Annotated in this window: 47 protein-coding genes and 3 pseudogenes (2 of these 50 cut by a window edge); 17 read left to right on the top strand and 33 right to left on the bottom strand. The window is 64.2% G+C overall.

All coding sequences use genetic code 11. The features are described from left to right. Positions 1–1728, bottom strand: partial view of a maltose alpha-D-glucosyltransferase gene (gene treS / locus CIT39_RS27545; protein ID WP_094977198.1) — the 5' portion only. 1566 nt of this gene lie to the left of the window's left edge; the window shows 1728 of its 3294 coding nt (coding positions 1–1728); it begins with the start codon at positions 1726–1728; the stop codon falls past the left edge of the window. A gap of 11 nt (positions 1729–1739) precedes the next feature. Then, positions 1740–3686: a maltotransferase domain-containing protein gene (locus CIT39_RS27540; protein ID WP_094977199.1), complete on the bottom strand. Its 1947-nt coding sequence runs from the start codon at positions 3684–3686 to the stop codon at positions 1740–1742. Between the two features lie 204 nt (positions 3687–3890). Here CIT39_RS27540 and malQ point away from each other — a divergent pair, with 204 nt between their 5' ends. Both malQ and CIT39_RS27530 read left to right on the top strand, forming a co-directional pair. Further along, positions 3891–5852: a 4-alpha-glucanotransferase gene (gene malQ / locus CIT39_RS27535; RefSeq protein ID WP_094977200.1), complete on the top strand. Its 1962-nt coding sequence runs from the start codon at positions 3891–3893 to the stop codon at positions 5850–5852. A gap of 30 nt (positions 5853–5882) precedes the next feature. Continuing rightward, entirely contained in the window at positions 5883–7682 is a 1800-nt protein-coding gene (locus CIT39_RS27530; protein ID WP_094977201.1) for a glycoside hydrolase family 15 protein, read from the top strand. A 130-nt stretch (positions 7683–7812) separates the two neighbouring features. On the opposite strand, the gene CIT39_RS27525 is transcribed toward CIT39_RS27530, so the two are convergent. The 6 genes from CIT39_RS27525 to CIT39_RS27500 are packed head-to-tail and all read right to left on the bottom strand — an operon-like array spanning position 7813 to position 15323. Further along, complete coding sequence (locus tag CIT39_RS27525) at positions 7813–8628, bottom strand: HAD family hydrolase (protein WP_094977202.1); 816 nt, start codon at positions 8626–8628, stop codon at positions 7813–7815. A gap of 25 nt (positions 8629–8653) precedes the next feature. After that, the gene (locus CIT39_RS27520) at positions 8654–9184 is read right to left on the bottom strand and encodes a gluconokinase (protein WP_094977203.1); all 531 of its coding nucleotides are present in this window, start codon (positions 9182–9184) and stop codon (positions 8654–8656) included. After that, positions 9171–9920, bottom strand: a complete 750-nt coding sequence (pgl, locus tag CIT39_RS27515; protein WP_162308714.1) for a 6-phosphogluconolactonase — start codon at positions 9918–9920, stop codon at positions 9171–9173. The genes CIT39_RS27520 and pgl overlap by 14 nt, the downstream gene beginning before the upstream one ends. After that, a complete protein-coding gene (gene zwf / locus CIT39_RS27510) occupies positions 9920–11431 on the bottom strand; it encodes a glucose-6-phosphate dehydrogenase (protein ID WP_094977205.1) in 1512 nt (503 codons plus the stop codon). Before zwf ends, pgl begins: the two co-directional genes overlap by 1 nt. A gap of 27 nt (positions 11432–11458) precedes the next feature. After that, a complete protein-coding gene (gene gnd / locus CIT39_RS27505) occupies positions 11459–12460 on the bottom strand; it encodes a phosphogluconate dehydrogenase (NAD(+)-dependent, decarboxylating) (protein WP_094977206.1) in 1002 nt (333 codons plus the stop codon). 13 nt (positions 12461–12473) lie between these two features. Then, complete coding sequence (locus tag CIT39_RS27500) at positions 12474–15323, bottom strand: bifunctional transaldolase/phosoglucose isomerase (protein WP_094977207.1); 2850 nt, start codon at positions 15321–15323, stop codon at positions 12474–12476. Positions 15324–15627: 304 nt separating this feature from the next. Between CIT39_RS27500 and CIT39_RS27495 the strand changes: the two genes are divergently transcribed. The 4 genes and pseudogenes from CIT39_RS27495 to CIT39_RS27480 all read left to right on the top strand — a co-directional run bounded on the left by CIT39_RS27495 (position 15628) and on the right by CIT39_RS27480 (position 21382). Next, a complete protein-coding gene (locus CIT39_RS27495; protein ID WP_094977208.1) occupies positions 15628–16293 on the top strand; it encodes a hypothetical protein in 666 nt (221 codons plus the stop codon). A 304-nt stretch (positions 16294–16597) separates the two neighbouring features. Continuing rightward, positions 16598–18542: pseudogene (locus tag CIT39_RS27490) on the top strand (PrkA family serine protein kinase). 30 nt (positions 18543–18572) lie between these two features. After that, on the top strand, positions 18573–19850 hold the full coding sequence (locus CIT39_RS27485) for a YeaH/YhbH family protein (RefSeq protein ID WP_181955177.1): 1278 nt from the start codon (positions 18573–18575) through the stop codon (positions 19848–19850). Further along, positions 19847–21382 carry a SpoVR family protein gene (locus tag CIT39_RS27480; RefSeq protein ID WP_094977211.1) on the top strand — a complete coding sequence of 512 codons (1536 nt, stop codon included), beginning with the start codon at positions 19847–19849 and terminating at the stop codon, positions 21380–21382. The genes CIT39_RS27485 and CIT39_RS27480 overlap by 4 nt, the downstream gene beginning before the upstream one ends. Before the next feature lie 220 nt (positions 21383–21602). Here the strand turns inward: CIT39_RS27480 and CIT39_RS27475 are convergent, their stop codons facing one another. From CIT39_RS27475 to CIT39_RS27450, 6 genes are all read right to left on the bottom strand, one after another. Then, positions 21603–22040, bottom strand: coding sequence for a DUF1801 domain-containing protein (locus tag CIT39_RS27475; protein WP_094977212.1), 438 nt, complete (start codon positions 22038–22040; stop codon positions 21603–21605). Next, entirely contained in the window at positions 22037–22246 is a 210-nt protein-coding gene (locus CIT39_RS27470; protein ID WP_094977213.1) for a hypothetical protein, read from the bottom strand. The genes CIT39_RS27475 and CIT39_RS27470 overlap by 4 nt, the downstream gene beginning before the upstream one ends. A gap of 38 nt (positions 22247–22284) precedes the next feature. Next, positions 22285–22716, bottom strand: coding sequence for an SRPBCC family protein (locus tag CIT39_RS27465; RefSeq protein ID WP_094977214.1), 432 nt, complete (start codon positions 22714–22716; stop codon positions 22285–22287). Next, entirely contained in the window at positions 22713–23036 is a 324-nt protein-coding gene (locus tag CIT39_RS27460; RefSeq protein ID WP_094977215.1) for an ArsR/SmtB family transcription factor, read from the bottom strand. The genes CIT39_RS27465 and CIT39_RS27460 overlap by 4 nt, the downstream gene beginning before the upstream one ends. Before the next feature lie 91 nt (positions 23037–23127). Continuing rightward, positions 23128–23577 carry a DsrE family protein gene (locus CIT39_RS27455; protein WP_162308713.1) on the bottom strand — a complete coding sequence of 150 codons (450 nt, stop codon included), beginning with the start codon at positions 23575–23577 and terminating at the stop codon, positions 23128–23130. Positions 23578–23612: 35 nt separating this feature from the next. Further along, on the bottom strand, positions 23613–24236 hold the full coding sequence (locus tag CIT39_RS27450; protein WP_094977217.1) for a hypothetical protein: 624 nt from the start codon (positions 24234–24236) through the stop codon (positions 23613–23615). Positions 24237–24560: 324 nt separating this feature from the next. Between CIT39_RS27450 and CIT39_RS27445 the strand changes: the two genes are divergently transcribed. Together CIT39_RS27445 and CIT39_RS27440 are read left to right on the top strand one after the other, a co-directional pair. After that, entirely contained in the window at positions 24561–26090 is a 1530-nt protein-coding gene (locus CIT39_RS27445; protein WP_094977218.1) for an SUMF1/EgtB/PvdO family nonheme iron enzyme, read from the top strand. 17 nt (positions 26091–26107) lie between these two features. Continuing rightward, a complete protein-coding gene (locus tag CIT39_RS27440) occupies positions 26108–26554 on the top strand; it encodes a DUF4399 domain-containing protein (protein WP_162308712.1) in 447 nt (148 codons plus the stop codon). On the opposite strand, the gene CIT39_RS27435 is transcribed toward CIT39_RS27440, so the two are convergent. From CIT39_RS27435 to pqqA, 10 genes are all read right to left on the bottom strand, one after another. Then, the gene (locus CIT39_RS27435) at positions 26555–27610 is read right to left on the bottom strand and encodes a 2-oxoacid:ferredoxin oxidoreductase subunit beta (protein WP_094977220.1); all 1056 of its coding nucleotides are present in this window, start codon (positions 27608–27610) and stop codon (positions 26555–26557) included. Further along, a complete protein-coding gene (locus tag CIT39_RS27430; RefSeq protein WP_162308711.1) occupies positions 27607–29454 on the bottom strand; it encodes a 2-oxoacid:acceptor oxidoreductase subunit alpha in 1848 nt (615 codons plus the stop codon). Before CIT39_RS27430 ends, CIT39_RS27435 begins: the two co-directional genes overlap by 4 nt. Beyond that, a complete protein-coding gene (locus tag CIT39_RS27425) occupies positions 29424–31223 on the bottom strand; it encodes an FAD-dependent oxidoreductase (protein WP_094977222.1) in 1800 nt (599 codons plus the stop codon). The genes CIT39_RS27430 and CIT39_RS27425 overlap by 31 nt, the downstream gene beginning before the upstream one ends. Before the next feature lie 240 nt (positions 31224–31463). After that, the gene (locus CIT39_RS27420; RefSeq protein WP_094977223.1) at positions 31464–32141 is read right to left on the bottom strand and encodes a DUF4286 family protein; all 678 of its coding nucleotides are present in this window, start codon (positions 32139–32141) and stop codon (positions 31464–31466) included. 25 nt (positions 32142–32166) lie between these two features. Next, on the bottom strand, positions 32167–33153 hold the full coding sequence (gene pip / locus CIT39_RS27415; protein WP_094977224.1) for a prolyl aminopeptidase: 987 nt from the start codon (positions 33151–33153) through the stop codon (positions 32167–32169). Further along, positions 33143–34336, bottom strand: coding sequence for a pyrroloquinoline quinone biosynthesis protein PqqE (gene pqqE / locus CIT39_RS27410; RefSeq protein ID WP_094977225.1), 1194 nt, complete (start codon positions 34334–34336; stop codon positions 33143–33145). Before pqqE ends, pip begins: the two co-directional genes overlap by 11 nt. Then, complete coding sequence (gene pqqD, locus CIT39_RS27405) at positions 34333–34644, bottom strand: pyrroloquinoline quinone biosynthesis peptide chaperone PqqD (protein WP_094977226.1); 312 nt, start codon at positions 34642–34644, stop codon at positions 34333–34335. Before pqqD ends, pqqE begins: the two co-directional genes overlap by 4 nt. 10 nt (positions 34645–34654) lie before the next feature. Further along, positions 34655–35434 carry a pyrroloquinoline-quinone synthase PqqC gene (pqqC, locus tag CIT39_RS27400; protein WP_094977227.1) on the bottom strand — a complete coding sequence of 260 codons (780 nt, stop codon included), beginning with the start codon at positions 35432–35434 and terminating at the stop codon, positions 34655–34657. Beyond that, the gene (pqqB, locus tag CIT39_RS27395) at positions 35431–36360 is read right to left on the bottom strand and encodes a pyrroloquinoline quinone biosynthesis protein PqqB (RefSeq protein ID WP_094977228.1); all 930 of its coding nucleotides are present in this window, start codon (positions 36358–36360) and stop codon (positions 35431–35433) included. The genes pqqC and pqqB overlap by 4 nt, the downstream gene beginning before the upstream one ends. A gap of 147 nt (positions 36361–36507) precedes the next feature. Further along, positions 36508–36588: a pyrroloquinoline quinone precursor peptide PqqA gene (gene pqqA / locus CIT39_RS27390; RefSeq protein ID WP_007595659.1), complete on the bottom strand. Its 81-nt coding sequence runs from the start codon at positions 36586–36588 to the stop codon at positions 36508–36510. Positions 36589–36837: 249 nt separating this feature from the next. On the opposite strand from pqqA, the gene CIT39_RS27385 reads away from it, so the two are divergent. The 5 genes from CIT39_RS27385 to tarD all read left to right on the top strand — a co-directional run bounded on the left by CIT39_RS27385 (position 36838) and on the right by tarD (position 40733). Continuing rightward, on the top strand, positions 36838–37095 hold the full coding sequence (locus CIT39_RS27385) for a DUF6894 family protein (RefSeq protein WP_162308710.1): 258 nt from the start codon (positions 36838–36840) through the stop codon (positions 37093–37095). Between the two features lie 259 nt (positions 37096–37354). After that, positions 37355–38755, top strand: a complete 1401-nt coding sequence (locus CIT39_RS27380) for an amidase family protein (RefSeq protein ID WP_094977230.1) — start codon at positions 37355–37357, stop codon at positions 38753–38755. A gap of 2 nt (positions 38756–38757) precedes the next feature. After that, positions 38758–39234: a glutathione peroxidase gene (locus CIT39_RS27375; protein WP_094977231.1), complete on the top strand. Its 477-nt coding sequence runs from the start codon at positions 38758–38760 to the stop codon at positions 39232–39234. Continuing rightward, positions 39231–39488: a DUF3297 family protein gene (locus CIT39_RS27370; RefSeq protein ID WP_094977232.1), complete on the top strand. Its 258-nt coding sequence runs from the start codon at positions 39231–39233 to the stop codon at positions 39486–39488. Before CIT39_RS27375 ends, CIT39_RS27370 begins: the two co-directional genes overlap by 4 nt. A gap of 75 nt (positions 39489–39563) precedes the next feature. Further along, positions 39564–40733 (top strand): D(-)-tartrate dehydratase, encoded by a 1170-nt coding sequence (gene tarD, locus CIT39_RS27365; protein WP_094977233.1) that lies wholly within the window; start codon positions 39564–39566, stop codon positions 40731–40733. Positions 40734–40822: 89 nt separating this feature from the next. On the opposite strand, the gene CIT39_RS27360 is transcribed toward tarD, so the two are convergent. Together CIT39_RS27360 and CIT39_RS27355 are read right to left on the bottom strand one after the other, a co-directional pair. Continuing rightward, positions 40823–42175, bottom strand: coding sequence for a malonyl-CoA decarboxylase (locus CIT39_RS27360; protein WP_094977234.1), 1353 nt, complete (start codon positions 42173–42175; stop codon positions 40823–40825). Between the two features lie 297 nt (positions 42176–42472). After that, a complete protein-coding gene (locus CIT39_RS27355; protein WP_094977235.1) occupies positions 42473–43297 on the bottom strand; it encodes an AraC family transcriptional regulator in 825 nt (274 codons plus the stop codon). Between the two features lie 53 nt (positions 43298–43350). On the opposite strand from CIT39_RS27355, the gene CIT39_RS27350 reads away from it, so the two are divergent. Then, a complete protein-coding gene (locus tag CIT39_RS27350) occupies positions 43351–44523 on the top strand; it encodes an MFS transporter (protein WP_094977236.1) in 1173 nt (390 codons plus the stop codon). Between the two features lie 353 nt (positions 44524–44876). Next, entirely contained in the window at positions 44877–47144 is a 2268-nt protein-coding gene (locus tag CIT39_RS27345; RefSeq protein ID WP_094977237.1) for a cation:proton antiporter domain-containing protein, read from the top strand. A 190-nt stretch (positions 47145–47334) separates the two neighbouring features. On the opposite strand, the gene CIT39_RS27340 is transcribed toward CIT39_RS27345, so the two are convergent. Continuing rightward, positions 47335–50484, bottom strand: a complete 3150-nt coding sequence (locus CIT39_RS27340; RefSeq protein ID WP_094977238.1) for an efflux RND transporter permease subunit — start codon at positions 50482–50484, stop codon at positions 47335–47337. 12 nt (positions 50485–50496) lie between these two features. Then, entirely contained in the window at positions 50497–51690 is a 1194-nt protein-coding gene (locus tag CIT39_RS27335; protein ID WP_162308709.1) for an efflux RND transporter periplasmic adaptor subunit, read from the bottom strand. Positions 51691–51923: 233 nt separating this feature from the next. On the opposite strand from CIT39_RS27335, the gene CIT39_RS27330 reads away from it, so the two are divergent. Further along, the gene (locus tag CIT39_RS27330; protein WP_094977239.1) at positions 51924–52715 is read left to right on the top strand and encodes a transporter substrate-binding domain-containing protein; all 792 of its coding nucleotides are present in this window, start codon (positions 51924–51926) and stop codon (positions 52713–52715) included. A 29-nt stretch (positions 52716–52744) separates the two neighbouring features. Here CIT39_RS27330 and CIT39_RS27325 read toward each other — a convergent pair whose 3' ends face one another. The 5 genes and pseudogenes from CIT39_RS27325 to CIT39_RS27305 form a co-directional block, all read right to left on the bottom strand. Continuing rightward, positions 52745–53170, bottom strand: coding sequence for a Rossmann-fold NAD(P)-binding domain-containing protein (locus tag CIT39_RS27325; protein ID WP_244607649.1), 426 nt, complete (start codon positions 53168–53170; stop codon positions 52745–52747). Positions 53171–53191: 21 nt separating this feature from the next. After that, positions 53192–53740: pseudogene (locus CIT39_RS27320) on the bottom strand (Rossmann-fold NAD(P)-binding domain-containing protein); the annotation flags it as partial. A gap of 73 nt (positions 53741–53813) precedes the next feature. Next, positions 53814–54872: pseudogene (locus tag CIT39_RS27315) on the bottom strand (hypothetical protein); the annotation flags it as partial. Between the two features lie 89 nt (positions 54873–54961). Continuing rightward, positions 54962–56452: a flavin-containing monooxygenase gene (locus CIT39_RS27310; RefSeq protein WP_094977242.1), complete on the bottom strand. Its 1491-nt coding sequence runs from the start codon at positions 56450–56452 to the stop codon at positions 54962–54964. Between the two features lie 101 nt (positions 56453–56553). Further along, positions 56554–57003, bottom strand: a complete 450-nt coding sequence (locus tag CIT39_RS27305; protein WP_094893784.1) for a cupin domain-containing protein — start codon at positions 57001–57003, stop codon at positions 56554–56556. Between the two features lie 189 nt (positions 57004–57192). Between CIT39_RS27305 and CIT39_RS27300 the strand changes: the two genes are divergently transcribed. Next, on the top strand, positions 57193–57671 hold the start of the coding sequence (locus CIT39_RS27300; RefSeq protein WP_094977243.1) for an AraC family transcriptional regulator. The gene runs 547 nt beyond the window's last position; the window shows 479 of its 1026 coding nt (coding positions 1–479); it begins with the start codon at positions 57193–57195; the stop codon falls past the right edge of the window.

The following is a 57671-nucleotide window of genomic DNA, read 5'->3' as shown; positions in this document are numbered from 1 at the left end:
CGTCTCGAACTCCGGCACCGCGCGTGGCGTCACCGGCTCGGACTTGTCGCGCTCCTGAAGCTGGAACCAGTAGAAGCCGTAGGGCCCCAGCGTGATCATGTAGGGCAGTTCGCCGATCGCGGGGAAGCGACTGCGGCCGAGCATTTCCTGCGGGATGCGGTCCTTCCATGGCGACAGGTCGAGTTCGGTTGCTTGCGCGGCACGCGACAAATTGGCGACGCAGAGGATGACCTCGCCGCGATACTGCCGGACATAGGCGAGCACGGACCGGTTGGCCGGACGGATGAAGGTCATGGTGCCGCGGCCGAAGGCGAGCGTTGATTTGCGCACCGAGATCAGCCGCTTGGTGGCGCTGAGCAGCGAGGACAGGCTGCGCGACTGCGCCTCGACGTTCACCGATTCGTAGCCGTAGACCGGGTCCATGATCAGCGGCGCGTAGAGTCGCGCCGGGTCGCAGCGCGAGAAACCGCCGTTGCGGTCCGGGCTCCATTGCATCGGCGTGCGCACGCCGTTGCGGTCGCCGAGATAGATGTTGTCGCCCATCCCGATCTCGTCGCCGTAATAGATGATCGGCGTGCCGGGAAAGGACAGCAGCAGCGAGTTCATCAGCTCGATCTTGCGCCGGTCGTTGTCCATCAGTGGCGCGAGGCGCCGGCGGATGCCGACATTGATGCGGGCGCGGGGGTCGTTGGCGTAGGTGGTCCAGAGATAGTCGCGCTCGACATCGGTGACCATTTCCAGCGTCAGCTCGTCATGGTTGCGCAGGAACAGCGCCCATTGGCAGCTCGCGGGAATGTCGGGCGTCTGGCGCAGAATGTCGGTGATCGGGAAGCGGTCCTCCTGCGCGATCGCCATGTAGATGCGCGGCATCAGCGGGAAGTGGTAGGCCATGTGGCATTCGTCGCCACGGCCGAAATATTCCTGTACGTCCTCCGGCCATTGATTGGCCTCGGCCAGCAGCAGCTTGCCCTTGGAGTAGGAATCCAGCTCCTGACGCAAGCGCTTGATGATCGCATGCGTCTCGGGAAGGTTCTCGTTCGAGGTGCCCTCGCGCTCGCACAGATAGGGAATGGCGTCGAGCCGGAAGCCGTCGACGCCGGCGTCCAGCCAGCGCTTCATCACCTGGATCAGCGCGCTGACCACGCGGGGATTGTCGAAATTGAGGTCGGGCTGGTGCGAGAAGAAGCGGTGCCAGTAGAATGCCCCGGCCTCGTGATCCCAGGTCCAGTTCGACTTTTCGGTGTCGGTGAAGATGATCCGCGTGCCCTGGTATTTCTGGTCGGTGTCGCTCCAGACATACCAGTTGCGGGCGCTCGAGCCTGCGGGGCTGCGGCGCGCGCGCTTGAACCAGTTATGCTGGTCCGAGGTGTGGTTGACGACGAGCTCGGTGATGACGCGCAGTCCGCGCTTCTGCGCTTCCTGGATGAAGCGCTTGAAATCCTTCATGGTCCCGAAATCGGGATTGACCGAGCCGTAGTCTCCGATGTCGTAACCGTCGTCGCGGCCGGGCGAGGGGTAGAACGGCAACAGCCACAGCGCGGTGACGCCGAGCTCCTGCAGATAGGGCAGCTTTTCGGTCAGACCGGCGAAATCGCCGATGCCATCATGATTGCTGTCGGCAAACGCCTTGACGTGGAGCTGGTAGATAATGGCGTCCTTGTACCAGAGCTCGTCCACGATCTCGGCAGCCTCGGCTTTTTTGGTGTCGACGGAAGACAGAACATTCATGGCGTGAACCCTTACGCCAGGCAGCGGAACAGGAGCGCGGGATCGCGGTCGGGATCGATACGCAACCTGATCCCGCCCCATTCGAGGTGGGACTGTTCGCTGGTGAGAAGGTTTTCGAGTGTCGTGACATGGTGCCGCTGACCGCTCGCGTCAACAGTGAGGTCGCCGAGCGGCAGCCAGAATTCACGCACATGGCGGGACAGAGCAATCACGATCACGACGGTGTTGGCAGGATCGGCCGCCTCCTTGACGAAGGCGATCGTCTCGCCGTCTTCGATGCCGACAAAACGCAGGTTCGCCGTTTGCTGGAGCGCGGCATTGTCGTTGCGGACGCGGTTGAGCGCGGCGATGTAGGACTTGATGTTGCCGGGCCGGTCCCAGTCGCGTTGCCGAATCTGGTATTTTTCGGAATCCAGATATTCCTCGCGGCCGGGGATCGCCTCGTGTTCCAGCAGCTCGAACCCGCTGTAGAGGCCGTAACTGCCCGACAACGTCGCCGCCAGCGCGACGCGCGACTTGAACGCCCAGGCTTCGCCGCTCTGGAGATGATAGGGCAGCAGGTCGGGCGTGTTGACGAACAGGTTCGGGCGATAGAAGTCGCGCTCGGGATAGCGCGTCAGCTCGCCGAGATATTGCTCCAGCTCCCATTTTGTCGTGCGCCACGGGAAATAGGTGAACGACTGCGCGAAGCCGAGCTTGGCGAGGCCTTTCATCAGTTTCGGCCGGGCAAACGTCTTCGAGAACAGGATCACCTCGGGATGCCGGCGGCGGATGTTGCGGATCAGCCAGTCCCAGAACGGGAAGGGCGCGGTGTCGTGATTGTCGATGGCGAAGATGGTGACACCATGGTCGATCCAGAACAGCATGGCGTCGCGAAGTGCATTCCACAGTCCAGCCCGATCGACCGATGCGAAATCGGGGATCACGATGTCGGAATAAAGGCCATCGCCCGCCCGCACCGAGCGGTCCGGTCGCCATTTGAACCATTCCGGATGCTGCGTCAGCCAGGGATGGTCCGGCGAGCACTGCACGGCGAAGTCGAGCGCGAGTTCGAGGCCATATTCGAGACAGGTTGCGACCAGCGCGCGGAAATCCTCGATGGTGCCGAGCTCGGGATGCAGCGCATCGTGACCGCCCTCGGCGGCTCCGATCGCGTAGGGCGAGCCGGGATCGCCTTCGGTCGCCACCGGCGCATTGTTGCGGCCTTTGCGACGGGTGCGGCCGATCGGGTGGATCGGCGTGAAATAGAGCACGTCAAAACCCATCGCGGCGATATCCGGCACGCGCTCGATGCAGTCGCGCAGCGTGCCGTGCTGACCTGCGACCTGGCTCTGGCCGCGCGGCACCATCTGATACCAGGCGCCGAAGCGCGCCTTGTCGCGGTCGACGGTCAGCGGGAAGGGCTGCGAGCGGGTCAGGTCAGGCCGGGACTGGCTCTCCGCCATGGCATCGCCGAGCTCGGCCGCAAGCAGCGGGGTGACATCGCCAGTCTGAAGATAATCCTCGCACTGCCTGACGATGACCGTCGCGGCGTCCTGTCGCGCGCCATGCGCCTTGGTCAGGAGCCCGGCCCCTTCGATCGCATCGAGGCTGATATCAGCACCCATTCGCTGCTTGCGCGCGACCCCGTGCGACCAGGTGGCGAACTCGTCGGTCCAGGCTTCGATCGCATAGACATACTGGCCGGGCTCGACCGGCGTGAATGCGGCGGACCAGCGGTCATTGCCGTGATGGATCATCGGCTCGCTCCGCCATTCCCGGTTCTGCTCCTGTCGCCAGATCAGCGCGGCTCCGACCACGGCGTCGCCGTCGCGATAGATGTCGGCCCAAACCTCGACCCGTTCGCCCGCGATCCGTTTCACGGCGAAGCGGCCGCCATCGATCAGGGGATAGATGTCTTCGATGAGGAAAGCGCTGCCGGCAGCGGCGCTCTCGACAGTTTGAATTGTCTTGTTCACGGTGATGCCATTGACAAGAAAGCAGGAGCCCGTTTCCCTTGCCGGGAACCTACACTTGATACCACTATAGAAAGCCGCTTGTGTGTCATTGGTTCCCAAGGGAACGGCAGGCGCGGCTTGCGAGTTACCCCTCACTAACCTCTTCCGCGACCTCGTTAAAATCAATGCCCCCGGCCAGAGAATGGCCTGCAAGCTGCGTGCCGAATGGATCTTTTAGCTCAAGCCCAGATCAAGGGCGTTCAATCCGAATTCGTGGATGCCCTCGGAAAGCTGCGGGTCACCGATCCCGTGGCGCTCAAATCCATCCTCGACGCCCTGCCGGAAAAGCGGGTCTATCGCTTCGTCGAGGGACCCGTGGTGCTTCGCGCCTTGAGACATTCGCGGACCGAGCTGGCGGCCACCGGCGGGGTGCCCCTCAAATGGACAATCACCGGCAACGCGAAGGTGATCGCGCAAGGCGAGACGCGCGAGCCCGTGATCGCATGGCCTGCTGACCTGCCGCTCGGCTACCATCGGTTGACATTGACCGACGCCGAAGGTGCGACGGAAGAAGTCCCGATGATCGTGGCGCCCGAGCGGGCCTTCGGCGGTGATTTCGACCGTGGCTGGCTGCTCGCCGTGCAGCTCTACAGCATTCGCTCGGACCGGAATTGGGGCATCGGAGATTTCACCGATCTGGCCGGTCTCGTCCGGCTTGCCAAGCAGCTCGGGGCAGACGGCGTCGGGCTCAATCCGCTGCATGTCCTGTTCGACGACCATCCGGCCGATTGCAGCCCCTATTCGCCGAACAGCCGGCTGTTTCTCAACCCGCTCTATATCGACGTCGAGGCGATCCCCGAATTCTCGGCAGACCTCGTGCCGAATGCCGCAGCGACCGCCGCGCGGCTGCGCGAGGGCGACCGGGTCCCCTATGCCGACATGGCGGCGCTGAAATGGCGGGCTTTGCGCGCCGCCTTTGACGCTTTCGTGACAAAGGCGAGCGGCGCCCGCCGCAATCAGTTCGACGCATTCCGCGCCGACCGCGCGCCGCTGTTGTCCCGCTTTGCCTGCTTCGAGGTGCTGCGCCATCGTTTCGTGTCGCCGTGGTGGGAATGGCCGGTGGAATGGCAGCAGCCGGACGACGCCAAATGCGCCGAGCTGCGCAACGGTCCCGACAAGCGCGAGGTCGAGTTCGTCGAATTCGTGCAATGGACGGCCGACAACCAATTGCATGCGGCCAAGGAGCTTGCCAGCCAGCTCGGTATGCGGGTCGGATTGTATCTCGACGTCGCCGTCGGCGTGCAGTCCAACGGCTTTGATGCCTGGAACGAGCAGATTGCGATCTCGCGTCATCTCGCCGTCGGCGCGCCGCCCGATGTGCTCAACACCGCCGGTCAGGACTGGGGTCTCGCCGGCTTCAATGCCGGTGGCCTGGAATCGCAGTCCTTCGTGCCCTTTGCCGATATGCTGGCGGCCTCGATGCGCCATGCCGGCGCCATCCGGATTGATCATGTCCTCGGGCTGAAGCGGCTCTATCTGGTGCCGCGCGGCTTCAAGCCCGACAACGGCGCCTATGTGCAGATGCCGTTCGAGGCGCTGCTCGGCGCCATCGCGCGCGAGAGCGCGGCGCATAAGTGCATCGTGATCGGTGAAGATCTCGGCACCGTGCCGGAAGGTTTCCGCGAAACCATGCAGGATTTCGGCATCTGGTCTTATCTCGTCATGATGTTCGAGCGTGACGATGCCGGACATTTCCGCAGTACCGACTTCTACAGGCCGAACGCGCTGGTGACGCTGAACACGCACGATCTGTGCACTTATGCGGGCTGGCGCTCCTTCAGCGATCTCAAGGTAAAGCGCTCGCTCGGGCTCGATCCGGGCGAGAACGAGCAGGACCGCTGGGATGCGCTCGGCATGCTCGACGAGATCCTGCGCCAGAACGGCATTACCGCCAACGACCTCTATTCGGTGCTTGCATTCCTGTCGCGCACGCCGTCGCGGCTGCTCGCGGTGTCGATGGAGGATCTGCTCGGCGTGCTCGACCAGCCCAATATTCCCGGCACGATCGACGAACATCCGAACTGGCGCCAGCGACTTCCCGTCGCGCTCGACCAGATTGCCTCGAAGGTCGACCTCACGGCCTTGCGAGCGGCAACGCGGGAACGTTCGCGGAATGGCGGGAGTTGATCGGGCGGGGATTTCCAGGCGCGAAAGACATTGACCCAGAAAATCGAAGACTATGCGCTGATCGGGGATTGCGAGACCGCGGCGCTGGTCGGGCGCGACGGCTCGATCGATTGGCTGTGCTGGCCCGCCTTCGATTCCGACGCCTGCTTTGCCGCCATCCTCGGCACCCACAAGAACGGGCGCTGGCTGATCGCGCCTGGCGAGGACGTCACGACGACATCGCGGCGTTATCTCGGCGAGACCCTCATCCTCGAAACGCGTTTTGAAACGAAGAGCGGGACCGTCGCTCTGATCGACTTCATGCCGCCGCGCGGCAAGGCATCCGACATCGTGCGGCTGGTACGCGGGGTCAACGGCACGGTGAAGATGCGGATGGAGCTCGTGATCCGCTTCGGCTTCGGCGTGGACATTCCCTGGGTGCGGCGGATCGACCATTCCCTGATGGCGATCGCCGGCCAGGACATGACCGTGCTGCGCACGCCGGTCGAAACCCGCGGGGAGGACCTGACCACGGTGTCCGACTTCGAGGTGAGGGCCGGCGAGACCGTGCCGTTCGTGCTGACCTACGGCCCCTCGCATCTCGATCCGCCTGAAGCGATCGACCCGGACATCGCGCTCCAGGAGACCGAGAAATTCTGGCAGGAATGGAGCGGCCGCTCCACGCATGACGGTGAGTATCGCGATCTCATCATGCGCTCGCTGATCACGCTGAAGGCGCTGACCTTCGCCCCGACCGGCGGCATCGTCGCCGCGCCCACCACGTCATTACCGGAAAAGCTCGGCGGCGCGAGGAACTGGGATTACCGCTTCTGCTGGCTGCGCGATGCGACCTTCACGCTGCTGGCGCTGATGAACTCGGGCTACACCGAGGAAGCGTCGGCCTGGCACAATTGGCTGCTGCGCGCCGCCGCCGGCTCGCCCGGCAACATGCAGATCATGTACGGCATCTGGGGCCAGCGGCGGCTCCTGGAATGGGAGGCGGGCTGGCTCGACGGCTATGAAGGCGCCAAGCCGGTGCGCGTCGGCAATGCCGCGCATGCGCAGCTTCAGCTCGACGTCTACGGCGAACTGATCGACGCCTTTCACCAGTCGCGCATGGCCAAGCTGAAGCTCGACGAGGAGACCTGGGCGCTGGAATGCGCGGTGCTCCAGCATCTGGCCGAGGTCTGGGACCGGCCCGACCACGGCATCTGGGAGCGGCGCGGAGAGCCGAAGCACTACGTGTTCTCCAAGGTGATGACCTGGGTCGCCTTCGACCGCGGCATCAAGAGCGCCGAGACTTTCGGCTTCAAAGCGCCGCTGCTGCACTGGCGCGCCCTGCGCGAGGCCATTCATCGCGACGTCTGCAACAAGGGATTTGACGCGGAGGAAAATGCCTTCGTGGAATCTTACGGCTCGAAAATGCTGGACGCCAGTGTGCTGCTGCTGCCGGCCGTCGGCTTCCTGCCGCCCGACGATCCGCGCATCCGCGGCACCATCGCCGCGGTCGAGACACGCTTGATGCGCGACGGCTTCGTGCTCAGGCACGATCCGCGCGAGCTGCCGGCGGGGCAGCCGCCGCTCGAAGGCGCGTTCCTGGCCTGTAGCCTGTGGCTGGCCGATGCCCACGTGCTGGCTGGCGATCTCGACCGGGCGCAGGCCTTGCTCGATCGCGTGGCCGGCATCGCGAACGATGTCGGGCTATTGGCGGAGGAATACGATTCAGTCGCGCGACGCCAGACCGGCAATTTCCCGCAGGCGCTGACCCACATCGCCCTGATCAACACGGCGCAGAATTTGTCGACGGCGAGGCAGAAGAGCGAGAAGCCGGCGATGCAGCGGTCGAAGTAGCGACTTGGACGAGCGCGTGACAGGCGTGGGCTGGATTGCCTCCACCCGCCGCTACGCGGCGACCGCTCCCGCAAGCGGGAGAGATACAGCGAGCCCGTGGCTCGATTAACGGACTCAAGGTCAGTTGACTTTAGCTACCCGCCCCATTCCGCTTCAAGATCATCTCCATCGCCTCGGCAAAACCGTCCTGCTCGTTGCTGGCCGTGACGTGCGTCGCCTGGTCCTTGACGCTGTCGCTGGCATTGCCCATGGCGATCGAGACGCCGCTGACGGCGAACATCGCGAGGTCGTTCTGCATGTCGCCGATGGTAGCGACGGCGCCGGTCGCAATGCCCAAACGCTTGGCCATCGCCTCGACGAAGGTGCCCTTGTTGAAGCCGGGTGGGGTGATGTCGAGATAATAGGTCTGCGAGCGCACCGCGGTGGCCTCGCTGCCGAGCGCCTGCTGCATCGCCTTCTCGCAAGCCTCTAAGCCCGCCGCATCGGCGCTGGCGCCGACGATCTTGCAGGCGCTCGACAGGTAAGGAGAAAAGTCCGTCACGATGGTGGGATCGGAGCGGATCGTGTGCTGCTCATGCGCGACGTATTTGCCGCTGGGGTTGTCGATCAGCCATTTGTCATAGGTGAACAGCCAGATGTCGGCGCCGAACTCGCGCAGGATCTGCAAGGACCGCTCGGCGGCGCTTGCGGGGATCAGGTGCTGTTCGACCGGGTTCATCTCGGGATCGACGATCGAGGAACCGTTGAACGGGCCGACCGGGAGCCACAGCGCCAACGGCTCTATCAGAAAGCGCATACCGATGGCGGGACGGCTGGAGGTGATGGTGAAGCCAACGCCGGCCTTGTGCAGCCGCTGCACCGCAGACCTCGCGCGATCCGTCAGCGTCTTGTCCTTGGTCAGCAGCGTGCCGTCGACGTCGGAGACCACGAGGGAGATTTGCGTCATGACAGAACCTTCAGGTTTCCAGGTCTCAGCGCTTCGTCCCGCCAAGCTTCAACTGCCGCACCACGCCGTCCACGATCGCTTCGACGGTTTCGTCGATCGAGACGGTGATCACGTGCTCGCCCGCTTCCGGCGGCTCCAGCGTGTCGAACTGGCTGGTCAGCAGCCCGGGCGGCATGAAATGGCCCTTGCGGTGCGCGAGCCGCTCGGCGATCAGCTCTCTGGTGCCCTTCAGGAACACGAAGCGGACGTCGTCGCGCCCCCGCAGCAACACGTCGCGATAGGTGTGCTTCAACGCCGAGCAGGCGATGATGACATGCCCGCCCTTGTCGCAGACCCGCGCGATCTCGTCGGCGATGGCGTTGAGCCAGGGCCAGCGGTCCTCGTCGGTGAGAGGGTGACCGGCCCGCATCTTCTCGACATTGCTGGGGGGATGGAAGCTGTCGCCGTCCTCGAAACGCCAGCCGAGCCGCTCGCCGAGTGCTTCCGCAACCGTGCTCTTGCCCGAACCCGACACGCCCATCACGATCAATGCACAAGGTGCTTCAACGCGGCCCACGAATTCCCTCCGGAAGCGCGGCCTGGTCGACCAGCCAGACAGTCTCACCATTCGAGCGCGCGCGTAATGCGGGCAGAGTCTCGCCATTGAAGAGGCGCGTCAAGATCGGCTGCTTGTCGTGCCCGGCAATCTGGAACAGCATTTCGCGGCAGGACGCCAGAACGGGCAGGGTGAGCGAGACCCGCGGCACGAAAGGCGCGACATTGGCCTTGGGCACCCCGATGACCCAGCGTTCGGTCTCCTCGATTGCGGGGAAGCCCGGAAAGAGCGAGGCGGTGTGGCCATCCGGGCCGGCGCCCATCAGCACCAGGTCGAACAGCGGCCGCGCCGGATCGAGGCGTTCAGAACCGTAGAAGGCCTGTAGCTCGCGCGCATAGGCTTCGGCGCTTCGGTCCGGATTGTCAGCAATGGTCGGGATCGGGTGGATATGGCCGACGGGCGCATTGCCATCGAGAAACGTCGCGCGCGCGACCGCCATGTTGTTGAGCGGATCGCTCTCGGACACGAATCGCTCGTCGCCGATGAACCAGTGCACGCGGTCCCACGGGATCTTGCCGCGCCAGGGATCGCCGCCGAGCAGTTGATAGAGCTTCTTCGGGCTGGAGCCGCCGGTAAGGCAGATCGCGATGCGCGCGGGGTTGGCCGCGATCCGCGCCATCACCCGTTCGGCCGCCGTCTGCGCCAGCGCCCCGGCATCAGCTTCGACGATCAGCTTCGGCTGTTCGGCCGTTGCCATCACGAATACTTCCGCCAGCTTCGCCCGTCCCGCCGCAGCAGCTCGTCGGCGCAGTTCGGGCCGTCGCTGCCGGCTTCATAGGTCTCAATGCCGTTGCTGCCCGCGCTTTTCCAGGCGTCCAGGAACGGCTGCACCGCCTGCCATCCGGCCTCGATGCCGTCGGCGCGCTGGAACAGGATGTTGTCGCCGATCATGCAGTCGTAGATCAGCGTCTCGTAGCCGGTCGAGGGATCCGCCCGGAAATAGTCGCCGTAGCGGAACTTCATCTCGACGCCGTCGATGGTGATGCTCGGCCCCGGGATCTTGGCGTTGAATTGCAGCTCGATGGTCTCGGTCGGCGCGATGCCGATGGTGAGGAAATTCTGCGACAGGCGATCGATGTCCGTGCCCGAGAACATCGACAGCGGCGCCTGCTTGAACTTGATTGCGACCTCGGTGCGCTTGTGGCCGAGCGCCTTGCCGGTACGCAAATAGAAGGGAACGCCGGCCCAGCGCCAATTGTCGATCATCAGCTTCAGCGCAACGAAGGTCTCGGTGGTGCTGCCGGGCTTGACGTCCTCGGTCTTGCGATAGTCCGTGATCTCGTCGTCACCGATGCGGCCTGCGAGATATTGCGCGCGCACCGAGTTCTTCAGCGCTTCCTCCCGGCTCGGCTGCTGGATCGAGTTGAGTACGTCGGCCTTCTCGGAGCGCACCGAATGGGCGTCGAACCGTGCCGGCGGCTCCATCGCGACCAGCGACATCAGCTGGAACAGATGGTTCGGCACCATGTCACGCATCGCGCCGGTGGAATCGTAGAAGCCGCCGCGATGGCCGACGCCGAGCTTCTCCTCCACCGTGATCTGGATGTGGTCGATGTGGTTGCGATTCCAGATCGGCTCGAACATGCCGTTGGCAAAGCGCAGCACCAGGATGTTCTGTACCGTCTCCTTGCCGAGATAATGATCGATCCGGTAGATCTGGTGCTCGTCCATGATCTTCAGCAGCTCGGCGTTCAGCGCGCGGGCCGAGGCGAGGTCGGTGCCGAACGGCTTTTCGATCACCAGCCGCCGCCAGGCGCCGTTCTCCTTCATCATGCCGGTGCGGCCGAGCTCGCGCGCGGTCGGCGCGAACGCGGCGGGCGGCGTGGCGAGATAGAACAGGCGGTTGCCGCCGGTGCCTTGCGAACACTCCAGCGAGTCCAGATGCTCGCGCAAGCGGTCGAACGAGGGCGGGTCCTTCGGATCGGCCTCGACGAAGGTGACGCATTGCAGCAGCTGTTTGGCGATGTCGTCGTCGACCGGCCTTGTCGCGAACTGCCGCAGGCCTTTCATCAGGCTGTCGCGCAGCTCGTCATCCGATTGGCCTTTGCGGGCCACGCCGACGACGCAGAATTTTTCCGGCAACAGGTTCTCGGCAGCGAGATTGTAGAGGGACGGCATCACCAGGCGATGGGTGAGGTCGCCGGTCACGCCAAAGATGACGAAGGCGCAATTTTCGGGCTTGCGCTTGGCTTGCGGGTCTTTTGTCACGAATTGTCGGCCTTCGCTTGGGTACGCTTATTGTTTGGGCTTCGCGGCGCCCGGCTGCTTCGGCTCCCTGTGGCCGCCAAACCCCGCGCGCATCGCGGAGAGAATTTTTTCGGCGAAGGTGTGTTCCCGACGGGAACGGAAACGTGTGTAGAGCGCCGCGGTGAGGACCTCGGCCGGCACGGCCTCGTCGATCGCGGCGTTGACGGTCCAGCGTCCCTCGCCGGAATCTTCCACGAAGCCGGAATATTCCGTGAGCTGCGGGCTGTCGGCGAGCGCCGTCGAGGTGAGGTCGAGTAGCCAGGACGGGATCACGCTGCCGCGCCGCCACACTTCGGCGACGTCGGCGAGATCGAAATCGTAGCGGTGATCCGCCGGCAGGGCCTCGATGTTGGCATTCTTGAGGATGTCGAACCCTTCGGCATAAGCCTGCATCAGGCCGTATTCGATGCCGTTATGGATCATCTTGACGAAATGACCGGCGCCGACGGGACCGGCATGGATGTAGCCCTGCTCGATACGGGGATCGCGCCCGTCGCGTCCTTCCGTGCGCGGAATGTCGCCGGCGCCGGGCGCTAGCGCGGCGAAGATCGGATCGAGCCGGTCGACCACCTGCTTCTCGCCGCCGATCATCATGCAATAGCCGCGGTCGAGACCCCAGACGCCGCCCGAGGTGCCGACGTCGACATAGTGGATGCCGCGCTCTCTCAGCGCCTTGCCGCGCCGGACGTCGTCCTGCCAGAAGGTGTTGCCGCCGTCGATGATGACGTCGCCGTCCTGCATCACGCCCGCGATCGTATTGATCGTGGTCTCGGTGATGTGCCCCGCAGGCAGCATCACCCAGGCCGTGCGCGGCCGCTCGAGCTTCGCGATGAAGTCTTCCAGCGTCGCCGAGCCGACCGCGCCGTCTGCGGCGAGGCCTGCTACGGCCTTGGCGTCCTTGTCATAGACCACGGTCGAATGCCCGTGGCGCATCAGGCGGCGAACGATGTTGCCGCCCATTCGGCCGAGGCCGATCATGCCGAGTTGCATCTGCAATATTCCCTTAGTTCAGCGCGTCGTTGAGCGCGGCATTGAGTGCGGCAAGACCCTTCTTGAGTCCGCCCTTGAGGTGCACGCGCAGTGCGCGCCGGCCGCGCTCGGTGAGCACGTCGAAATCGCCGCGGGCCTGCGCCGCCTTGATCACGCCGAAACTGGCCTTCTGGCCGGGCACGGCGAGATCCCTGGCATCGTCGGCGGTGATCTGAAGGAACACGCCGCTGTCGGCCCCGCCCTTGTAGGCCTGCCCGGTTGAATGCAGGAAGCGCGGGCCGAACTCGGCACAGGTCGCGACCTGCCGCTTCTCGCGCACCTCCAGCCGCATGGCTTGAAGCGCGTCGATGGTCGCCTTGTCCCGCGCGATATAGCCGAGCAGGGCGACATAGTCGCCGTGGTTGGAGCGCGACAGATGCGCCTTCAGCCACGAGGTGAGGTCGCCATTGGCGCCGGCGGCGCGCAGCGCAGTCGCGTTGGCCTCGTCGGTGTAGAGATCGGCCTCATCGGTGCTGACCACCGGCTGCTCTTCAGGCAAGGTGCCGGTCTTCTCGAACGAGGCGGTGAGCTCGCGGGTCTTGAGCTTGGCTGCTTCCACATCCGGCTGGTCGAACGGGTTGATGCCCAGGATCGAGCCTGCCACCGCCGTGGCCATCTCGAAGCGGAAGAACTCCTGGCCGAGATGGTCGATCGACTTCATCACGATGCGCACCACGGGGTGGCCGGCCGCCTCGACCGCGGCAAGCTTGGAATCATGGGCGGCGTCGGCTTCGCCTTCGACGCGGATGTCGATGAAGAACCGGTCGTTGCCGTAAACAGAGGGATCGCCCAGAGGCTCGCCCTCGATCGGGATCAGGCCCTTGCCTTCCTTGCCGGTCGATTCCGCGATGAGCTGTTCGGCCCAGGCGCCGAAATCGGCGATCTTTTTCGACGACAGGATCGTCACCTTGTCGCGGCCTTGCAGGCCGGCAAGGCCGATGGCGAGGCCGAGCTGCACGCCCGGATTCTCACTTGGCGGCACGTCCGGTCCGCAGGAACGCGCCATCGAGAGTGCATGCTTGACGAAGGTCTTGACGTCGATGCCGGCGGTCGCCGCCGGCACGAGGCCGAACGGCGACAGCACGGAATAGCGTCCGCCGATCGAGGGCTCGCCATGGAAGATGCGGGCATAGTTCAGTTTCCTGGCGGCCTTTTCCAGCGATGAGCCGGGATCCGTCACCGCGATGAAGCGGAAGCCGGTCTTTGCCTTCGGGCCGAGCGCTTGCGCAACGCGCTCATGGAAATAGTCCTTCATCGCGTTCGGCTCGGTGGTGCCGCCGGACTTGCTGGAGACGATGAACACGGTGTTGGCGATGTCGATCTTCGCCTCCATCGCCCGCACCTGCGCCGGGTCGGTGGAGTCAAGCACATGCAGCTTCGGGAAGCCGGGCTTCTTCCCAAATGTCTCGGCGAGCACCTCCGGCCCGAGGCTCGATCCGCCCATGCCGAGCACGACGGCGTCGGAGAATTTCTGGCCCTTCACCCGGCTTGCGTAATCTTCATAGTCGGCGACGTCGGCCTTGGCGGCGCTGTCGAGCCAGCCGAGCCATTTGTCCTCGTCCGCGCCGGTCCAGACCGATTTGTCGCGCTGCCACAGCCTGCGGATCTTGGCGGAGGCACGCCATTCCTCGGTGCTCTTGGCGACCGCCTTGCCGAGCCCGTCGCCGAGCGAAAGCTGCTGGCGGTCGATCGCGGCGCCGAGCACGGTCGCCCGCTTGTGCGCGACCGCGCCGTAGAGCTTGTCGGCGGCGTCGGCGAACTGCTTGACGCCGTCCTTGACCAGCTCCTCGGTGATGGCATCGAGCGAGACGCCGGAACGCTCCAGCTCTTCCAGCACGCGGTGGGCGTCCTCGACATTCTCCTCCAGGCTGTCGCGCGGCTTGCCGTGGTCGCGGAACGCATCCAGCGTTGCCGGCGGCACGGTGTTGATGGTGTCGGGGCCGATCAATTCTTCGACATAGAGGACGTCGCTGTAATCCTTGTTCTTGGTGCCGGTCGAGGCCCACAGCATCCGCTGCGGCCTGGCGCCCTTGGCGGCGAGCTTGTCCCAGCGGGCACCCGAGAACAGGCGCTTGTAATCCTGGTAGGCGACCTTGGCGTTGGCGATCGCGACCTTGCCCTTGAGCGCGGCCAGCCGCTCCTTCTCGGACGGATCGTTGGCGCGGGCGATCTTGTCGTCGAGCTGCTTGTCGACCACGGAGTCGATGCGGCTGACGAAGAAGCTGGCCACGCTCGCCACATGCGAGGGATCGCCGCCGCCGGCGACGTATTTTTCGAGTCCGGCGATGTAGGCTTCCGCCACCTGGAGGTAGACCGCCCTGGAGAACAGCAACGTGATGTTGATGCTGATGCCGTCGCCGATCAGCTCTTCGATCGCCGGCAGGCCCTCGGGCGTCGCGGGCACCTTCACCATCAGGTTCTTGCGACCGACGCTCTTCCAGAGCCGCCGCGCCTCGGTGACGGTGCCGGACGTGTCGAGCGCCAGATAGGGCGAGACTTCCAGGCTGACATAGCCGTCGCCGCCCTTGAGGCGGTCATAGACCGGGCGCAGCACGTCGGCCGCGTTCTGGATGTCCTCGACCGCGACGGCCTCGAACAAATCGGCCACGGTCCGGTCGCCGCGCTTCAGCGCCTTGCCGATCGGGGCGTCATATTCGTCCGAGCTGCCGATCGCCTTCTCGAAGATCGAGGGGTTGGAGGTGACGCCCTTGACGCCGTCGGTCTCGATCAGTCGTTTCAGGTCGCCCTTGGCGATGAAGCCACGGGCCAGGAAGTCCAGCCAGACGGCTTGTCCGTGCTTTTCCAGTTCTTTGACGGGATTCATGTTGCTTATTTATCTCCAAGCCTGCGGGCGAGGGGTTTCCGCGCCGGTCCTGAGGCGCTATCCTCTAGCTTACATGCGCACCTGAGGGAACCAATCAAGGGTACAGGCGTCATACCCTCCAGTGTAACTCCGTCGCGATCGTGGCGATCCAGGCGGCAGTAGCGGTTGTTGCGTAAAAAGTCGCTGGCCGAAGGTTTGGCCGGGTCTGGTTGCGTAACGTCGGCCGCTTCGTCGTCAGCCAGTGGCTGCGTGGAGTGCCACCAGCGGATTCCGGTCCGTCTGGTACATCATGGCTCGGTCGCGAATGGCCATGCTGGGGAAAAGCATGCACGCACATCCTGAAGGTCTGGCCTTCGCCGTCGCCGACAGCCAGCAATCGGCTGCGTCGGCGATCACCATCGACGCCTCTCGCGATCTCGAAATCAGCCCGTGCACGACGTCGCTGCGACTGCTGGTGGCGGCTGGCTTTGCCATGACCCTGCTCAGCGCGGCCCTCGCCTTCGACTGGTGGGACGGTCTTGGCGATTACGACACGATGATCGGATTTGCCGGCGTGGTGGTGTTCGCGCTGATGACGATCGGGTTGATCTGGATGCTCCCCGCCGAACGAGGAGCGGTGGTGGTCGTCACCCCCTACGGCATCCGCGATCTCCGCATCGGCAATGAATTTCTGCTGTGGGATTCGATTGCGGAGATTTCGGCCGAGGAGAGCCGCGGCCACCACATGATCGTGCTGACGCCGACGCCGGCCTTGCGGCGGCAGCTCCGCTGCATCCCCGATTTGGCCCGTTGCGCGCAAAACGATCGCATTGTCATCCCGTCGGAGGGCCTGGCGACCGATTTCGAGACACTGCTGCGCGCTTGCCGCGATTGTCATGCTGCGAGCGGTCTCCGCGCCGCACTGCAGCAGGAGGAAGATGAACGGCGCCCGCGAGGTGGCGCTCAAGGCTTCGCCGTACAAGCGACATAAGATTGCCGCGCGCAGATCCCTCACTGCGGCGGTGCCGGATGGACTCTTCTCCCCCGGTAATGCCCGGATGTTGCGAGCGAGTGACATTTTCTGGAAATGAGCGATGATGGATATAGATTCGCACAAAGAACAGGCAGGTGCCTGTTCGTAACTCAACGAGTGCCTACGTTGTGCGTTGCGTCAAGTCGGCACCCGGGTGTCCAATGATCGTCATGTGCTCACGCTGATTCGAGAGTGGCGCTACGGAACGGTCCAGTCGCTGCTTTAGTTCAGTTGTGTAGCGGAACTCACGCGGAGAGGGATCATGTACAACGATTCTCTATTCAACGCTTTCGCTCGGTCGTTCGAGGCGAGAAGCCAGCACGACATGTCGATGGCGGAATATCTGGAATCGTGTCGAAGCGATCCCATGAAATACGCCAATGCGGCGGAGCGATTGCTAGCGGCGATCGGGGAACCCCAAACGATTGACACGGCCAAGGACCCACGCCTTGGCCGTATTTTTTTTGAACCGCACGATCCGCACCTATCCGGCCTTCGCCGGGTTCTACGGCATGGAAGAGACCATCGAGCGCATCGTCGGTTTCTTCCGTCATGCGGCGCAGGGCCTCGAAGAGCGCAAGCAGATCCTCTATCTGCTTGGCCCGGTCGGCGGCGGCAAGTCATCGCTCGCCGAGCGGCTGAAGTCGCTGATGGAAGTGCATCCGATCTACGTGCTCAAGGCCGGTGACGAACTCTCGCCGGTGTTCGAAAGCCCGCTTAGCCTGTTCGATCCCGATCAGTTGGGTCCGATGTTGGAAGAGAAATACGGCATTCCGCGCCGTCGTCTGACCGGCCTGATGAGCCCTTGGTGCTACAAGCGCCTTGAGGCCTTCGGCGGCGACATCTCGCAATTCCGTGTCGCCAAGATCCAGCCGTCGCGGCTGCGCCAGATCGGCATCGCCAAGACCGAGCCCGGTGACGAGAACAACCAGGACATCTCTTCGCTGGTCGGCAAGGTCGACATCCGCAAGCTCGAGACCTACGCGCAGAACGATCCCGACGCCTACAGCTATTCCGGCGGCCTCAACCGCGCCAACCAGGGCGTGCTCGAGTTCGTCGAGATGTTCAAGGCGCCGATCAAGATGCTGCACCCGCTGCTGACCGCGACGCAGGAAGGCAACTACATCGGCACCGAGAATATCGGCGCCATCCCCTTCACCGGCGTGATCCTCGCGCACTCCAACGAAGCCGAGTGGTCGAGCTTCAAGGCCAACAAGAACAACGAGGCTTTCATCGACCGCATCTGCGTGATCAAGGTGCCCTACTGCCTGCGGATCACGGAAGAGCAGAAGATCTACGAGAAGCTGATCCAGGGCTCCGAGCTTGCGGCCGCGCCGTGCGCGCCCTCGACGCTGGAGACGCTGGCGCGGTTCTCGGTGATGTCGCGTCTGCGCAAGCACGAGAACTCCACGACGTACGCCAAGATGCGGGTCTACGACGGCGAGAGCCTGAAGGAATCCGATCCCAAGGCGCGCAGCGTCCAGGAATATCGCGATGCCGCCGGCGTCGACGAGGGCATGGACGGCGTCTCCACCCGCTTTGCCTTCAAGATCCTGGCCGCGACCTTCAACCACGATCCGCAGGAGGTCGCCGCCGATGCCGTGCATCTGATGTACGCGCTGGAGCAGTCGATCAAGCGCGAGCAGCTGCCGGAGGAAGTCGAGAAGCGCTACCTCGAATTCATCAAGGCGGACCTGGCGCCGCGCTACGCCGAGTTCGTCGGGAACGAGATCCAGAAGGCCTATCTCGAATCCTACTCGGATTACGGCCAGAACCTGTTCGACCGCTACGTCGACTATGCCGATGCCTGGATCGAGGACCAGGACTTCAAGGATTCCGATACCGGCCAGCTGCTCGATCGCGAACTCTTGAACCAGGAACTCACCAAAATCGAGAAGCCGGCCGGCATCGCCAACCCCAAGGACTTCCGCAACGAGGTGGTCAAATTCTCGTTACGGTCCCGGGCCCAGAACGGCGGCAAGAATCCGACCTGGATCTCCTACGAGAAGATTCGCGAGGTGATCGAAAAGAGGATATTCTCCCAAGTCGAGGACCTGCTTCCGGTCATCTCCTTCGGCTCGAAGAAGGACGGCGAGACGGAGAAGAAGCACGGCGAGTTCGTCGCACGCATGGTGGAGCGCGGCTACACCGAGCGTCAGGTTCGCCGGCTCGTCGAATGGTACATGCGCGTGAAGCAGGCCGGTTGAGGCGGATGGGAGGCGGATGGTAAAGTGCCCATTCACATTATTGACAGGCGCCTGAATCCGGGCGGCAAGAGTCTTGAGAACCGCCAGCGGTTCTTGCGTCGGGCCAAATCCCTGGTGCAGGGCGCCGTCAAGAAGACCTCGCAGGAACGCGACATCAAGGACGTCCTGGAGGGAGGGGAAGTCACGATCCCCCTCGACGGCATGCACGAGCCGCGCTTCCGCCGCGAAGGCGGAACGCGCGACATGGTGTTGCCCGGCAACAAGAAGTTCATCGAGGGCGACTATCTGCAGCGCTCCGGCCAGGGCAGCGCCAAGAATTCCGGCCCCGGCGAAGGCGACGGCGAGGACGCCTTCCGCTTTGTCCTGTCCCGCGACGAATTTGTCGACCTCTTTCTTGACGATCTCGAGCTGCCCGATCTTGCCAAGCGCAAGGTCGCGCAGACCGAGAGCGAGGGCATCCAGCGTGCCGGATACACCACGTCGGGTTCGCCCGCCAATATCTCGGTGAGCCGGACTGTGCGGCGCGCGCTGGCGCGCCGTATCGCGCTCAAGCGTCCCAGCAAGGAGGAGATCGAAGAGCTGGAAGCCGCCATCGCCGCCTGCACGGACGACGACGAACGTGTGGTGCTTCTCGCCCAGCTCGAAAAGCTGAAGGCGAAGACCAAGCGCATTCCCTTCATCGATCCGCTCGACATCCGCTATCGCCGCTTCGAGACGGTGCCGAAGCCGGTGGCGCAGGCCGTGATGTTCTGCCTGATGGACGTCTCCGGCTCGATGTCCGAGCACATGAAGGATCTCGCCAAACGCTTCTACATGCTGCTCTACGTGTTCCTGAAGCGCCGCTACAAGCACGTCGACATCGTTTTCATCCGCCACACCGACCGCGCCGAGGAAGTCGACGAGCAGACTTTCTTCTATGGCCCGGCCTCGGGCGGCACGCTGGTCTCCAGTGCGCTGCAGGCGATGCACGAGATCGTGCGCGAGCGCTTCAATCCGTCCGACTGGAACATCTATGCCGCGCAGGCCTCCGACGGCGACAATTCCTATTCCGACGGCGAGCTCACGGGGCTCCTGCTGACCGACAAGATCCTGCCGGTCTGCCAGTTCTTTGCCTATCTCGAGGTCGGGGAATCAGGCGGCAGCGCCTTCGATCTCTCCGACTCCTCGCTCTGGACCCTCTATGAGCGCCTGCGCAACGGCGGCGCCCCGCTCTCGATGCGCAAGGTCAGCGAGCGCAGCGAGATTTTTCCGGTGTTCCACGATCTGTTCCAGCGCCGCGACACTGCCCAGGAGAAAGCCGCTCCATGACGGAACGATTGTTCGAAGGCGCGGATTGGGATTTCCACACCTTGCAGCGCATCACCGACGCTTGCGAGACGGTGGCGATGAAGGATCTCGGGCTCGACGTCTATCCGAACCAGATCGAGGTCATCACCGCCGAACAGATGCTGGATGCCTACTCCTCCGTCGGCATGCCGCTGTTCTACAAGCACTGGTCCTTTGGCAAGCAGTTCGCGTACCATGAAGCGTCCTACCGCAAGGGCCTGATGGGCCTCGCCTATGAGATCGTAATCAACTCCTCGCCATGCATCTCCTACCTGATGGAGGAGAACACGGCGACGATGCAGACGCTGGTGATCGCGCATGCTGCCTTCGGCCACAACCACTTCTTCAAGAACAACTATCTGTTCAAGCAGTGGACCGATGCCGACGGCATTCTGGACTATCTGGATTTCGCCAAGAACTACGTCATGCAATGCGAGGAGCGTTACGGCCGCATCGAGGTCGAGCGCACGCTGGATGCCGCGCATGCGCTGATGTCGCACGGCATCGATCGCTATCCCGGCAAGAAAAAACTCGATCTGCGCGAGGAGGAGAAGCGGGCAGGGCGCCGCCGTCAGCACGAGGAGGAAGTCTTCAACGACCTCTGGCGCACCGTGCCCAAGGGCGCCTCGAAGACCCGGTCCGCGATCTCGCTCGAACGGCGCCGCAAGCTGCTCGGCCTGCCGCAGGAAAACCTGCTCTACTTCCTGGAGAAGAGCGCGCCGCGGCTGGCGCCCTGGCAACGCGAGTTGCTGCGCATCGTCCGCCACATCGCGCAATATTTCTATCCGCAGAGCCAGACCAAGGTGATGAACGAGGGGACGGCGACCTACGTCCACTATCGCATCATGACGCAGCTGCACCAGCAGGGCCGCATCAGCGACGGCAACTTCCTCGAATTCCTCGGATCACACACCAACGTGGTGTTCCAGCCCGAGTTCGACGATCCGCGCTTCTCCGGCTTCAATCCCTATGCGCTGGGCTTCGCGATGATGCAGGACATCGAACGGATCGTCACCAGCCCCTCGGACGAGGACCGCGAATGGTTCCCCGATATCGCCGGCAAGAACGACGTGATGGGCGTGCTGCGCGACGTCTGGGCCAACTACCGCGACGAAAGTTTTATCGCGCAGTTCCTGAGCCCGAAGTTGATGCGGCAGCTCCGCATGTTCCATCTGCACGACGATCCCGAGGAGCGCGCCGGGATCAGGGTCGATGCCATCCACGACGAGCGCGGCTTTCGCCGCGTGCGGCGCGAGTTGGCGCGGCAGCACGATGTCGGCTACATCGACGCCAATATCGAGGTCGTCGACGTCGATCTCTCCGGCGACCGCCGGCTGATCCTGCACCACCACGTCATCAAGGGCGCGCAGCTCAACGAGACCGATACCAAGCGGGTGCTGCAGCATCTGGCCGATCTCTGGACCTACGACGTCTCGCTGATCGAGGTCGATGCCAACGACAAGGTCCTGCGCGAATATGTCGTGAGCCCGCGCCCGATCACGGCGGCGGCCTGAGGCGGGCTGTTGGCGCGTGACGCTGCGATATTTCGCCCGGGGCCATCCTTCGAGACGCCCGCCTCTGGCGGGCCCTCAGGATGAGGACGGCGTATGGGGCCGCAATTTGGCACGCGGAGATGCTGCCGAGCCTCATCCTGAGGAGACCGCAAAGCGGTCGTCTCGAAGGACGAGGCGCTTGCACTGACGTTCGCCGGGAATGTGCATCGGCTTCGCTACTCTAACTCGATCGCTTCCTGGCTGGCTTCTTCTTGGACGCATTCAACTCCACAGCCGCGCGGATCAGCGCCTTCAACGCTTTCTCGTTGATCGTCTCGCCTTCGCGAATATCGATCGCGCGCCGGACATTGCCGTCGAGGCTGGAATTGAACAGGCCGGCGGGATCATCCAGCGCCGCGCCCTTGGCAAAGGTCATCTTCACCACTTCCTTGTAGGTCTCGCCGGTGCAGATGATGCCGTCGTGTTCCCATACAGGGACGCCGCGCCATTTCCACTCTTCGACGACTTCAGGATCGGCCTGCTTGATCAGGCCGCGGACGCGCGCCAGCATTTCGCCGCGCCAGTCGCCGAGCTCCTTGATCCTGCCGTCGATCAGCTTGGAGGGTGAGGGTCCGTCCGTCACCTTCGCGGCGTTCTTCTTCGCCTCCGCTTTCTTCATGACCTCGCCTCACCATGCGTACCACGACGGCCGAGATACGGGAGCGCGAACAGATACAGCCCGGTCGCGAGCAGCGGGATCAGCGGCACAAGCGCCAGGAAACCGATCCAGGCGGCATCGAGCTGCATTATCATGGCGACGATGTTGGCGATCACCGCGAGGGTAAAGGCGATGGATAGCCAGCGATGAGTTTGTCGAATCCACATGTTCAACGGACCTCCTTGCGATGGTTGAATGGATGCGCTTACTCAGGCCGCGCCAGCAGATCGTCCAGCTTGGCCAAAAACTGCTTCCAGCCGGCATGCGCGCCGCCGTAAGCCTGCTTCTGCGTCGGGCTGAAGCCCGCCTGCTCGACGCGCAGATGCGTGCCCGCGCCGGTCGGCGTCAGCGTGAAAGTGACGACGCTCTTGAGGTCGAAGGCGGCGTCTTCATGCGAGAAATTCCAAGTGTAGGCGAGGGTCTTCTGCGGCTCGATGGTGAGCACCTCGCAATCCAGCACGCCGCCCCATTCACCGCGAAGATTGAAGCGATGACCGACATCAGGCTTGAAGTCGTTCTTCATCAGCCATTCCTCGATCAGATGCGGCTGCGTCAGCGCACGCCAGAGCCGCTCCGCCGGAAAGGCAAATTCGCGCTCTATCACGACGGAGCGCATTTCGCGCGAAGCCTCGGTCATTGGTCCATCCTCTTCAGGAGATCGTCGAGCGCATCGAGCCGGTTCTGCCAGAACCCGGCCATCTGGCTGGTCCAGTCGATCAGCGGATTGAGCGCGCCGGGCTGTGCGCTGTAATGAGTCTGCCGTCCCTCATGGCGGTCGCGCACGAGGCCCGCCTGTTTCAACGCGCCGAGATGTTTCGAGACCGCCGGCTGGGACACACCGGAGCGCACGGTGAGCGCCCCGACCGTCTGCTCGCCCTCGCGGCACAGCCGCTCGAAGATCGCCCGCCGCGTCGGGTCGGCGAGCGTCTTGAACAAGAGATCGGGGGCTGGGGACATGGAGGATCCATAACCGGAAAGTTATGGATTGACTCATAACCGTGGAGTTATGGGTGTGTCAAGCACAGAGGGTGTGGCGGGACCTCAAGACCTACGGCCGCAAGTAAAAATATCCCCGCGATTGCAGCTCTGCCAGCCGGACCACGCCGCCTTTTTCCGCGCTGACGAAGCCCGGCAGCAACTCCTTCAGCGTCACGCTTTGCGCCTTCATGGTGTTGCCGCAGGCGGCGAGCTCGACGCCGTCCTTGGAGAATTCGCCGACGCGCTTGCTGATATCGGGGTTTGCCTGCGCCGCGTGGAACGCCTTAAGCGCCGGCCCATGAATCACCAGCGCGATCGTGACGTGGTCGGGACCGCCGACGCCGTCGATGTGGTTCTGGATGTTGCCGAGCACGAAGTTGACCTTCTCGGCATCGCTGAGATGGTAGACGACCTTGAGCTTGTCCGACGGCGCGGCCTCGGTTGCCGCCTTTGCGCTCCAGGCGCCAAGCGCTGCGCCCAAAGCCGAGGCGGCGCTCCACAACATGTTCCGGCGGTTCATGGCGATCTCCCTCGACTGACTTCGTCGGAGACATATCACTTGTGGCGCAGCGCGGCGAGTTCCTTGCGGTCGGTCACGAGCGAGGCGCACTCGCTGTTATCGGTGCGATCGAGCCGGAAGATCTTGTCATCGGCGCCGGCGACCAGCGCATGCTCGGCCTCGTCATCCGGCTTGCTGTTCTGCCAGACCCGGACCTGTTCGAGCCTGATGATGGCGGACTTGTTGTCCTTGGACAGCGCCACCTCGATGCCGCCGCCCTCGCAGTCGACGCCGCAGCCCATGCGGACTTCGTCGCCCTGGCTGAGCAGCACCGCGTGGCTGCCGCACGAGCCGCTGGAGTCGAAATCGCCGCTGCGATGGCGATAGCGGAAGCCAAGGCGGAAGGAATTGTGCAGCTGCTTGTCTTCATTGTCGGTCTCCGCCGAGATCAGCAGCTTCATCGACGCGACCTTCTGCTTGGGATGCCGCGCCAGATGTTCGGAATCGTAGCGGCGGACGAAGCAGGCATAGGCCTTGTCGCCCGGCGCCCCCGCATAGACCCGCGCCGTGAAGGCCTCAGCTTCGGCCTTGGTGGTCTCCCGGACCTTGTCGGCCTCATCGGCGTAGGCGGCGCCGGTGAATGCGGCAAGGACGAGCGGCAGGATGAGGGCAAGCTTCATGGTCGCACCGAACGCGTGAGCCGTTGACGGCCCGCGACGGGACGATCAGGGCCGATTGGCCGTTAGTCGCGGGCCAAGCGTGGCACGTTCACGTTCGCTCCTCTTCGACATCGTCATCACAGGATCGACATGGAATGGAGGTCGCGAGCGGTGCTTTAGTCGCCGGTCGGGCCAGAAGGGTTCAAAGCCTTCGCTGACAGGAACTCGATATCACTACTCCTTCGACGTTGTTCCAGTTTGTCAATGTGATAGCCTTCACAGACGACTGCTTCTCGAAGTCGTAGGCTGGGGCCTGCCTTTGCAAGTTTGTGGAGTCCCCGCGCAATGGGCGAAATTCGCAACTTCAGATCCGGGAATCAGGACGAGCCACCTCCGCACGGCGCGATGCCGCGTCGTCTGGCAGCAATCATTGTCGGTGACATCGCTTCCTACAGCCGCTTGATGCAGGCCGACGAGGAAGGCACGCATGTTCGCGTCAAGCGGATCGAGCGAGATCTCATCCAGCCCAGCATCATCGAACACCATGGAAGCCTGGTGAAGACGACGGGCGACGGCTTCATCGCCATCTTCGACAGTCCCGTGGAGGCGGTTCGATGCAGCATCGTGATTCAGCAAAATCTCATCGGCCGCAACGCCTCGCTTCCCAAGCATTCCCGGCTCGAATATCGGATTGGCGTCAATCTCGGTGATGTCATCGTGGAGCCGGACGACATCTATGGCGACGGCGTCAACATCGCCACGCGTATCGAGGGCATCGCGGAACCGGGGCAGGTCTACATCTCCGGCGCGATCTACGAGCAGATCAAGCACAAGGTCGTGTGCGGTTATGAATCGCTCGGAGACCGCAAGGTCAAGAACATCACCGATCCGGTGCGCGTCTATCGCGTGCTGCCGGATGCAGACGCCGTCGGCAAGACGAGAAGCCGGCGCGAGAACGCGCTGATCTTTCTCTTGGCCATCACGCTGCTCGTCATTGCTGCCGGCGCGCTCTGGTATTTGCTCGCACAGTATCAGGGCAGGGTGGGCGAACAGATCGCAACGCCTGCCGCGTCTCCGGCCCCATCCCCGGCTCCGCAAGCTCCGCCGCGCGAACTGGCGACGCAGGCGCCGCAACCCTCTCCCTCATTGGCTTCGGCGCCTTCGTCGCCCGCCCCGGCGTCAAGCCCGTCCTCGACGTCGGTGCGCGAGCCTGAAATGATCGCCATTCGCGGCGGCAGTTTCGCGATGGGAAGCAATGATGATCCGACCGAGCGTCCCGTCCACCAGGTCACGATCAAGCCGTTCTCGATCGGAAAATATCCGGTGACGGTGCGGGAGTGGAACGAATGCGCGGCGGCCAACGCATGTGGTTTCACGGCGACAGGCAAGGACGATGCGCCGGTCAGCAACGTGAGCTGGACTGACGCGCAGCAATATGCCGCCTTTCTGTCGCAGACGACGAAAAAGCAATACCGGCTGCCGAGCGAGGCCGAATGGGAATACGCGGCCCGCGGCGGAACGCAAACGAAGTATTGGTGGGGCGACAAGCTTCAGCCCGGCATGGCCGGATGCAAGGATTGCGGCGACCTCGCGGCCGAGCAGCCGGCGAAGGTCGGCAGCTTCAAGCCGAATCCATTCGGGCTCCACGACATGGGCGGCGGCGTCGACCAGTGGGTCGAGGACTGCTGGCACAAGAATTACCAGGGTGCGCCGGTCGACGGTTCAGCATGGAGCGGTGGGGACTGCAGTTCGCACGTCCTGCGCTCGGGCTCCTGGAAGAACGATTCGAGATACGTGCGGCCATCCAACCGCGACGGTTACGATACCAACGTTCGTTACCCCACGCATGGGTTCCGTGTCGCGCTCAGTCCTTGAGTGCAGGAGTAAGTTTGATGCACATCTTTCGCTTTGTCGCGTTGTCTGCGGTTCTGGTCCTGCTTCCGGGGATTGCCTATCCGCAGGGCAAGACGGCTCCGAAGGATGCCAAACTTTACTTCATCACCCCGTATGACGGGCAAAAACTGCGCGGCGGATTTCTGGTTCGGTTCGGCTTGCGCAACATGGGCGTGACGCATGCCGGCGACGACTACCAGAACGCCGGCCATCATCATTTGTTGGTCGACGTCAGCGATCCCATCGATCCGAAGGAGCCGATCCCGCAGGACAAGTCGCATCTGCATTTCGGGGCAGGGCAGACCGAGACATTTCTCGAGCTTCCGCCCGGGACCCATACCCTTCAACTGGTGCTGGGCGACGCGAAGCATTATCCGTTCGAGCCGCCTGTCGTGTCGGACAAGATCACCATCCGTGTCAGGCCGCCGCTTCAGCGCGGCAAATGATCACCGCAGGCTGGCGTTGAACTTGTCCAGCGCCGCCGAACCCGGACACAGCGTGTCGGCTTCCAGCGTGTTGAGCGGGGTCTCGACGGTGTTGAGATGCTCGTGCAGATCTTCCGCATCGGGGTCGACATAGAGCAGGCCGGTGACGATCTGCCCCTTCGCGGCATGCTTCGCGAGGAAAGTCTGGGCCCCTAACCGGTCATGCGGATCGTAGTCCGCGTCGATCTTCCGCAGCGCGATCTTGCTGCCGTCGTGCTGCTCGACCATTTGCACCGTGCCCGGCGCATAGTCCACCGCAATGGGATCGCGGCCCACCAGCACGTCGAGCCGGTTGACGGCGTCGTTGTGCTCGCGGACATAGTCGAAGCTCTTGGTCGAGCCGGCGTGGTTGTTGAAGGCGATGCAGGGGCTGATGACGTCGATGAAGGATGCGCCCTTGTGACGGATCGCAGCCGCGATCAGCGGAACCAGCTGGGTCTTGTCGCCCGAGAACGAGCGCGCCACGAAGGTGGCCCCCAGCTGCAACGCGATGGCGACGAGGTCGATGGCGTTGTCGGTGTTGGTGACGCCCTTCTTGGATTTCGAGCCGCGGTCGGCGGTCGCCGAGAACTGGCCCTTGGTCAGGCCGTAGACCCCGTTGTTCTCGACGATATAGGTCATGTTGACACCGCGCCGGATCGAATGCGCGAACTGGCCGAAGCCGATCGAGGCGCTGTCGCCATCGCCGGAGACGCCGAGATAGATCAAATCGCGATTGGCGAGATTGGCGCCGGTCAGCACGCTGGGCATGCGGCCGTGCACGGAGTTGAATCCGTGCGAATTGCCGAGGAAATAGTCCGGCGTCTTCGACGAGCAGCCGATGCCGGAGATCTTCGCCACCCGATGCGGCTCGATCGAGAGCTCGTAGCAGGCCTCGATGATCGAGGCCGTGATTGAATCGTGGCCGCACCCCGCGCACAGCGTCGAGATCTTGCCCTCGTAGTCGCGGTGAGTGTAGCCGAGATCGTTCTTCTTCAGCCCGGGATGATGGAATTTCGGCTTGGCAATATAGGTCATGACACGGCCTTGCGGAGCGGGGTCACCTTGAGGTGATCCTGGTGGTCGCCAATGGCTTTGGCGATGAAGCGGGCGGTGATCGGCGAGCCGTCGTAATGCACGATCGGAACGAGGCGGACTGGATCGATGCCGTTCTCGTTGACGATGAGCTGGCGGAGCTGGCTGTCGCGGTTCTGCTCGACGACGTAGACGAAATCGTGCTCGGCGAGGAAGCTCGCCACGCTCGAATGGAACGGGAAGGCGCGGATGCGCAGGCGGTCGAGCTGATGCCCGCGTGCTTCCAGGAGGGCGACCGCCTCGTCCATCGCCGGCGAGGTCGAGCCGAAATAGATCACGCCATATTTGGTCGGCCGTTCCGCATTGGCCTGCAGCGGCCGCGGCACCAGGTCCTGCGCGGTCTCGAACTTGCGCATCAGGCGCTGCATGTTGTCGGCGTAGACCGAGCCTTCCTCGGAATAGCGCGCATAGCGGTCGCGCGAGGTGCCGCGGGTGAAGTAGGAGCCCTTGGTCGGGTGCGTGCCGGGATAGGTGCGATAGGGGATGCCGTCGCCATCGACGTCGAGATAGCGGCCGAAGTCGCGGCCCTCATCCAGCATCTCCGCGGTCATCACCTTGCCGCGGTCATACTGCTTGGCATCGTCCCATTTCAGCGGCCGGCTGAGCCGGTGGTTCATGCCGATGTCGAGGTCGAGCATCAGGAAGATCGTGGTCTGCAGCCGTTCGGCAAGATCGAACGCGGCGGCTGCGAACTCGAAGGCCTCAGCGGGATCTTCAGGGAACAGCAGCACGTGCTTGGTGTCGCCGTGCGAAGCATAGGCGCAGGCGATGATGTCGCATTGCTGGGTGCGGGTCGGCATGCCCGTGGAAGGGCCGGCGCGCTGGATGTTCATGATCACGGCCGGGATCTCGGCGAAATATGAGAGGCCGATGAACTCGGTCATCAGGGAGATGCCGGGGCCCGATGTCGCGGTGAAGGCGCGGGCGCCGTTCCAGGAGGCGCCAATGACGATACCGATGGAAGCGAGCTCGTCCTCGCCCTGTACGATCGCGTATTTCGCCTTGCCGGTCTCAGGATCGTGCCGGAATTTCTTGCAATGCGCGGTGAAAGCCTCCGCCACCGACGAGGATGGTGTGATCGGATACCAGGCGCATACGGTCGCGCCGCCATAGACGGCGCCAAGCGCGGCGGCGCTGTTGCCTTCGATGAAGATGCGGTCGCCGACCTTGTCGGACTTCTTCACGCGCAGGCCGATCGGGCACTTTAGATTCTGCAGCGCCCAGTCACGGCCGAGATGCAGCGCGTGGACGTTGGAGGAGAGCAGCTTCTCCTTGCCCTTGTACTGCTCGCCGATCAGCTGCTCGATCAGCTTCGGGTCCATGTCCAGCAGCGCGGAGAGCGCCCCGAGATAGATGATGTTCTTGAACAGCTGGCGCTGGCGCGGATCGGTGTAGGTCGAGTTGGTGATCGCGGTCAGCGGAACGCCGATCACGGTGATGTCGTCGCGAAATTTGGTCGACGGCATCGGCTTGGTGGAATCGTAGAACAGATAGCCGCCGGGCTCGATGCCGGCGACGTCCTTGTCCCAGGTCTGCGGATTCATCGCCACCATCATGTCGACGCCGCCGCGGGCGCCGAGATGGCCGTCTTCGGTCACGCGCACCTCGTACCAGGTCGGCAGGCCCTGGATGTTGGAGGGGAAGATGTTTCGGGGGGAGACCGGCACGCCATGGCGCAGGATCGCGCGCGCGAACATCTCGTTGGCGCTGGCCGAGCCCGAGCCGTTGACGTTGGCGAAACGAACGACGAAGTCGTTTACGCTGCTGAGCGGCTTTTTGTCGGACATGATGATCCCGCTTGAGTCATTTCGATGAGATATTTCTGCATGTCCCAGGCTCCGGTGGGACAACGCTCGGCGCACAGCCCGCAATGCAGGCAGACATCCTCGTCCTTCACCATCACGCGCCCGGTCTTGAGGTCGCTGGAGACGTAAAGGTCCTGGTCAGGATGCAGCGAGGGCGCCTTCAGCCGCTGGCGCAGATCGGCTTCCTCGCCATTGCCCGTGAAGGTGATGCAGTCCATCGGGCAGATGTCGACGCAGGCGTCGCACTCGATGCAGAGCGAGGTCGAGAACACGGTCTGGACGTCGCAGTTCAGGCAGCGCTCGGCCTCGCCGAGCGCGAGCTTGACGTCGTAGCCGAGCTCGACTTCGGTGCGGATGTCCTTCAGCGCGATCACCTTGTCGCGATGCGGCACCTTGAAGCGCTTGTCGTTGGAGATGTCGTTGTCATAGCTCCATTCGTGGATGCCCATCTTCTGCGACGAGACATGCACCTCCGGCAGCGGTCGCTCGGTGATGTCCTCGCCAGAGAGCATCTTGTGGATCGACAGCGCGGCATCATGGCCCTGCGCGACCGCCCAGATGATGTTCTTCGGCCCGAACGCGGCGTCGCCGCCGAAGAACACTTTTGGGTTGGTCGAGACGAAGGTCTTCGGATCGACCTTGGGCATATGCCATTTGTCGAACTCGATGCCGCAATCCTGCTCGATCCAGGGGAACGCGTTCTCCTGGCCGACCGCGACCAGCACGTCGTCGCATTCGATGGTCTGGTTCGGCTCGCCGGATGGCACGAGGTTGCGGCGGCCCTTGGCGTCGTATTCAGCCTTCACCTTCTGGAAGGTGATGCCAGTGAGCTTGCCATTGTCGTGAACGAAGGCAACGGGGACGAGGAAGTTGAGGATCGGAATGTCCTCGTGGAGTGCGTCTTCCTTCTCCCAAGGCGAGGCCTTCATCTCCTCGAAGCCGGAGCGCACGATCACCTTGACATCTTCACCGCCGAGCCGGCGCGCGGTGCGGCAGCAATCCATCGCGGTGTTGCCGCCGCCGAGCACGATGACGCGCTTGCCGATCTTGTCGGTGTGGCCGAACGAGACCGATGACAGCCAGTCGATGCCGATGTGGATGTTGGCGGCGGCCTCCTTCCGGCCGGGAATGTCGAGCTCGCGGCCACGCGGCGCGCCGGTGCCGACGAAGATCGCGTCGTATTTCTCCGCGAGCAGCCCCTTCATGCTCTCGATACGGTGCCCGCCTTTGAACTCGACGCCGAGACCCAGGATGTAGCCGGTCTCCTCGTCGATCACCGAATCGGGCAGGCGGAATTTCGGGATCTGCGAGCGCATCATGCCGCCGGCCCGGGGATCGGCATCGAACACGGTGCAGTGATAGCCGAGTGGGGCGAGATCGCGCGCCACCGTCAGCGAGGCGGGACCGCCGCCAACGAAGGCGACGCGCTTGCCGTTCTTCGCCGAGGGACGCGGCAGGCGCTGCGTGATGTCGTCCTTGAAATCGGCGGCAACGCGCTTGAGCCGGCAGATCGCGACCGGCGTTTCCTCCACGCGTCCGCGGCGGCACGCCGGCTCGCAAGGACGATCGCATGTGCGTCCCAGAATTCCGGGAAACACGTTCGATTTCCAATTGATCATATAGGCATCGCTATAGCGGCCTTGTGCGATCAGTCGGATGTATTCGGGAACGGGAGTGTGCGCTGGACAGGCCCATTGGCAATCGACCACTTTGTGAAAGTAGTCGGGGGCCGCGATATCGGTCGGTTTCATTCCTACCCTGTCCGCGCAGGCTCAAGGACCCGGCGGCCTCTTTTGTTGAGCTAGGCGAGCGCTTAACGCGCTTCGATCTGGTTCGTGAATGACGTCATTGGGTTAGCTTATTAGAACCTTTCCGAAGTACAAAGGCAAAGTTTCGCGCCTTCCCCCTTTCATGGGAGCCAAGCGCGCACAGCATTAACGGCTGCGCGCGATGCGGGTGCGGTGCAATATGCTGCGATGCGTGCGAGCGCGTCAGCCGCGCGCGATGTCGCTCTTCGCGAGGTCCCACATCAGGCTGTAAGTGCCGACCGAGACGGGCAGCGGGAAGGGTGATGCACCAGGGCCGGTGAAGCGTTCGGCGATCACGGCCGAGACCGCGCCGACATGTGTGCCGTCGATCAGCACGAACCAGTCGCGCGCGCCTTCGTTGCGCACCGCTGGAATGTCCGCGGTCGCGCCGGACAATTCAGGCTCGCTCTCCAGCAGATGCATGGAGATGATGCCGTCGCGCTGCTCCGGCGCCAGCTTTTCTTGCAGTGCATCACGCCATGCGCCTGCATTGTCGGGCGTCGGGCGCAGCCGCACCACGCCGAGCGCACCGCCTCGGCCGGTGCCATTGCTGATGGTGATGCGCGCGACCACGCGCAGCATGTCCTTGAAATGCGCCATGCTCCGGCGCGACCATTCGGTCTGATTGGCGAGCCGCGCCCGGTAAGCGGGACTGTCGAGCACGTCGAGCGTCGCGGTGGAGTACAGCGAGAGATATTTGGGGTTGGCGGCATGCGCGACATAGCGCCGCGCTTCGAGAAAGCCGTCGATCGCGACGCGCTCTTCCAGATGCTCGCGATCGTACCAGCGATTGAAATCGGCCTCATTGGCTGCGTCGATGTTCATCGACGTGAGCAGCATGCCTTTCCCGGCGAGCGGCATTTTCTTGTTGTCCTTCTTTCGCGCATTAACGCGCGGCCTTAGACGCGAGGTCGGCGATCGACTTCATCACCGCGTCTCGCACGCCGCCATCATAGAGCGAATGTCCGGCTTCTTCCACGATCCGAATCTCGGAACCCGGCCACGCTTTAGCGAGCGCGTGCGACGTCTCGGGAGGGCACAACAGGTCGTAGCGGCCCTGCACGATAATGCCGGGAATGCCGGCGAGCCGGTCCGCGTTCCGCAGCAGCTGGTCTTCGCTCATGAAGCTGTCGTTGATGAAGTAATGCGCCTCCATGAACGGCGTCGCCGGCAGCGTGCGCCAAACGTTCAGCGACGCCAGGTCCAGCCGCGTCTTCGCCGGCTTGTGCTCCGACAAGGCACGCTCGATGTCGTGCCAGGCGCGGGCCGCCGCTCCGTGAACGGCCGGATCGGCATCGAGGATGCGGCGATAATAGGCTTCCACTGGATGCACGCGTTCCTCGGGCGGCAGCACGCTCAGAAAATCCTCGGAGAGCGCGGGATAGAATTGCGGCAGCCGCTCCGTGAAGGCCGTATCGACCTCCGCCCGCGTGCCCAGAAAGGTCGCGCGGAGCGCAATGCCGGAGACGCGCTCGGGATGGGCCTCTGCATAGGCCAGCGCCAGCGTCGCGCCCCAGGAGCCGCCGACCACCATCCAGCGTTCGAAGCCGAACTTTTCGCGGATCTTTTCCAAGTCCGCGATCAGATGCGCCGTGGTGTTGTGCTCGCGCGATCCCTTCGGCCGGCTGCGGCCGCAGCCGCGCTGGTCGAACAGCACCGCATGCATCCGCTCGGGATCGAACAGCCGGCGGTGGTCGGGCTGGCAGCCGCTGCCGGGCCCGCCATGCAGATAGACCGCGGGAAGGCCGTCGCTGCGGCCGACGCTCTCGATATAGAGCTCATGGCCGTCGCCGACGTCGAGCATGTCGGAGGTCAGGGGCGCAAAGGGATCGGCACGCCTGGTCGCTGTGCCTGCGTCGGCGTCAGGCGCCATTCTCGGATTCCAGGGTGCCGCCGGCGAAATTGCGATAGAGGAAGCGGTTGGTCTCGCCCTCGGCCTCGGCTTCCGCCTGCTTGAAGATGGTCTCGTGCAGCGGCGACAGCGCGCAGGCGGGGTCGGTGTTGGCGGCATCGCCCGTCAGCGCGAAGGCCTGGCAGCGGCAGCCGCCGAAATCGATCTCGCGGAATTCGCAAGTTTTGCACGGCTCCTTCATCCAGCCGGTGCCGCGATAGCGGTTGAAGGCCTCGGAGTTCTGCCAGATCCAGGCGATCGAATGATTGGAGCGCACCGATTCGAAGTCGAGCCCGGTGACGCTCTCGGCGGCGTGGCAGGGCAGCACCTTGCCGGCCGGCGAGATGTTGAAGAACTGCCGACCCCAGCCGCCCATGCACTTCTTCGGCCGCAGCGCGTAGTAATCAGGGACCACGTAGTCGATCGTCAGCCGGCCCTTCAGCCGCTCGCGCGCCGCCTCGACGATTTCAGTGCACTCGTCGAGCTGCGCCACAGTCGGCATCAGCGCGGCGCGATTCTTCAGCGCCCAGCCGTAATATTGGACATTGGCGACCTCGAGCCGGTCGGCATCGAGATCGACGGACATCTGGATGATATCAGGCAGCTGATGCAAATTCTGGCGATGCATCACCGCGTTCACGGTGAGCGGCAGATCGAGCTCGCGCGTCCATTTTGCGACTTCGAGCTTCTTGCGGTGCCCGCCCTTGTAGCCGGCGACGCGATCGGCGAGGCCTTCCTCGATGCCCTGGAAGGAGATCTGCACATGGCAGAGCCCGGCATCGGCGAGTTCGCTCAGCTTCTCGCGCGTCAGCAGCACGGCGGAGGTGATGAGGTTGGTGTAGAGCCCGACGTCGCTGGCATGCCTGACAAGGTCGACGAGGTCCTTGCGCGCCGTCGGCTCGCCGCCGGAGAAATGCACCTGCAGCACGCCGATCTCGGCGAGCTCGCTCAGCACCTTCTTCCATTCATCGGTGGTCAGCTCGTTGCCGGAGCGATCGAGTTCGACCGGATTGGAGCAATAGGGGCATTGCAGCGGGCAGCGATGGGTGATCTCGAGCAGCACGGCCAGCGGAATGCCGAAGGTCTCCGCCGTGGAGCGGCTCTTCTCCAGCACCGCGAGGCTGTCGCTGGTTTCAGGTGGGATGGTCGGGAGCACATCGCTCATGGCGTCTTCTCCCTGATCTCGGTGAGGAAGCCCTTGTCGGCGAGATCCTGCAGCATGACGATGACGTCGGCGAGGATTGCTTCGCGCGGCGCGGCGTATTTTGCGGCCAGCTGATCGGACACGTCGCCGACACTGCGCTCGCCGTTGCAGAGCTGCAAGACCTCGACCGCGATCTCGTCCGGCGCCAGCACCCGTTCCGGCGCCAGGATGACCCAGACCTTGCGCGTCTCGTCATATTTCAGCTTGGCGTGCCGCGGCAGCACGGGGCGGCTTGCCTCGCTGACGCTGATATGACGCGGCCCGGCCATCGATTGTTCCTCAGCTCGCGCTCGGCACGAAGGCGCCTGGCGGGATGTTCCCCTCGACATAGGCGTGCTGGAGCGCATCGAGCTGTACCCACAGAACGTTGGTCTTGAAGATCAGCGCATTGCAGACCAACGCGCGCTCCTCCGGCGTTCTCGCGTGGGTCCGGACATAGTTGAGCGCGAAATTGGCGTCGCGTGGCGCCTGGGTGAGGCGGCGCTTGAAGTAGCTCATGATATCGGGGTTGACGAAGTCGTAATGCTGCAGCATGCCGGCGATGCGCTCTTCGTGCAGGTTCGGAGCGAACAATTCGGTCAGCGACGAGGCGATCGCCTCCAGCGGCGACTTCTCGCGGCAATAATGGACATAGGCTTCGACCGCGAAGCGCGTCGCCGGCAAAATGCCTTCGGTCGATTCCACGTAAGCCGTGTCGAGCCCGAGGCCGTCGGTCAGCTTGATCCAGCGCTCGATGCCGCCTTCGCTTCCGACATCGCCGTCATGGTCCTCGATGCGGTGGCGCCATTCCAGGCGCGTGGCGCGGTCGCGGAAGCGCGAGATCACCACCGCGTCCTTGATCGGGATCGTGCTCTGATAATAATAGCGGTTCAGCGCCCAGGCCTGCACCTGGCCCTTGTTGAGCTTGCCGCCATGCAGCAGCTTATGGAAGGGGTGCAGGCTGTGATAGCGCGTCGCGCCGATATGGCGCAGCGTCGCCTCGAGCTCCTCGGCGGAGTTGAGCTTGATATCCTTGCCGATCGAGAGCGCAGTCATTCCAGTCATTGAGGCCGCATTCACAGCACGATCTCCGTTCCATCCGCCGGTATCTGCCAGCCCGCCGCCTCGGCGGCCTTGCGCTCGGACGAGGCAGGCAGCAGCGCCGGGTTCGAGTTATTGATATGCAGAAATACCTTCCTGTCGATACTAAGGTCGGCCAGCCGCGCGATGGCGCCGTCCTGCCCGGACATGGCGACGTGTCCCATGCTCCTGCCGGTCTTGTGGCCTAACCCGGCCTTGATCATCTCGTCGTCCTGCCAGACCGTGCCATCGAAGAACACCAGCGAAGCGCCGTCGATCTCGGCCTTGAGCGCGTCGGTCACCTCGGCGCAGGCGGCGATGAAGTAGAAACACTTGCCGGTCGCCTTGTCGGTGATCTTCAGGCCCAGCGTGTCGCCGTCGCCGGTCTCGCCGCCGGGATGCGCCTTGCCTTCCAGATACCAGGCCGACTTGCCCGAGACGGCGAAGGGCAGGACTTCCAGTCCGGAGCGCGCACCGTCGGAGAGGCGCGGCTCGAACGGCTCATTGATGCCGATCGGCTGGCGCCGCACGTGCTTCTCGTTCAGCACGTTGAAGATGCTGTTGCTGGCAAGGATCGCCAGCACCTTGTCGTGCGCGTAGATCGTGAACGGCGAGCTCTCGCGCATCGACAATAGGCCGGCCACCGCATCCACTTCGCTGTTGGTCAGGATCACGCCCGCGACGGGCGTATGGCGCAGCGCCCCAGCCTTGGGGTGCAATTGCGGCGTGGCATTCAATTGCTGGCGCAGATCCGGGGAGGCGTTGATCAGGAACCAGTGCTCGCCGTCGCCGCTGAAGGCGACCGAGGCCTGGGTTCTCTGGAGTTCGTGACCGTTCGCACGGGCCGCCCGGCAGCCCTCGCAGCCGCAATTCCATTGCGGCACTCCGCCGCCGGCTGCGGCGCCCAGGACGACGACGCGAAGCATGACCCGTCTCCTGGAAGCAACGTCGCCAGGTGGATCTTAGGCCGACACAGTCCTTATCTTCCGGAAACCTATCGTGACCGAAAGAATCCTAACGAAAGAACTTGGGCCGAAAGATCCACCTGCGCAGAACGCAAACTCACCAACCGCTTACTTGCGGGTGGCGCTCACATACATGTTGATTTCCATGCCGCAGGGCACTTCGACGATCTTCGGGGCTTTCCAGGCCATTTTTGGCACTCCATTTTCGCGAATTCGGACGTATCCGCCCACCCGTTAAGTTAGTGCGCGCTGAGAAGTTCGCCAGTGAAATTTTCCCGAGAAGACCATGTTGCGCTGCGAAATATGACCTTGGGAACACCACTTCTGAGGCACTGCCTTGCGCCCGGCGCATTCGGTCCCGAACCCTGTCCTGATAAAGCACTTGTGAGTGCAGTGCAGCTTTCATTCCGGTACAGGCGACCCAACTGGATCCCGATGATGCCCAGATATTTCTTCAACACCCGTATCGACGACGAATTGATCGTGGATCCCGAAGGCGAGGAACTGCGCAACCCCGATCATGCCTGGGAGGTCGCCCGCCAGATGATCCTGGAGGTGGTGAAGTCCGAGGGCACCCAGCGCGCCCTGTTGGACGCCGTGATCGAGGTGACTGACGGCGAAGGCGAGATCGTGCTGGAGTTCCCCTTCACCGAGGCCCTGCTGGACATCCCTGACAAGTCCGCGACGCTGCATTAGAGGCGCGCGAGGTGCGCTCCCTCCCCCGCCTGCGGGGGAGGGCTGGGGAGAGGGTGTCTCGACAACGAAGACTCCCCCGGTGGAGAGAATCCTCACCCGCGCCTTCGGCGCGACCTCTCCCGCAAGCGGGAGAGGTTACCGAGCTTGCTGCTCGATCCAGCAATCAATTTCGAGCCCCCCCCTTCCTTCGCCCCCGCGAAATCCGCATGGCTTTGCCGCGTTCCCGGCGCTAAAAGACGCCGGTTACACGGAGCAAGCCATGCAAGATCTCTGGCGCCTGTCGGCGGCCGACCTCGCCACCCTCGTCAAGTCCAAAAAAGTGTCCGCCATGGAGGCGGCCAAGGCCGGGCTCGCCCGGCTCGATGCCGTCAATCCCAAGCTCAACGCGGTGATCGACCACCGGCCGGAGGACGTGCTCAAGCAGGCCGACGCCGTCGATGCCGCCATTGCGCGAGGTGAGGACCCCGGCGTGCTCGCCGGCGTGCCCGTCACCATCAAGGCCAATGTCGACCAGGAGGGTTTTGCCACCACCAACGGCCTGAAGCTCCAGCGCGACCTGATCGCGCGCGAGGACAATCCGGTGGTCGCCAATTTCCGCAAGGCTGGCGCGATTCTCCTTGGGCGCACCAATTGCCCCGCCTTCTCCTATCGCTGGTTCACGACCAATCTGGTCCATGGCGATACCAGGAACCCACGCGATGCTTCGCTGACCCCGGGTGGCTCCTCCGGCGGCGCCGGTTCGGCGGTCGCGGCCGGCATCGGCCATATCGCCCATGGCACCGACATTGCCGGCTCGATCCGCTACCCCGCCTATGCCTGCGGCGTGCACGGCCTGCGCCCGACGCTCGGCCGCATCCCCGCCTTCAATCCTGCGCTGCCGGAGCGTCCGATCGGACCGCAGATCATGGCGGTCTCGGGCCCGCTGGCGCGCACCGTCAATGACATCAGGATTTCGCTGGCAGCGATGTCGGCCCGCGACATCCGCGACCCCTGGTTCGTACCGGTGCCGCTCGAAGGCCCCGCGCGGGACAAGCGCGCCGCGCTCTGCCTCAATCCGGACGGCCTTGCCACCACGCCCGAAGTGAAGGCGGCGGTGATCGATGCCGGCAAGCGGCTCGAGCGTGCCGGCTGGACGGTCGAGACGATCGAAAACACGCCGTCGATGCGCGAAGCAGTCGAGTGGCAGATCAAGCTCTGGCTCGGCGACGGCTATGAGGCCCAGCTGGAGATGGCCGAGCGCGAGGGCGATCCCGGCGCGCTGGCGTGCCTGCGCGGCAACCGCGCCAGGGTCACGCCGATGGATCAGGCCAATTACGCCAAGGCGCTGACCCGTAGAGCCACGCTGACCCGCGACTGGATGCTGTTCTTCGAAAAATACGCCGTCCTGCTGACGCCGGTGTCCGGCGAGCTGCCGTTCCCCGATCATCTCGACTGCAAGGACGACGAGTCCTTCAAGCGGGTCTGGGAAGCGCAGCTGCCGCAGATCGCGATTCCCTTCATGGGTCTGCCGGGCCTCGTGGTCTCCACCGGTCTGGTCGGCAAGGCGCCGGTCGGCGTGCATATCGTCTCCGGCCGCTATCGCGAGGATCTCTGCCTGCTTGCGGGCGAGGCGATCGAGGCCGGCGGCGTGCCGCCGTCGCCGATCGACCCCGTGGGCTAGCGATGTCCGCCATCTACGACTTCAAGGCCAACTCGCTGGCCGGCGAGGAGGTCGCCCTGAAGCGTTTCGAGGGGCAGGTGCTGCTGATCGTCAACACCGCGAGCAAATGCGGCTTCACGCCGCAATATCGTGGTCTGGAGGATCTGCATCGCGATCTCTCGCCGCGGGGCTTCTCCGTGCTCGGTTTTCCCTGCAACCAGTTCGGCGCGCAGGAGCCTGGGCCGGCAAGCGAGATCCAGGCGTTCTGCTCGACCAATTACGACGTCACCTTTCCCCTGTTCGAGAAGATCGACGTCAACGGCGCCCATGCGCACCCTCTGTATGAGTACCTGAAACACCAGCAATCTGGCCTGCTGGGCGCCTCCATCAAATGGAATTTCACCAAATTCCTGGTGGACCGTGCCGGCAAGGTGGTCGCGCGCTACGCACCGACCGCACGGCCCGAAGGATTGCGCCATCAAATCGAGACCCTGTTATGAGCGAGACAATCATGAGCGACGAATTTCCGGACCGCCTGTCGGTCGATCCGAACAGCCCCTTTTACAACGCGGACATTCTGGCGCGCGACGTCGGCATCCGCTTCAAGGGCGTCGAGAAGACCAATGTCGAAGAGTACTGCATCAGCGAAGGCTGGGTCCGCGTCACCGCAGGAACCGCCAAGGACCGCCACGGCAACCCGCTGACCATCAAGGTGCATGGTCCCGTGGAGCCGTATTTCAGGGACAAGAAGTAAGCCTGCCCGTCGCTCGGTAGTCAGTCGTCAAGCCCGGCCATGACGAGCGGAGAGAGCTAGCCAGGAAGAGAGAACATGTCCGTCCGCATCGTCGACGTCCGCGAGATCACCAAGCCGATCTCATCGCCGATCCGCAACGCCTATATCGACTTCAGCAGGATGACGACGAGCCTGGTCGCTGTCGTCACCGACGTCGTGCGCGACGGCAAGCGCGTCGTCGGCTACGGCTTCAATTCCAACGGCCGCTACGGGCAGGGCGGCCTGATCCGCGAGCGCTTTGCTTCGCGCATCACGGACGCTGATCCGAAGTCGCTCTTGAATGCCGCCGGCGACAATCTCGACCCCGACAAGGTCTGGGCCGCGATGATGACCAACGAGAAGCCGGGCGGCCACGGCGAGCGCTCGGTTGCGGTCGGCACCATCGACATGGCGGTGTGGGACGCGGTGGCGAAGATCGCGGGCAAGCCGCTGTTTCGTTTGCTCGCCGAACGTCACGGCGTCAAAGCCAATCCGCGCGTGTTCGTCTACGCCGCCGGCGGCTATTACTATCCCGGCAAGGATCTCTCGATGCTGCGCGCCGAGATGCGCGGCTATCTCGACCGCGGCTACAACGTCGTCAAGATGAAGATCGGCGGCGCGTCGATCGAAGACGATCGCACCCGCATCGAGGCGGTGCTGAAGGAGATCGGCAACGACGCGCAGCTCGCGGTCGACGCCAACGGCCGCTTCAATCTCGAGACCGGCATCGCCTACGCCAAGATGCTGCGCGACTATCCTTTGTTCTGGTACGAGGAGGTCGGCGATCCCCTCGACTACGCGCTGCAGGCCGCGCTCGCCGAATTCTATCCGGGCCCGATGGCCACAGGCGAAAACCTGTTCAGCCACCAGGATGCCCGCAATCTGATCCGCTACGGCGGCATGCGCCCCGACCGCGACTGGCTGCAATTCGACTGCGCGCTGTCCTATGGCCTGTGCGAATACCAGCGCACGCTGGAAGTGCTGAAGACCCACGGCTGGTCTCCCAGCCGCTGCATCCCCCACGGCGGCCACCAGATGTCGCTCAACATCGCCGCCGGACTGGGGCTCGGCGGCAACGAGAGCTATCCCGATTTGTTCCAGCCCTACGGCGGCTTCCCCGACGGCGTGCGCGTCGAGAGCGGCCACATCACCATGCCTGATCTCCCCGGCATCGGCTTCGAAGGCAAGTCCGATCTCTACAAGGAAATGAAGGCGCTGGCGGAGTAAGGGGCGGACGGCCGCTCCGCACTCGCTGTTGTCGCGGACAAGCGCGCCTTAAGCGCGCGCCGATCCGGGACGACGACTGAGTATGAGGCTTACGACAACCGCATATCCAGCAACCGTCGCCCTTCGCTCTTTAGCAGCTTTTTCACTGCGCTCGACGCCACGACCTCGCCGTCGTTGGCATAGGCCTCGTGGTTCTTCTCGATGTCGTCGAGGCGGTAGAGATAGTTGACCATGACGCCGGCCGACTCGCGCACGCCCTTCGGCGAGAGGTCACCGAGCCAGTTGATGCGTTCAAGCCGGGCGCCGTTGCCGAGATGGAAGCGGGCGACGGAATCGATCAGTTTGCCCTTCGGCGTGCGCGCCTTCAGGAAGTAATGCGCCGCAAGCGGCTCGATCACAGCGCGCAGCAACGTGGTCGTCTCGGGGTTCTCGAACCATTTGGGATCGTCGAGGCGCTTCAGGACCTCGCGATCCTCGTCCGTCAGCGGCAGGTCTTTGTCCTGCTTCACCCACTGCATGAAGCCCGGCACCGGCGACAGCGTCACGAAGGTGTCAAGCTTTGGCAGTTCACGGCGCAACTCCTCGACCACCTGCTTGATCAGGAAGCTGCCGAACGAGATGCCGCCGAGCCCGCGCTGGGTGTTGGAGATCGAATAGAACACCGCGGTGCGGGCGCGCTCGATCGGCAGGTGCTGGCGATCGACCGCGAGCAGCGGTTGAATCGCGCCGGGGATCGTCTCGGTCAGCGCCACCTCGACGAAGATCAGGGGCTCGTCGACCATGGCGGGATGGAAGAAGGCATAGCAGCGGCGATCGACCGGATCGAGGCGGCGGCGCAAATCGTCCCAGTCGCTGATCTCATGAACCGCTTCGTAGCGGATGATCTTTTCGAGGATGTTGGCCGGGGTCGACCAGTCAATCCGGCGCAGCACGAGAAACCCCCTGTTGAACCACGAAGACAGCAGATGCGAGACGTCGCGATCGAGCGCGGCGAAATCGGTGTGGCCTTTCATCATGCCGAGCAGGTCGGCGCGCATGGCGACGAGATCGCCGGTGCCGCCCGGCGCGCGGTTGAGCCGGCGGATCAGTTCCTGCCGCCGCGGCTCCGAGGCGAAATGCAGCGAGCTTGCGTCCTCGTCGCTCGGCTTGTCGCGCCACTTCTCGATCGCCTTTGACAGGCGTTCCCGGTCCGGCCCGAAATCGCGCACGAGGCCTTCGAAAAAGGCGCGGCGTCCTGCCGCATCCAGTCCCTGGTAAATGTCGAGCACATCACGCGCGATGGCAATGCCCGATGCCTCGCCGCGGCCCGACAGCAGCGCATCGCAGAGCTCGATCAGCCCATCGGCATCCCTTTTGGTGTCGGCGGAATCGCCGCGACGAAGCAGCGTGCGGCCGCGATCGGAGATGGTGGCGAGCAGGTCGGAGAAGAAGGCGTTGGCCATCGGGACTTTCGGATCGGGTTTGTGCGTTGCGGAAGTTTACACGGGATTTGGGCGGAAGCCGATCACAATCCAGCGGAGGAATGCGGCAACTTTAGTCGGGCCGTGCGTTTCGAGAATGGCGGCATGTTGGGTGTGGGTGTTGATGGGGTTGGGCGTGCTCACCCCGGGCAAGCTCCCGTAGGGTGGGCAAAGGTGCAAAGCGCCGTGTCCACGATCTCTGACAGCAGCGAAGGAGGTCGTGGGCACGCTTCCGCTTTGCCCACCCTACGAGACCTGTGCTCGCAATGTCGTGGAGGGCTACCCCTTCCCCGCAAACTCCGTCGGCGTCCGCCCCGTCACCTGACGGAAGGCGGCCGAGAACGCCGGCACGCTGGCATAACCGAGTTGGGTCGCGAGCTGCTTGACCGACACGCCGGCCTCCGTCGACAAGCGCTGGATCGCGGCGGCAATCCGCGCACGCTGGCACCAGCTCTTGAAGCTCAGCTGGGTCTCGGTCGAGAACAGCCGCGACAGCGTCCGCGCGGAGGTGCCGACCTCGCGCGCCAGCGTGTCGATGTCGTGCAGGCCGGTGGGATCGTCGAGCACGATCATGGCGGCGCGGCGGCAGCGCGGTTCGTGCGGCAGCGGCACGAAGGTCGCGGAATCCTCGGCCTGGTGCAATTCCAGCATCACGAGCCGCACCAGGAGCTCGGTGCGCTCTTCGGTGTTGCGCGCGTCGAACAGCGCGAGGATCGCCTGGTTGAGCAGCGGCGACACCCGCACCACGAATTCCCGGGTCAGGCCGTCATAGCGCTGCTCGCGCTTCAGCCAGGACAGGTCGAAATACAGCGTGCGCATCTCGATGTCGGCGAGCAGGTCGATGGCGTGCTCGAGCCCGGCCGGCACCCACACGGCGCGGTCCGGCGGCACCAGCCAGCGGCCGCCGGGCGTCGTCACCTGCATGGTGCCCCTGGCCGCATAGATCAGCTGCGCCTCGCGGTGCAAATGCGGATCGATCCGCAAACCTCTCGGATAGTCGCGCGCAACCAGGTGGACGCCCGCGGGCGAGCGGTGGTTGCTCCGGACCTCCCGCAGGGTTGGCGTTTCCAACATTGGCCTTTCCAAGACAGTCATTGGCAGCATCCCGTCATGGGGAGGAGATATAACTCATTTCGGAGCAGGAGAGGATTCGGGAAATGAACAGCCCCAGCCGGGTGATCGGTTTCGTCAACGCAGGCCATTTCATCGACCATTATGCGATGCTGATCTTCGCCGCGGCCGTCATCATCATGGGGCCGGCGCTCGGCATGGCCTATTCGGAACTTTTGCCTTATGCGACGCCCGGCTTCGTGGCTTTCGGGGCGGGCTCGCTGCTCACCGGCTGGCTCGGTGACCGCTGGAGCCGCCGCCACATGATGCTGATCTTCTTCGTCGGCATCGGAGCGTCCATGATCTCGGTCGGCTTCGTGCAGACCCCGGCACAACTCGGCGCAGCGCTGCTCGCGATCGGCATCTTCGCCTCCATCTACCATCCCGTCGGCACCGCCATGATCGTGTCCTATGCCGACCGGCTCGGCCGCGAGATGGGCATCAACGGTGTCTGGGGCAATCTCGGCGTGGCCTCCTCGGCGCTGGTGACAGGCGTGATCGGCCAGTATTTCGGCTGGCGTTTCGCCTTCATCGTGCCCGGCATCGTTACCATCCTGATCGGCATCGCCTTTGCGATGCTGGTCGTCCACGAAGACCGCAAGGGTTCGAAGCAGGCGGCGGCGCAGGCGCGGGTGGCAAAGCAGGACATGTGGCGCGTGGTGCTGTCGCTGCTGATCGTGGTGATCGCGATCTCCACGACGTTCAACGCCGTCACCGTGGCCCTGCCGAAGCTGTTTGCGGAGCGGCTCGCGGATCTGACCAGGAGCCCGGCGCTGCTGGGGGTCATCGCGGCCTGTGTCTACGTGTTCGGTGCGATGACGCAGTACACGATCGGCCGCCTGCTCGACCGTTACTCGCTCAAGACGGTGGCGCTGCCGCTGTCCTTCATGCTGGCGCCGTTCCTGTATCTGGCCGCCAGCCTGAACAATCTGCCGCTGATCCTGGTCTCGATCGGCATCGTCATGGGCGCGTTCGGGCAGGTTACGGTCAATGACGCCATGGTCGGCAAATACACCAGCGAGGAGTGGCGCTCGCGCGCCTATGCGGTGCGCTATTTCATCGGCTTCACCGCGGCCGGCGCCTCGGTCGGCCTGGTCGCCTGGCTCTACGAGCAGGGCGGCTTCGTCACGATGCTGCACGCCTTCGCCGCGCTCTGCCTGCTGGCCATCGCAGCCGCCATCATCCTGCCCCGCGAGATCCGGACGCCGCAGCCGGTATGAGGTCCCGTCATTCCGGGGCGCGCGTAAGCGCGAACCCGGATTCCATCGGGCGGCAGAGACTGCGGAGAAATGGAGCGGGTCCGTCGCTGCGCGACGCCATGGAATGACCGGAGACGGAGCGGCACGTCACGCACGCCGCCGATCATGAAACTCTACCCCTGTTTTGCCCGACGACGCAAACCGCCTCGGCAAGGCCGAAATTTTCTCGAGCCTTTTCAACCCCATCCCTACTGTGCATGGGGTTGTTTTCACGATTTTGCTGTTGCACGCCGCCGCCCTGCATGGAACCCGTCCCACCCGTCGCGGGTTCTGTTTCGGTGTCCCCGAGATCGGGGTGAGGGGGAAATCACTGCATGCCATGGCGCCTGCTCCGTCCGGCTGGGCTTGCCCTAGCGGCGCTTATGCTCACCACCATCGCGGCCGGTGCTGAAACGGGCAAGTCGTCCGGCCCGTCCGAATTTCTGCTGGTGGCGCAGATCGTGCTGCTGATTGCTGTGGGGCGGGGTCTCGGCGAGATCATGCAGCGGATTGGCCAACCCTCGGTGATCGGCGAACTGCTTGCCGGCATCATCCTGGGGCCGTCGCTGTTCGGCTGGATCTGGCCGGAGGCGCAAGCCGCGATCTTCCCGAAGACGCCCGAGCAGAAGGCGATGATCGACGGCATCGCTCAGGTCGGCATCCTCCTTCTGCTGCTGCTCACGGGCATGGAGACCGACCTCAAGCTGGTGAAGAAGGTCGGCAAGGCCGCGATCGCAATCTCGATCGCCGGCATCCTCGTGCCCTTTGCCTGCGGCTTCGCGCTCGGTGAGTTTCTGCCCGATGCGCTGCTCCCCAATCCGCAAGCGCGACTGGTGGCCTCGCTGTTCATGGGCACCGCGCTGTCGATTTCTTCCGTGAAGATCGTCGCGGTGGTGGTACGCGAGATGAATTTCATGCGCCGCAATGTCGGCCAGATCATCGTCGCGACCGCTGTCATCGACGACACCATCGGCTGGGTCATCATCGCGGTCATCTTCAGCCTCGCCTCGCACGGCACGCTGGATATCGCTTCGGTGGCGAAAGCGGTGCTGGGCACGCTCGCCTTCCTCGCCGTCAGTTTCACGATCGGCCGCCGCCTGGTGTTCCAGCTCATCCGCTGGGCCAACGACAATCTCGTCAGCACGGCGCCCGTCATCACCGTAATCCTGCTGCTGATGTGCGCGATGGCGATGATCACGCATGCCATCGGCGTGCATACCGTTCTGGGCGCGTTCGTCGCCGGCATCCTGGTCGGGGAGTCCCCGATCCTGACGCGGCAGATCGACGAGCGTTTGCGCGGGTTGATCTCCAGCTTCTTCATGCCGGTGTTCTTCGGTCTCGCCGGCCTTGCCGCCGATCTGTCGGTGCTGCGTGATCCCAATCTGCTGATGCTCACCGGCCTTCTGGTCGTGATCGCCAGCGTCGGCAAGTTCGGCGGCGCCTTTGTCGGCGGTACCTTGGGCGGCCTGACCAGGCGGGAGTCGCTGGCGCTCGCCAGCGGCATGAACGCGCGCGGCTCGACCGAGGTGATCATCGCGACCATCGGCCTGTCCATTGGTGTGCTCAGCCAGAACCTGTTCACGATGATCGTCACCATGGCGATCGTGACCACGATGGCGATGCCGCCGATGCTGCGCGCGGCGCTGGCGAGGCTGCCGATGAACAAGGAGGAGAAGGAACGGCTGGAGCGGGAGGAGTTCGAGAAGCGCGGCTTCGTCGCCAATCTCGAGCGCCCGTTGCTGGCGGTGGACGAGAGCGTCAACGCCACCTTTGCCGCCCACATCGCGGGCCTGATCGCCGGCATGCGCGGCCTGCCGATCACCGTGCTGCATATCGGAAAGAACGCGAAAGAGCAGGAGAAGGGCCGCGGCGCGGAGGAGAGCCACGAAGCCGTGGTGAAGAAGGCGGCCGAGGCGGTGTCCGCCAACACCGAGGACGACACCGGCCGCGTCGATATCGTCACCCGGGCGCGGCGCGCGGAGCTCGGCGAGACCATCGCCGAGGAAGCACGCAAGGGCTTCGACCTCATGGTCGTCGGCATCGACAAGGTCGTTGCCGGCAAGGACCGCTTCGATCGCGGGATCGACGACATCGCCGCGCAGTACGAAGGAGCGATGGCCATCGTCGCGGCCAAGGGCAAGCACCTGAAGCAACCGAACCCCGACGGCCTCAACATCCTCGTTCCCGTGTCCGGCAGCAGCGTTTCCAAGCGCGGCGCCGAAATCGCGGTGGCGCTGGCACAGGCCGGTTCCGGCTCACTCCGGGTGATCTATGTCGCGACCACACGCGACAAGGGCGCGCAGCGCGGCGCTTCCCGCGGCCTCAGCCAGGAGGCGGGCATCCTCAAGGATACCAGCGATCTCGCCGCCCGTTACGACGTCGACATCACCACGACGCTGCGGGTGAACCGGGCGCCGGAAGGCGCGATCCTGCGCGAGATCGACACCACCGACGTCGATCTCGTCGTCATGGGCGTCGACCGCATCCAGGGCGATCATCTCTCCTTCGGCGGCGTCGCTGACGCCGTGCTGCGGCAGTCGAAGGTCTCGGTGCTGCTGGTGTCGAGCGGCGACGCCAGGCAGGCGTCAGTGGAGAAGGGTTGAGGCGTGCTATGCCCGCGCGGGCAGCGCGCCCCCTCTCCCGCTCGCGGGAGAGGGTCGGGGGGAGGGCTGGCTCCGCATCGGGACACTCTCCCAGAGGAGGGAGCCCTCACCCGGCGCTACGCGGCGACCTCTCCCGCAAGCGGGAGAGGTTACACCGAGCACGCGGAGGGCTCGCCCCCTCCAATCGCGCCTAAGGCTTCACCTCCACCACCTTCACCGCCTTCCTGCTCGCCCGCCAGTTCTCGAACCTCTGCACCACCACGAAGAAGGCCGGCACGAACAGCACCGCGAGGCAGGTCGAGGCCAGCATGCCCGAGAACACGGTGATGCCGATCGACTTGCGGGCGCTGGCGCCGGCGCCGGTGGCGAGCACCAGCGGCACCACGCCGAGGATGAAGGCGAACGAGGTCATCAGGATCGGCCGGAAGCGGGCACGCGCCGCCTCGATCGCGGCCTCCAGCACCGGCTTGCCGTCGCGGCCGTGCAGTTCGAGTCCGACCTCGACGATCAGGATGGCGTTCTTGGCCGACAGCGCGATCAGCAGGATCAGGCCGATCTGGCAATACAGGTTGTTGTCGATCTTGAGCACGGAGAGGATCAGCATCGGCCCGAGCAGCGACAGCGGCACCGCGAGGATCACCGAGATCGGCGCGTACCAGCTCTCGTACTGGCCGGCGAGCACCAGATAGACCAGCAGCATGGCGAGCCCGAACACCCAGTAGATCTGGTTCGAGACCGCCTTCTCCTGATAGGACATCGCGGTCCATTCATAGCCGGTGCCGGGCGGCAGCGTCTTGTCGGCGATCTCCTCCATCAGCTTCAGCGACTGGCCGGACGAATAGCCCTGCGCCGGCAGGCCGATCACGGTCGAGGACGGATAGAGATTGTAGAGGCTGATCAGCGACGGACCGGTGGCCGGCGTGATCTTGGCGACGGTGCCGATCGGGATCATGTCGCCGTTGGAATTGCGCACCATCATGTTGGCGATGTCGCGCTCGGTGACGCGGAAGGCGGGATCGGCTTGGGTGTAGACCTGGAATACGCGGCCGAACTTGTTGAATTGGTTGACATAGGACGAGCCGAGATAGGTCGACAGCGCCGAGAACACCTGGTCCGTCGTCACGTGCAGCGTCTGGGTCTTGACGCGGTCGATCTCGACATTGAACTGCGGCACCGACGAGCGGAACGAGGACTGCACGCGCTGCAGCGCGCTCTGGCTCTGGCCGTTCGCGACCACCGCACCCGTGATCGCCTGCAGCTTGGCGAAATCGCTGTTGCCGTCGCGCAGCTCGACCTGCATCGAGAACCCGGCGGCGTTGCCGATGCCCTGGATCGGCGGCGGGGGCAGCACGATGGTGCGAGCCTCCATGATGGTCGCGAGCTTGTCGTTGAGGCCATAGACCAGCGAACGCAGATCCTCGCCCGGCCCTTTGCGTGCATCCCAATCCTTCAGGATGATGTAGGCGACGCCGGCATTGGCAAGGCTGGCGCTGTTGTCGAGTGCGGAGATGCCGGCGATGGTGATGACCTGCTGAACGCCGGGTGTCTCCTTGATGATCTCGCTGGCCCGGTCGAGCACCTTCTGGGTCCGCTCCAGCGCGGCGCCGTCGGGCAGCTGGATCGCGGCGATCAGATAGCCCTGGTCCTCGATCGGCAGGAAGCCCGTCGGCACCCGCGAGAGGCCGTAGCCGCTGGCTCCGATGACCAGCAGCGCGAACGCGACGGAGATGGTGGCGTGCCGGCACAGGAAGGTAATCAGCCGTGTATAGCCGCGCTCGACCCTGTTATAGACCGCGTTGAATCCGCGATAGAAGAAATTGCGCTGCTCCGGCGGCACCGTCGGCCGCAGCCACAGCGCGCATTGCGTGGGCTTCAGCGTCGCCGCGTTGATGGCGGACAGCAGCGCGGTCGCCGCGATCACCAGCGCGAACTGCGAATAGATGCGTCCGGTCAGCCCGGCGAGGAACGAGGCCGGCAGGAACACCGAGATCAGCACCAGGGTGATGCCGACGATCGGTGCGAACAGCTGGTCCATCGCCTTGATCGCGGCGTCGTGGCCGTTCATGCCCTGCTCGATGTTGTGGGCGGCGCCTTCCACCACGACGATGGCGTCGTCGACCACGATGCCGATCGCCAGCACGATCGCAAACAGCGTCGACATGTTGATGGTGAAGCCGAGCGCCGCCATCGCGGCAAAGGCGCCGATGATGGTGACAGGCACGGTGGTCGCCGGCACCAGCATCGCGCGCCAGTCCTGCAGGAAGACAAGAATCACGACCAGCACCAGTAGGCCGGCCTCGATCAGCGTCATGTAGACCTCGTGCACCGAGGCCTCGACGAATTTGGTGGTGTCGAACGGCGTGTCGTACTTGATGCCTTCGGGGAATCGCTTGGCGAGGTCTGCCATCTTTTTCTCGACGGCCTGCTCGACCTGGAGCGCGTTGGCGCCTGGCGACTGGAACACGCCGATGCCGACGGCGGGCTGCTTGTTGAGCGAGAAGATCTGGCTGTAGGTCTGCGCGCCGAGCTCAACCCAGCCGACGTCGCGGACGCGCGTGACGTCGCCGCTGGTGCCGGTCTTGACGATGATGTTCTCGAACTGGCTGGTGTCGTCGAGCCGTCCGTTGACGTTGAGCGTGTACTGGAACGCCTGGCCTGGCGGCGTCGGCGGCGCACCGATCTGGCCGGCGGAGACCTGCTGGCTCTGCTGCTGGATCGCGTTGATGACGTCCTGCGGAACCAGGCCCCGGACCTGCAGCTTGTTGGGATCGAGCCAGACCCGCATCGAATACTGGCCGGCACCGAACACCGTGACGTTTCCGACGCCGGGCAGGCGCGAAAGCTCGTCGCGGATGTTGATCGTGGCGTAGTTGCTCAAATAGAGGCTGTCGAATTTTGAGTCCGGCGAGGTCAGCGTCACGAACAGCAGGATCGATGTCGACCGCTTCTGCACGGTGACGCCCTGATTCTGCACGGCGCTCGGCAGTTGCGACAACGCGCTGGAGACGCGGTTCTGCACCAGCACCTGCGCGAAATTGAGGTCGGTGCCAATCTTGAAGGTCACGGTCAGCGTATAGGTGCCGTCGGAGCCGCTGTAGGACTGCATGTAGAGCATGTCCTCGACGCCGTTGACCTGCTGCTCGATCGGCAGCGCGACGGTGTCGATCACGGTCTTGGCGCTGGCGCCGGGATAGCGGGTGGTGACCTGCACGGTCGGCGGCACCACGTCAGGGTATTGCGCGATGGCGAGATTGAACAGCGCGACGCCGCCGATCAGGATCATCAAGAGCGCGATGACGTTCGAGAGGACCGGCCGCTCGATGAAGAACTTCGAGATCATGGTTGCGGCCCCTTACTTGTTCGAGGCTTGCGGCTGCTCGATCTTCGTCACCTGCGGATCGATCTTCTGGCCCGGGATCACCCGCAGAAGCCCCGCGATAACGACGCGGTCCTCCGGCTTCAGGCCGTCCTCGATGACGCGCAGCCCGTTGTCGACCGGGCCGATCTGCACCTTGCGCTGCTCGACGACGTTGTCGCCGTTGACTACCAGCAGATAACGGCCGCCCTGGTCGCTGCCGAGCGCCGTATCAGGAACGAGCAGGGCGCTCTTCTCCTGGTCGAAGGGCACGCGGACGCGGACGAAATAGCCGGGCAGCAGCACCCGCTTGTCGTTGGGCATGAGGCCGCGCACCGCCAGCGTGCCGGTCGATTGATTGAGGGTCGGCGCGACGTAGTCGAGGTGGCCCTCGTGCGGATAGCCGGTTTCGGTCTGAAGGCCGATCTGGATCGGAAACTGCTTGAGGTTGGCCGGGGTTAGCCCACGACGGGTCGCTTCGGCGCGGATGCGCAGCACGTCCTGCTCGTTGACGGTGAAGTTCACATAGATCGGGTCCATCGCGACGATGGTGGCGAGCTGGGTCGGCGAGGAGACGCCGACGAGCTCGCCGATCGAGACCATGTGGGCGCTGACGATGCCGTCGAACGGCGCCGTCACCTTGGTGTAGCCGTAATTGACCTCGGCGAGCTTGGTGTTGGCTTGCGCCTGCTGGAGATTGGCTTGCGCGTTGTCGCGATTCGAAGTCGACGTGTCGAGCGTGGCTTGCGAGACCGCTTGGCGCTGCACCAGATCGGCCTGTCGTTTGTAATCGGCTTCCGTCTGCCGGACCGAGGCCTGCGCGCCGGCCTCGGCCGCCTGCGCCTGCTCCAGCTTCAGCTTATAGGTCTCCGGCTCGATCGTGAACAGCTGGGTGCCCTGCTTGACGAAGCTGCCGTCCTGATAGTCGATCGATTGCAGGAAGCCTTGCACCCGCGCGACGAGGTCGACGCTCTTGACCGGCGCGGTGTTGCCGGTGGCCTCGATGTAGCGCGTCACGGCGCGCTGCACCGGCGTTGCCACGTCCACCTTGGGCGGCGGCGGCGCCACGAACGTGTTCTTGTCCTCGCAGCCCGCCAGCGCGACCATGGCCGCAACGGCGGCCAGTGTCCGTCCGGCCTGTCTCCACGCTCCATTGCGCCGTGCGGGAGATGCGGGATTCGATGAGGTCATTCGGTAGCCCCCGAGTATCGTCTGTCGGTGCGGCAGGCTATCAACAAATGTCCGGCCGTGGAACACCATAGCCATGGCAGTTGCTGGCCTTGCGCGGCACAGGGCGGTGTGGCCTTCAACAGATTTGTCATGACAAACCGCTTTTCACCGGACGCACGATCGACCACAATCGTCTCAAAGGCCGCGTGAGCCAGCCGGGAAAAGCCAAGAAGAAAAGGTGAGGAGACCATGACATGCCCACGTCCCTCCGATCGGCTCTTGCCGGCCTCGGTCTCGCAGCGATGGTCGCCATGCCGGCGCTAGCAGACGGTCTGAAGGACGAGATCGCACCGACCGGCAGACTGCGGGTCGCGATCGCCATCAGCCCCGCAGGCGGGGCGTTCTGGTCGACCAAGACCGAAGCCGGCTATGCCGGCGTGCCCGTCGATCTCGGCAAGGCGATGGCCGCCCAGCTCGGCGTCCCCGTCGAATATGTCGCGCACCAGAATTCCGGGCAGATCACCGATGCGGCCGGCAAAGGCACTTGGGACGTCACGTGGCTGCCCAAAGATCCCGAGCGCGAGACCAGGATGATGTTCGGCCCGATCTACGAGGTCGCGGACGCCACCTACATCGTCAGGCCCGGCTCGAACATCACCAATTTCGCGACGCTCGACCAACTAGGCGTCATGGTGGCGGCCGTCAACGCGACGACCACCATGCGCGGTGCCATCGCGCATCTGAAGCATGCCGAGGTCACGGGCTATCAGACCTATGACGAGATCTTCGGGCTGCTCAAGAGCGGCGAGATCGACGCCTTCGCATTGTCGCGCGATCAGCTCAACAAGATGGCGCAGAAGATTCCAGGGACAAAGGTGCTGGACGAGACGTTCAAGAAGACGGTGACCGCCGTCGCCGTGCCGCTCGGCCACAAGGAGACGCTGGCGTTCGTCACCACATTCATGACCGAAGCCACGACCAACGGCACACTGCGCAAGGCCTACGACGACAATGGTTTGAAGGATTCGCCGATCCGGACGGAATAGGTCCGTCAGCTGGCTTGCTTGTGATCCGGCTAGGTCCCGGTCGCGGCTGCGTTGCGCACATGCCACGCTGAAAGCACCGCGCTTTCTTCATCGGAGCTGAGCCCGATCACTGGTCCGTGGCTTTCGCGCAGCCAATGCAGTGTATCGCGCGCTGTCTCTCCCGGCGGTCGTGAAGTCAGCCCGGCCTCGCGGGCCGGTGAGGTGTCGCGCGTCTGGAAACCAGCGAAGTCGGGCAAAGGCAGCCACATCGGCAATGACCGCGGACCTGCCCAGCGCCGCACGTCGTGGGCCTCGAGAAACTCACGATCGATCCAGGTGAACGTGCAGGACGCGTTGAGCGCGGCTGCGCATTCGGCCAGAAATTCGCCGCGCTTGCGTATCGGTCCAATCCCGTCATAGATGCCGGTGAGGCGAACCTCAGCCGCGTGCACGATCCATTGCGCGAGATCGCGCACGTCGATGAACTGGACGGCATCGTCAGGCGATCCCGGGGCCAGTACCTCACCGCCGCGCGCAAGCCGTGTCGGCCAATAGGCGAAGCGCCCCGTCGGGTCTTCCGGCCCGGCGATCAGGCCGGCGCGGCAGATGAAGGAATCGTTTCCGACCGCCTGTTCGCAGGCGACCTTGGCGGCGCCATAGATGGCGTCGGTGCTGTGTTCGATCTCCGCGGCAACGGGTTCGCGCAGCGGCGCCGTATCGGCGCGTTGTCCCGGTATCCGGTTGTCCGCATATACGCTGATCGTGGAAACGAAGGTCCAATGTACGCCCGGCCGCTTCAGCGCCGCGACGGCGCGGCGGACCTGGCCGGGATATCGCGAGACGTCGACCACGGCATCGAACGTTTCGCCCGCGAGCGGTGCAAGCCCGTCGGCCGCGTCGCGGTCGATCATCACGAAGTGCGCGCCCGCCGCGATGGGTCCTGCGACACCGCGAGCAGCGCAGGTCACGTCGTGTCCGACTGCACAGGCTCGGGCTGCGACTGCTCGCCCGAGAAACTGGCTGCCGCCGAGAATGAGGATGCGCATGTGACGGTCCGTGCTGCGAGCCAGATCGCGCAATCATACAATTACGGATTGTGGGTGCAACTCCGTCAGCGCCCCTGATCTCCGCGTATTTCGCCATCGCTTTCTCGAACTTGCGGTTGAACAGCCACATCGCCGCGAGGATCTCGCGGTAGCTGGCCGAGGTTTTCGCCCGGTCGGCCTGCCCGAACGCAAAGATGCTGTTGTTGCGCAGGTGCTTCATGATCGTGGGGCTCGACACCCTGTAGTTCAGGAGGTCGCCGGACTTGAGCGCCGCGCGCGTCGGGGTCGGCACGATCTGGATCAGCTCGAACAGCTTCATCTGGTCGATCGGGTCGGGCAGCGTCTTCACGATTCCGGGAATCTCACGGAACACATCCGCGTGCGCGTTCATCAGGCCGTCGCGCACGTTGGTCCAGTGGTTGAAGCGGTGATCGGTGCCGCGGGCGCGGGCCTCCTCCTTGTCATCGCGCGCGCTCAGGTGCGGATCGATCGCGGCGATCTCGCCCTTGATGGCCTGCCATTTTCTATGGCCGTTGCGGTCTTCGGACGGGCCGGTCTGGAAGCTGCCCATATAGGTGTTCGAGCGGCCGTTGCGGACGTTCTGCTTGCCGTTGGTCTCGGCAAAGAACAGCCCGAGGCTGATGCGGCCCGCGGCGTCCGCGTGGTCAGGCGCAAGCCCCTTGGCGCGCGCGATCACCGTGGCGAGATCGACGACGTCCTTGAACGGCGTCGCCGAATTCTGCGCATTGGCGGGCGGCGCCTCCATGACGTCGAACAACTTCGAATATTCGTCGATCAGGGGCTCGATGTCGGCGTCGAAATAGGCCGGCGGAATCTCGAACTTGTTGGGCCGCCCGATCCGCGACGGGATCGCATCGGTGAGATCCTTGTACGTGCTGATCACGGCGACGCGGGCGAGATAGACCGCCTGTCCCGGCAGGTTCGGCAGCGGCTGCTTCGCCTCGATCTGGCGCCGCCGCTCGGCAAGGATGGATTTGAAATCGCCGAGCGCCCGCTCATAGGCGGCGAGCGTCTCGGATTGCCGGGGTGTGAGCGCGCGCTGTTGTGCGACGGCTGGCACCGCGACGAAGAAGGCAACAGCCGCAAGGATTGCGAGACGTCTGGATCCCATGGCTGGTTCCTGTCGATTCGATGGCCAGGGAGATCGTAAGCATCAGAGGCAAGGGCTGGCGAGATGCAAATCCCGCTCAGCCGGAATTCTTATGCCGCCCGGTAATCCGGCGCCGTCGCCAGGAATTTCGCATAGGCATCTGCGTCCGGGGGCTGGAAGTGCCCCGCGAGCCCGCCGCGCTTCTGGTTCTTCGCGCCGATGTCGGCCATCAGCTCGTCGAAATGGCGGTAGTGATAGGGCGCGACGCAGAGGCCGCCATAGACGCCCGCGGCCGGCCGTTCGACGCGCTTGAAGTGCAGCATCATCTCGATGTTGTCGCGCATCGCCTGCGCCGTCGGCTGGTTCGCGAGCTGGCCGTCGGCATAGCGGACCAGCCAGTTGGCGGCGAGGTCGGCGCAGAGCACGGTGCAGAACGACGAGTTGAAGCCGACGAAGCCGAGCTCCGGCAAATCAGGGTTGGCGATCAGGCGGTAGAGCCGGTACTGCCCGTCGGCATCGACCAGTTTGTGCTTGTAGGCCTCGGGCATGAACGGCACGCCGAGCTTGTAGCCGATCGCGAGCACCGCGACATCCGCGCCCACGCGCTCGCCGCCGCTCATCACGATACTGTCGCCCTCGTAGTGATCGAACGTGCCGAACACAGCCTTGATGCGGCCGTCGGCGACCATCGGATAGAAGCCGGGCGTTGCGATCGGCACCGAGCAATTGACGCCGTCCTCGATCCGCTCCTTCGGCACCATTTTGCAGCGGCCAAGCTTGAGCTGCGCCTTCAGCAGGCTCTCCAGCCCGCGCCAGTTCGCCCACACCAGCGGCGCGGCGATGCGATGCGCGAGCCGTCCCATCGCACCGATGCCCCAGCCCGGAAACATCTCCTCCTGCGCGCGGATGTAGAGGATGCGCTTGAAGTTCACGAGGCCGCCGATGAAATAGGGGATGCGCCAGACCGGCTCGCGCATCACGATGGTCACCTCGCGCGCGCCCGATTTCACCGCGTTGACCGCGATGTCGGTCGCCGATTTCGAACCGCCGAGCACGACGATGCGGCGCCCTTTCGCCAGCACGGGATCGCCGTATTTCGAGGAATGCAGGATCTGGCCGCCCTGTGCGACAAAGCCCTCCTCGCCCGGGCAATGCAGCTCGCGCGGCTCGTTGAACTGCCCGGTGCAGACTGCGATGAAATCGAAATCCTCGCTCGTGCTCGTGCCGTCCTTGGCCTTCAGCGCCAGCGTCCAGCCCGGCTTGCCGTCGGCACGCCGCGCCATGCCGGCGACCTCGATGCCGAGGCGGAGCATGCGGTCGAGACCGAAGCTCTTGGCATAGTCGGCGAGATAGGCATGAACCTGCGGCCCGGTCGGCCATTCCGGATAGGCCTCCGGCATGGCGCGGTCGGTGTAGCGATAGAGCTCCTTCGGGCTCTGGGTCTGCACTTCGGGATAGGAGCGCGCCGGCTCCCAGACGCCGCCGAGATCGCCGCTGCGCTCGACGATGGTGACGTGGTGGCCGCGGCTGGAGAACGCCTTGGCGGCGGCGAGGCCGGAGACGCCGGCGCCGATCACGCAGACATGCTTGGGGCTGACCATGGGATTGCTCGCAATCGATGTGTGTTTCGCGCGCAAGCGGCCTCGTTCGGCCGCAAGGTGCGGCCGGCGGTGCTGCAAGCCGATGAAGATGGACGAAGAGGCTAGTCGTTGGCCTCGGGCGGCAGGAAATCGACCTCGTGCAGCGCCGAGATGCGCACGACCTCGGCAGGGTCGGTCAGATTGTGCAGCTGCTCGAACAGCGCCTCCAGCTTCTGCATCGGCGAGACCCAGAACAGCGCGCGGGCCGGCTTGTCGGACTTGTTGAAATAGCCGTGCGGAATGCCGCGCGGCAGGCGCACGAGATCGCCGGCGTGAGCCTTGACCCATTTGCCGTCGAGCTTGAGGTCAAGCGTGCCTTCCTGCACCAGGATGAACTCGTCCTGGGTCGGATGGATGTGCACCGGCACGAACTGGCCGGGGTCGCTGTTGGTCTCGAACGCGAAGGTGGAGTCGGTGACGGCCTTGGGGAAATAGACCTGGCCCAGGATGTTCCAGCTCTTGCCGCCATAGCCCGTGCCGTTAGCGGTAATGCCTTTTTCGAGTGCAGTCATCGCATGCTCCCATTGGATTCCGGCGAGGTTGGAGCTTCGGCCATCAAAGGGGCGCCTGTCTATCCGCTAAACGAATCCGCGAAGCGCCTGCTGCCGTGCAGCATGACGATTTTGCCGACGCCGCCCTTTCCGTGTCCGGGGAATTATTATAGGCTTAAAGCAATTCCGTGACGCGAAGCGTGGTCGACCATGTCCGCAGCCGTGCTGGAAATGAGCGCAAGGACGCCCGCGGCCGAACGGCTCGCGGATTTCGCCCGCGTCACCACCGACGATGTCGACGAGGCGGCCGACCAGATCGGTCGCATCTTCTGCCCGCACGATCTCAAGCCGGCACGGCTGCGCGCCTCCGGCTTCTCCGCCCGGCATAATTGCGCCGGCTTCGACGGCTTTTCCATCAACTACGTCGCCTATGGCGGATCGGTCGGCATCGACCCCGGCTGCCTCGAGCGCTTCTTCCTGGTGCAAGTCCCGCTCGCCGGCTCGGCCTATATTCGCGCCGGCACGACCGAGCTCGAGGCGGTGCCGGGGCGGACGGCGTCGCTACTGTCGCCGACGATCCCGACCCGGATGATGTGGCGTGACTGCGCGCAGGCGATCCTGCTGTTCGACCGCCGCATGGTCGAGCAGCGCGCCGCAGCGCTGTCCGGCAGGGTGTCAGGCACGGTCGA

The sequence above is a fragment of the Bradyrhizobium symbiodeficiens genome, assembly GCF_002266465.3.
In the GTDB taxonomy this organism is placed as follows: domain Bacteria; phylum Pseudomonadota; class Alphaproteobacteria; order Rhizobiales; family Xanthobacteraceae; genus Bradyrhizobium; species Bradyrhizobium symbiodeficiens.
Note: the sequence above shows the minus strand (reverse complement) of the source record. Positions and strands in the feature narration are given on the sequence as shown.

Excerpts from the sequence above, each read along its gene's own strand:
- malQ (WP_094977200.1), top strand. The coding sequence starts at position 3,891 with ATGGATCTTTTAGCTCAAGCCCAGATCAAGGGCGTTCAATCCGAATTC.
- CIT39_RS27525 (WP_094977202.1), bottom strand. The coding sequence starts at position 8,628 with ATGACGCAAATCTCCCTCGTGGTCTCCGACGTCGACGGCACGCTGCTG.
- pgl (WP_162308714.1), bottom strand. The coding sequence starts at position 9,920 with ATGGCAACGGCCGAACAGCCGAAGCTGATCGTCGAAGCTGATGCCGGG.
- gnd (WP_094977206.1), bottom strand. The coding sequence starts at position 12,460 with ATGCAACTCGGCATGATCGGCCTCGGCCGAATGGGCGGCAACATCGTT.
- CIT39_RS27500 (WP_094977207.1), bottom strand. The coding sequence starts at position 15,323 with ATGAATCCCGTCAAAGAACTGGAAAAGCACGGACAAGCCGTCTGGCTG.
- CIT39_RS27495 (WP_094977208.1), top strand. The coding sequence starts at position 15,628 with ATGGCCATGCTGGGGAAAAGCATGCACGCACATCCTGAAGGTCTGGCC.
- CIT39_RS27480 (WP_094977211.1), top strand. The coding sequence starts at position 19,847 with ATGACGGAACGATTGTTCGAAGGCGCGGATTGGGATTTCCACACCTTG.
- CIT39_RS27475 (WP_094977212.1), bottom strand. The coding sequence starts at position 22,040 with ATGAAGAAAGCGGAGGCGAAGAAGAACGCCGCGAAGGTGACGGACGGA.
- CIT39_RS27470 (WP_094977213.1), bottom strand. The coding sequence starts at position 22,246 with ATGTGGATTCGACAAACTCATCGCTGGCTATCCATCGCCTTTACCCTC.
- CIT39_RS27465 (WP_094977214.1), bottom strand. The coding sequence starts at position 22,716 with ATGACCGAGGCTTCGCGCGAAATGCGCTCCGTCGTGATAGAGCGCGAA.
- CIT39_RS27460 (WP_094977215.1), bottom strand. The coding sequence starts at position 23,036 with ATGTCCCCAGCCCCCGATCTCTTGTTCAAGACGCTCGCCGACCCGACG.
- CIT39_RS27455 (WP_162308713.1), bottom strand. The coding sequence starts at position 23,577 with ATGAACCGCCGGAACATGTTGTGGAGCGCCGCCTCGGCTTTGGGCGCA.
- CIT39_RS27450 (WP_094977217.1), bottom strand. The coding sequence starts at position 24,236 with ATGAAGCTTGCCCTCATCCTGCCGCTCGTCCTTGCCGCATTCACCGGC.
- CIT39_RS27445 (WP_094977218.1), top strand. The coding sequence starts at position 24,561 with ATGGGCGAAATTCGCAACTTCAGATCCGGGAATCAGGACGAGCCACCT.
- CIT39_RS27440 (WP_162308712.1), top strand. The coding sequence starts at position 26,108 with ATGCACATCTTTCGCTTTGTCGCGTTGTCTGCGGTTCTGGTCCTGCTT.
- CIT39_RS27435 (WP_094977220.1), bottom strand. The coding sequence starts at position 27,610 with ATGACCTATATTGCCAAGCCGAAATTCCATCATCCCGGGCTGAAGAAG.
- CIT39_RS27430 (WP_162308711.1), bottom strand. The coding sequence starts at position 29,454 with ATGTCCGACAAAAAGCCGCTCAGCAGCGTAAACGACTTCGTCGTTCGT.
- CIT39_RS27425 (WP_094977222.1), bottom strand. The coding sequence starts at position 31,223 with ATGAAACCGACCGATATCGCGGCCCCCGACTACTTTCACAAAGTGGTC.
- CIT39_RS27420 (WP_094977223.1), bottom strand. The coding sequence starts at position 32,141 with ATGCCGCTCGCCGGGAAAGGCATGCTGCTCACGTCGATGAACATCGAC.
- pip (WP_094977224.1), bottom strand. The coding sequence starts at position 33,153 with ATGGCGCCTGACGCCGACGCAGGCACAGCGACCAGGCGTGCCGATCCC.
- pqqE (WP_094977225.1), bottom strand. The coding sequence starts at position 34,336 with ATGAGCGATGTGCTCCCGACCATCCCACCTGAAACCAGCGACAGCCTC.
- pqqD (WP_094977226.1), bottom strand. The coding sequence starts at position 34,644 with ATGGCCGGGCCGCGTCATATCAGCGTCAGCGAGGCAAGCCGCCCCGTG.
- pqqB (WP_094977228.1), bottom strand. The coding sequence starts at position 36,360 with ATGCTTCGCGTCGTCGTCCTGGGCGCCGCAGCCGGCGGCGGAGTGCCG.
- pqqA (WP_007595659.1), bottom strand. The coding sequence starts at position 36,588 with ATGGCCTGGAAAGCCCCGAAGATCGTCGAAGTGCCCTGCGGCATGGAA.
- CIT39_RS27385 (WP_162308710.1), top strand. The coding sequence starts at position 36,838 with ATGCCCAGATATTTCTTCAACACCCGTATCGACGACGAATTGATCGTG.
- CIT39_RS27380 (WP_094977230.1), top strand. The coding sequence starts at position 37,355 with ATGCAAGATCTCTGGCGCCTGTCGGCGGCCGACCTCGCCACCCTCGTC.
- CIT39_RS27375 (WP_094977231.1), top strand. The coding sequence starts at position 38,758 with ATGTCCGCCATCTACGACTTCAAGGCCAACTCGCTGGCCGGCGAGGAG.
- CIT39_RS27370 (WP_094977232.1), top strand. The coding sequence starts at position 39,231 with ATGAGCGAGACAATCATGAGCGACGAATTTCCGGACCGCCTGTCGGTC.
- tarD (WP_094977233.1), top strand. The coding sequence starts at position 39,564 with ATGTCCGTCCGCATCGTCGACGTCCGCGAGATCACCAAGCCGATCTCA.
- CIT39_RS27360 (WP_094977234.1), bottom strand. The coding sequence starts at position 42,175 with ATGGCCAACGCCTTCTTCTCCGACCTGCTCGCCACCATCTCCGATCGC.
- CIT39_RS27355 (WP_094977235.1), bottom strand. The coding sequence starts at position 43,297 with ATGCTGCCAATGACTGTCTTGGAAAGGCCAATGTTGGAAACGCCAACC.
- CIT39_RS27350 (WP_094977236.1), top strand. The coding sequence starts at position 43,351 with ATGAACAGCCCCAGCCGGGTGATCGGTTTCGTCAACGCAGGCCATTTC.
- CIT39_RS27345 (WP_094977237.1), top strand. The coding sequence starts at position 44,877 with ATGCCATGGCGCCTGCTCCGTCCGGCTGGGCTTGCCCTAGCGGCGCTT.
- CIT39_RS27340 (WP_094977238.1), bottom strand. The coding sequence starts at position 50,484 with ATGATCTCGAAGTTCTTCATCGAGCGGCCGGTCCTCTCGAACGTCATC.
- CIT39_RS27335 (WP_162308709.1), bottom strand. The coding sequence starts at position 51,690 with ATGACCTCATCGAATCCCGCATCTCCCGCACGGCGCAATGGAGCGTGG.
- CIT39_RS27330 (WP_094977239.1), top strand. The coding sequence starts at position 51,924 with ATGCCCACGTCCCTCCGATCGGCTCTTGCCGGCCTCGGTCTCGCAGCG.
- CIT39_RS27310 (WP_094977242.1), bottom strand. The coding sequence starts at position 56,452 with ATGGTCAGCCCCAAGCATGTCTGCGTGATCGGCGCCGGCGTCTCCGGC.
- CIT39_RS27305 (WP_094893784.1), bottom strand. The coding sequence starts at position 57,003 with ATGACTGCACTCGAAAAAGGCATTACCGCTAACGGCACGGGCTATGGC.